This window comes from Paenibacillus antri (genome assembly GCF_005765165.1).
In the GTDB taxonomy this organism is placed as follows: domain Bacteria; phylum Bacillota; class Bacilli; order Paenibacillales; family YIM-B00363; genus Paenibacillus_AE; species Paenibacillus_AE antri.
In genome coordinates this window covers 1-57,671 of the sequence record NZ_VCIW01000023.1, presented here as the reverse complement: position 1 = coordinate 57,671, position 57,671 = coordinate 1, and the positions used below count along the sequence as shown (strand labels likewise).

At 62.7% G+C, this 57,671-nt stretch carries 51 protein-coding genes (1 of these 51 running past the window's edge); 40 read left to right on the top strand and 11 right to left on the bottom strand.

What is annotated here, in order from left to right:
- Positions 1-950, top strand: the 3' portion of a protein-coding gene (locus tag FE782_RS26560) for a potassium channel family protein (RefSeq protein WP_138197392.1). It extends 67 nt beyond the left edge of the window; only the last 950 of its 1,017 coding nucleotides appear in the window; its start codon lies off the left edge, out of view; it ends in the stop codon at positions 948-950.
- Positions 951-1,027: 77 nt separating this feature from the next.
- A complete protein-coding gene (locus FE782_RS26555; RefSeq protein WP_138197391.1) occupies positions 1,028-1,267 on the top strand; it encodes a glutaredoxin family protein in 240 nt (79 codons plus the stop codon).
- A 75-nt stretch (positions 1,268-1,342) separates the two neighbouring features.
- On the opposite strand, the gene FE782_RS26550 is transcribed toward FE782_RS26555, so the two are convergent.
- Positions 1,343-2,215, bottom strand: coding sequence for a phytanoyl-CoA dioxygenase family protein (locus tag FE782_RS26550; protein ID WP_138197390.1), 873 nt, complete (start codon positions 2,213-2,215; stop codon positions 1,343-1,345).
- A gap of 79 nt (positions 2,216-2,294) precedes the next feature.
- On the opposite strand from FE782_RS26550, the gene FE782_RS26545 reads away from it, so the two are divergent.
- The 15 genes from FE782_RS26545 to FE782_RS26475 all read left to right on the top strand — a co-directional run bounded on the left by FE782_RS26545 (position 2,295) and on the right by FE782_RS26475 (position 19,680).
- A complete protein-coding gene (locus tag FE782_RS26545) occupies positions 2,295-3,149 on the top strand; it encodes a helix-turn-helix domain-containing protein (protein WP_138197389.1) in 855 nt (284 codons plus the stop codon).
- 32 nt (positions 3,150-3,181) lie between these two features.
- On the top strand, positions 3,182-4,798 hold the full coding sequence (locus tag FE782_RS33015; protein ID WP_238392669.1) for a GTP-binding protein: 1,617 nt from the start codon (positions 3,182-3,184) through the stop codon (positions 4,796-4,798).
- 294 nt (positions 4,799-5,092) lie between these two features.
- Positions 5,093-6,991, top strand: coding sequence for a ribosomal protection-like ABC-F family protein (abc-f, locus tag FE782_RS26530; RefSeq protein ID WP_138197388.1), 1,899 nt, complete (start codon positions 5,093-5,095; stop codon positions 6,989-6,991).
- Positions 6,992-7,218: 227 nt separating this feature from the next.
- A complete protein-coding gene (locus tag FE782_RS26525; protein WP_138197387.1) occupies positions 7,219-8,067 on the top strand; it encodes an SPFH domain-containing protein in 849 nt (282 codons plus the stop codon).
- Between the two features lie 3 nt (positions 8,068-8,070).
- Positions 8,071-8,289, top strand: coding sequence for a type II toxin-antitoxin system antitoxin (locus FE782_RS26520; RefSeq protein WP_138197386.1), 219 nt, complete (start codon positions 8,071-8,073; stop codon positions 8,287-8,289).
- 13 nt (positions 8,290-8,302) lie between these two features.
- The gene (locus FE782_RS26515; protein WP_138197385.1) at positions 8,303-9,022 is read left to right on the top strand and encodes a response regulator transcription factor; all 720 of its coding nucleotides are present in this window, start codon (positions 8,303-8,305) and stop codon (positions 9,020-9,022) included.
- Entirely contained in the window at positions 9,019-10,086 is a 1,068-nt protein-coding gene (locus tag FE782_RS26510; protein ID WP_138197384.1) for a sensor histidine kinase, read from the top strand. Before FE782_RS26515 ends, FE782_RS26510 begins: the two co-directional genes overlap by 4 nt.
- A gap of 105 nt (positions 10,087-10,191) precedes the next feature.
- On the top strand, positions 10,192-10,971 hold the full coding sequence (locus FE782_RS26505; RefSeq protein ID WP_138197383.1) for an ABC transporter ATP-binding protein: 780 nt from the start codon (positions 10,192-10,194) through the stop codon (positions 10,969-10,971).
- Positions 10,943-12,874: an FtsX-like permease family protein gene (locus tag FE782_RS26500; RefSeq protein WP_158299560.1), complete on the top strand. Its 1,932-nt coding sequence runs from the start codon at positions 10,943-10,945 to the stop codon at positions 12,872-12,874. The genes FE782_RS26505 and FE782_RS26500 overlap by 29 nt, the downstream gene beginning before the upstream one ends.
- Positions 12,875-13,697: 823 nt before the next feature.
- Positions 13,698-14,390, top strand: coding sequence for a DUF559 domain-containing protein (locus tag FE782_RS26495; protein WP_138197381.1), 693 nt, complete (start codon positions 13,698-13,700; stop codon positions 14,388-14,390).
- A gap of 110 nt (positions 14,391-14,500) precedes the next feature.
- Positions 14,501-14,914 carry a hypothetical protein gene (locus tag FE782_RS26490; RefSeq protein WP_138197380.1) on the top strand — a complete coding sequence of 138 codons (414 nt, stop codon included), beginning with the start codon at positions 14,501-14,503 and terminating at the stop codon, positions 14,912-14,914.
- Between the two features lie 56 nt (positions 14,915-14,970).
- Entirely contained in the window at positions 14,971-16,914 is a 1,944-nt protein-coding gene (locus FE782_RS26485) for a stalk domain-containing protein (RefSeq protein WP_138197379.1), read from the top strand.
- Between the two features lie 87 nt (positions 16,915-17,001).
- Positions 17,002-18,192: a MalY/PatB family protein gene (locus FE782_RS26480; protein ID WP_138197378.1), complete on the top strand. Its 1,191-nt coding sequence runs from the start codon at positions 17,002-17,004 to the stop codon at positions 18,190-18,192.
- A 71-nt stretch (positions 18,193-18,263) separates the two neighbouring features.
- On the top strand, positions 18,264-18,440 hold the full coding sequence (locus FE782_RS32665) for a hypothetical protein (RefSeq protein ID WP_202914618.1): 177 nt from the start codon (positions 18,264-18,266) through the stop codon (positions 18,438-18,440).
- 91 nt (positions 18,441-18,531) lie between these two features.
- The gene (locus FE782_RS26475; protein ID WP_138197377.1) at positions 18,532-19,680 is read left to right on the top strand and encodes a PQQ-dependent sugar dehydrogenase; all 1,149 of its coding nucleotides are present in this window, start codon (positions 18,532-18,534) and stop codon (positions 19,678-19,680) included.
- Here the strand turns inward: FE782_RS26475 and FE782_RS26470 are convergent.
- Complete coding sequence (locus tag FE782_RS26470) at positions 19,677-20,564, bottom strand: AraC family transcriptional regulator (RefSeq protein WP_138197376.1); 888 nt, start codon at positions 20,562-20,564, stop codon at positions 19,677-19,679. The two genes, FE782_RS26475 and FE782_RS26470, sit on opposite strands and share 4 nt — an antisense overlap.
- Positions 20,565-20,701: 137 nt before the next feature.
- Here FE782_RS26470 and FE782_RS26465 point away from each other — a divergent pair, with 137 nt between their 5' ends.
- From FE782_RS26465 to FE782_RS26450, 5 genes are all read left to right on the top strand, one after another.
- Positions 20,702-21,883, top strand: coding sequence for a galactokinase (locus FE782_RS26465; RefSeq protein ID WP_138197375.1), 1,182 nt, complete (start codon positions 20,702-20,704; stop codon positions 21,881-21,883).
- Positions 21,871-22,872, top strand: coding sequence for a UDP-glucose 4-epimerase GalE (galE, locus tag FE782_RS26460; RefSeq protein ID WP_138197374.1), 1,002 nt, complete (start codon positions 21,871-21,873; stop codon positions 22,870-22,872). Before FE782_RS26465 ends, galE begins: the two co-directional genes overlap by 13 nt.
- Positions 22,869-24,434 (top strand): UDP-glucose--hexose-1-phosphate uridylyltransferase, encoded by a 1,566-nt coding sequence (locus FE782_RS26455; protein ID WP_138197373.1) that lies wholly within the window; start codon positions 22,869-22,871, stop codon positions 24,432-24,434. The genes galE and FE782_RS26455 overlap by 4 nt, the downstream gene beginning before the upstream one ends.
- 62 nt (positions 24,435-24,496) lie before the next feature.
- Positions 24,497-24,652: a hypothetical protein gene (locus tag FE782_RS32440; protein WP_158299559.1), complete on the top strand. Its 156-nt coding sequence runs from the start codon at positions 24,497-24,499 to the stop codon at positions 24,650-24,652.
- Positions 24,653-24,715: 63 nt separating this feature from the next.
- The gene (locus tag FE782_RS26450; protein ID WP_138197372.1) at positions 24,716-25,612 is read left to right on the top strand and encodes a CPBP family intramembrane glutamic endopeptidase; all 897 of its coding nucleotides are present in this window, start codon (positions 24,716-24,718) and stop codon (positions 25,610-25,612) included.
- 601 nt (positions 25,613-26,213) lie between these two features.
- On the opposite strand, the gene FE782_RS26445 is transcribed toward FE782_RS26450, so the two are convergent.
- Both FE782_RS26445 and FE782_RS26440 read right to left on the bottom strand, forming a co-directional pair.
- Positions 26,214-27,221 carry an LLM class flavin-dependent oxidoreductase gene (locus FE782_RS26445; protein ID WP_138197371.1) on the bottom strand — a complete coding sequence of 336 codons (1,008 nt, stop codon included), beginning with the start codon at positions 27,219-27,221 and terminating at the stop codon, positions 26,214-26,216.
- 24 nt (positions 27,222-27,245) lie between these two features.
- Positions 27,246-28,658: an RsmF rRNA methyltransferase first C-terminal domain-containing protein gene (locus FE782_RS26440; protein ID WP_274388771.1), complete on the bottom strand. Its 1,413-nt coding sequence runs from the start codon at positions 28,656-28,658 to the stop codon at positions 27,246-27,248.
- A gap of 107 nt (positions 28,659-28,765) precedes the next feature.
- Between FE782_RS26440 and FE782_RS26435 the strand changes: the two genes are divergently transcribed.
- Positions 28,766-29,779, top strand: coding sequence for an NAD-dependent epimerase (locus tag FE782_RS26435; protein WP_138197370.1), 1,014 nt, complete (start codon positions 28,766-28,768; stop codon positions 29,777-29,779).
- 111 nt (positions 29,780-29,890) lie between these two features.
- Positions 29,891-33,535, top strand: coding sequence for an RCC1 domain-containing protein (locus tag FE782_RS26430; RefSeq protein WP_138197369.1), 3,645 nt, complete (start codon positions 29,891-29,893; stop codon positions 33,533-33,535).
- Between the two features lie 228 nt (positions 33,536-33,763).
- On the opposite strand, the gene FE782_RS26425 is transcribed toward FE782_RS26430, so the two are convergent.
- Entirely contained in the window at positions 33,764-33,988 is a 225-nt protein-coding gene (locus FE782_RS26425) for a DUF1128 domain-containing protein (protein WP_138197368.1), read from the bottom strand.
- 91 nt (positions 33,989-34,079) lie between these two features.
- Here FE782_RS26425 and yyaC point away from each other — a divergent pair, with 91 nt between their 5' ends.
- Positions 34,080-34,592, top strand: coding sequence for a spore protease YyaC (gene yyaC, locus FE782_RS26420; protein ID WP_138197367.1), 513 nt, complete (start codon positions 34,080-34,082; stop codon positions 34,590-34,592).
- On the opposite strand, the gene FE782_RS26415 is transcribed toward yyaC, so the two are convergent.
- On the bottom strand, positions 34,570-35,286 hold the full coding sequence (locus FE782_RS26415; protein ID WP_138197366.1) for an SOS response-associated peptidase: 717 nt from the start codon (positions 35,284-35,286) through the stop codon (positions 34,570-34,572). The genes yyaC and FE782_RS26415 overlap by 23 nt on opposite strands.
- A 56-nt stretch (positions 35,287-35,342) precedes the next feature.
- Complete coding sequence (locus FE782_RS26410; RefSeq protein ID WP_138197365.1) at positions 35,343-37,316, bottom strand: alpha-amylase family protein; 1,974 nt, start codon at positions 37,314-37,316, stop codon at positions 35,343-35,345.
- A gap of 133 nt (positions 37,317-37,449) precedes the next feature.
- On the opposite strand from FE782_RS26410, the gene FE782_RS26405 reads away from it, so the two are divergent.
- Positions 37,450-38,316, top strand: coding sequence for an AraC family transcriptional regulator (locus FE782_RS26405; protein ID WP_138197364.1), 867 nt, complete (start codon positions 37,450-37,452; stop codon positions 38,314-38,316).
- Between the two features lie 75 nt (positions 38,317-38,391).
- Positions 38,392-39,663 (top strand): MFS transporter, encoded by a 1,272-nt coding sequence (locus FE782_RS26400; RefSeq protein ID WP_138197363.1) that lies wholly within the window; start codon positions 38,392-38,394, stop codon positions 39,661-39,663.
- Here the strand turns inward: FE782_RS26400 and FE782_RS26395 are convergent.
- Positions 39,649-40,416, bottom strand: a complete 768-nt coding sequence (locus FE782_RS26395; protein WP_138197362.1) for a sulfite exporter TauE/SafE family protein — start codon at positions 40,414-40,416, stop codon at positions 39,649-39,651. The genes FE782_RS26400 and FE782_RS26395 overlap by 15 nt on opposite strands.
- Before the next feature lie 85 nt (positions 40,417-40,501).
- Between FE782_RS26395 and FE782_RS26390 the strand changes: the two genes are divergently transcribed.
- Positions 40,502-40,879: a VOC family protein gene (locus FE782_RS26390; protein WP_238392668.1), complete on the top strand. Its 378-nt coding sequence runs from the start codon at positions 40,502-40,504 to the stop codon at positions 40,877-40,879.
- A gap of 460 nt (positions 40,880-41,339) precedes the next feature.
- Here the strand turns inward: FE782_RS26390 and FE782_RS26385 are convergent, their stop codons facing one another.
- The gene (locus FE782_RS26385; protein ID WP_138197361.1) at positions 41,340-41,654 is read right to left on the bottom strand and encodes a dehydrogenase; all 315 of its coding nucleotides are present in this window, start codon (positions 41,652-41,654) and stop codon (positions 41,340-41,342) included.
- A 48-nt stretch (positions 41,655-41,702) separates the two neighbouring features.
- Positions 41,703-42,032, bottom strand: a complete 330-nt coding sequence (locus FE782_RS26380; RefSeq protein WP_238392670.1) for a cupredoxin domain-containing protein — start codon at positions 42,030-42,032, stop codon at positions 41,703-41,705.
- Between the two features lie 266 nt (positions 42,033-42,298).
- Between FE782_RS26380 and uptA the strand changes: the two genes are divergently transcribed.
- The 7 genes from uptA (at position 42,299) to FE782_RS26345 (ending at position 47,267) form a co-directional block, all read left to right on the top strand.
- The gene (uptA, locus tag FE782_RS26375; RefSeq protein WP_138197359.1) at positions 42,299-42,895 is read left to right on the top strand and encodes an undecaprenyl phosphate transporter UptA; all 597 of its coding nucleotides are present in this window, start codon (positions 42,299-42,301) and stop codon (positions 42,893-42,895) included.
- A gap of 82 nt (positions 42,896-42,977) precedes the next feature.
- Entirely contained in the window at positions 42,978-43,544 is a 567-nt protein-coding gene (locus FE782_RS26370) for a thioredoxin family protein (protein ID WP_138197358.1), read from the top strand.
- A gap of 15 nt (positions 43,545-43,559) precedes the next feature.
- Positions 43,560-44,186: an MBL fold metallo-hydrolase gene (locus FE782_RS26365; RefSeq protein ID WP_138197357.1), complete on the top strand. Its 627-nt coding sequence runs from the start codon at positions 43,560-43,562 to the stop codon at positions 44,184-44,186.
- Between the two features lie 17 nt (positions 44,187-44,203).
- Entirely contained in the window at positions 44,204-44,428 is a 225-nt protein-coding gene (locus FE782_RS26360) for a DUF2905 domain-containing protein (RefSeq protein WP_138197356.1), read from the top strand.
- 96 nt (positions 44,429-44,524) lie between these two features.
- On the top strand, positions 44,525-45,670 hold the full coding sequence (locus FE782_RS26355) for a YhgE/Pip domain-containing protein (protein ID WP_138197355.1): 1,146 nt from the start codon (positions 44,525-44,527) through the stop codon (positions 45,668-45,670).
- The gene (locus FE782_RS26350) at positions 45,667-46,287 is read left to right on the top strand and encodes a TetR family transcriptional regulator (RefSeq protein ID WP_138197354.1); all 621 of its coding nucleotides are present in this window, start codon (positions 45,667-45,669) and stop codon (positions 46,285-46,287) included. Before FE782_RS26355 ends, FE782_RS26350 begins: the two co-directional genes overlap by 4 nt.
- A complete protein-coding gene (locus FE782_RS26345; RefSeq protein WP_138197353.1) occupies positions 46,284-47,267 on the top strand; it encodes an NAD(P)H-quinone oxidoreductase in 984 nt (327 codons plus the stop codon). Before FE782_RS26350 ends, FE782_RS26345 begins: the two co-directional genes overlap by 4 nt.
- A gap of 571 nt (positions 47,268-47,838) precedes the next feature.
- Here the strand turns inward: FE782_RS26345 and FE782_RS26340 are convergent.
- Positions 47,839-48,711: a helix-turn-helix transcriptional regulator gene (locus FE782_RS26340; RefSeq protein WP_138197352.1), complete on the bottom strand. Its 873-nt coding sequence runs from the start codon at positions 48,709-48,711 to the stop codon at positions 47,839-47,841.
- Between the two features lie 109 nt (positions 48,712-48,820).
- On the opposite strand from FE782_RS26340, the gene yicI reads away from it, so the two are divergent.
- The 5 genes from yicI to FE782_RS26315 all read left to right on the top strand — a co-directional run bounded on the left by yicI (position 48,821) and on the right by FE782_RS26315 (position 57,343).
- Positions 48,821-51,088 carry an alpha-xylosidase gene (gene yicI, locus FE782_RS26335; RefSeq protein ID WP_138197351.1) on the top strand — a complete coding sequence of 756 codons (2,268 nt, stop codon included), beginning with the start codon at positions 48,821-48,823 and terminating at the stop codon, positions 51,086-51,088.
- 79 nt (positions 51,089-51,167) lie between these two features.
- The gene (locus FE782_RS26330; RefSeq protein WP_138197350.1) at positions 51,168-53,210 is read left to right on the top strand and encodes a beta-galactosidase; all 2,043 of its coding nucleotides are present in this window, start codon (positions 51,168-51,170) and stop codon (positions 53,208-53,210) included.
- A complete protein-coding gene (locus tag FE782_RS26325; protein WP_138197349.1) occupies positions 53,203-53,862 on the top strand; it encodes an SGNH/GDSL hydrolase family protein in 660 nt (219 codons plus the stop codon). Before FE782_RS26330 ends, FE782_RS26325 begins: the two co-directional genes overlap by 8 nt.
- Before the next feature lie 113 nt (positions 53,863-53,975).
- Complete coding sequence (locus tag FE782_RS26320; RefSeq protein ID WP_138197348.1) at positions 53,976-55,772, top strand: sensor histidine kinase; 1,797 nt, start codon at positions 53,976-53,978, stop codon at positions 55,770-55,772.
- Positions 55,769-57,343: a response regulator transcription factor gene (locus FE782_RS26315; protein ID WP_138197347.1), complete on the top strand. Its 1,575-nt coding sequence runs from the start codon at positions 55,769-55,771 to the stop codon at positions 57,341-57,343. Before FE782_RS26320 ends, FE782_RS26315 begins: the two co-directional genes overlap by 4 nt.
- Positions 57,344-57,671 lie beyond the last annotated feature (328 nt).

Below are 57,671 nucleotides of genomic sequence, written 5' to 3'. Positions count from 1 at the left end.
CGGCGATCTTCGTGCTCGGCAGCGCGACCTTGATGTACTTGATCGAGCCGGAGACGTTCGGGATGTGGTTCAACGCCTTATGGTACGTCATGACGACGGTGACGACGGTCGGCTACGGCGATTATTACCCGAAGACCGTCCCCGGCAAGCTGTTCGCCATGCTGTTGTATTTATTCGGCATCGGTCTGCTCAGTCTCGTGATCGGGAAAATCATCGACGGATTCGGCACGATTAAGAAGCGGAAGGAGGCGGGCAAATTGAAATATCACGGGAGCGGTCACGTCATCCTGATCGGCTGGAGCCGCAGGGCGCAATCCGCGATGGAGGAATTGCTGCACGCGGATCCGTCGCTGGACGTCGTCGTCATCGACGACTTGGAGCGCTCGCCCGTGGATCGAGACCGCGCGTATTTCGTCGGCGGCGATCCGTCGGCGGAGTCGACGCTCGAGACGGCGGGCCTGACGCGCGCGCGTTCCGCGATCGTCTTCTCCGATCGAAACATCGACGACGCGGCGCTAGCCGACGGCAAGTCGCTGCTCATCGCCTCGAGCTTGGAGCGGCTCGCGCCGCATATTCACACGACGGTCGAGATCGTGCTGGAGCAGCACATCCAAAATTTCCGCCATGTGCAGGTGAACGAATTCATCTTGTCCCACGAGGCGGTGTCTCGGTTGGCCGCGCGATCGGCGCTGCATGCGGGCAGCGTCTCCATCTTCACCCAACTGCTCAGCAGCAAGGTCGGGGAGGACGTCTTCGAGGTGCGGCCGCGCCCGGAATGGAAGACGTACGGCGACGCGTTCCAAGGATTGCTGAATCTCGGCGCCACGCTCATCGCGGATCGGAGCGACATGACGATCAACCGTCGGCTCCAAGATCCGATGCCGGAGGATGCGCGGCTGTTCATCATTTGCGACGGGTCGACGTACGAACGGATCCGGGCCGCCACTTGATCGGCGGAACGCGATTGTTTATACTTATTCTTATGTTTAACTAACTATAGATAGAGGATATCGGAGGAGAGAGAACCATGGCTCAAGCGATCGTATACACAAGCACGAACTGCGTGTACTGCAAGCAATTGAAGTCGTATTTGACGGAACAGAACGTCTCGTTCGAAGAGCGCAACGTAGACGAGAACGAGGCGTATTTCGAGGAGCTGCAGAAGATCGGCATGATGTCGCTGCCGGTGACGGTCATCGGCGAATACAACATTCTCGGCATGAATACGACGCGCATCCAGAAGGCGCTCGCGTCCGTAACCGCCTAATCGCAACCGCACCCTAAGGGCCGCCAGAGGTCGTCGTCGGACGACCCCTGGACGGCCCTTTCGTTTGGACGCGGCTTAACATTCGGCGCCGGTCATCTCGTTCGTGAACATCCGCTTGTACTCCTGCGGACTCAGCTTCCGCGCCGACTCCGGCGCGTAATGGATTTGCAGCGCGCGCCGGCGCTTGCTCGAGAAGTTCGGCGGCGTCCCGTGATGCAGCAGCCCGGAGAAGAAGAGCGCGCCGCCGGGCGCGAGCGGCACGGCGACGTCGCGGTCGACGCGGACGCTGGCGTCGCACAGCTGCCAGTCGCGGACGGCGTAGTGCGGCGCGCCGCCTTCCCGGTGCGAATACGGAATGACGTGCATGCAGCCGTTGTCCAGCTCCGCGGGATCGAGCGCGATCCATACGCCGACGACCGACTTGTCGTAGGCGAGCGGACCGTAAGCCATGTCTTGGTGCCACGGCTTCTCCGCTCCGCCGGACGGCGGCTTCAGCAGCGCCTGATCCTGTACGGGCTTGGGCGCTTCGCCGAACAGCCGCTCCAACGCGGCGAGCAGCTTGGCGTGAAGCACGATACTGCGAAGCCGCGGTTCATGATCCGCGTATTCGTAAATTTTCCGAGCCGCTTTGATCACGTCGTCCATCGTATGCAGCTCGCTCCGAGGCTTCACGAACTGAATCTTGGAGCCCTGGGAGGCGCCGGACAAAATATCGTCGATCGCCTCGGACGCTTCGCGCACCTCGTCCTCGGACAGAGCGTTCTCGACGACGAGGTACCCTTGCTCCCAAAACCGGCGCACGACGTCGTCCCCCCACGCCGCGAGATCGGGCAGACGGTCCTCGGCGATCGAGTCGAACCGGTATAACGCGTCCGCGACATGCTTCGCCAACGACAAGTCTTCTTCGCTCTCGTAGGATAATAAAGTTCTGGATTCCTTCTTGCTCATGCTTGACACCCTCCCGACGTTTCGTTCAATGTAAGCGTATCACGAGGCGTAGACGGCGAAGAATGGATCGAGGAGGGGATTGTTTATCCTTACCCGTATATGTTGCGAGGAACCGTTCCCGCTTAGCGGCGTTCGAGCGGTCGCGACGGCGCCGAATTGGGGCAAGGCGCGGTGCGAGATCGGCTGGGACTGGAGCCCGGCGCCGCTATCGGACTACGATCTATGGTACGTCTGCTCCGGCCGGGGGGAGCTTCGGCTCGGGGACCGCGTATATTCGCTGCGCAAGGGGGCCTGCTTCCTCCTTCATCCGCAGGACCGTCCGCAGGCGGTGCAGAATCCGGACGATCGGTTGACCGTCGTCTTTATCCATTTTCGGCTGGAACCGGTACTTCCCGAGGGGGAAGAGCCGCTGCCGGAGCGGGCGGTGTACCTTAAGGAAACCTACGAGTTCGAATGGCTGCTGCATCGCATGTTGGATTGTTTGTACCAGCCGCGGCAATGGGGGAAGGACGAGTTCGACGGACTGATGAAGCTGGCGCTGCTCGCGCTGCTGCGCGCTTCTCGGGACCGGACGGAAGCTTCGCCCTCGAGGAAGGAAGAAAGCGCCGTCCGGCGAGTCGTTCAATACATCCGGGAGAACGCGGGTCAACGCTTGACGCGCGAGGAGCTCGCGCGTCAGGCTGCGCTCTCTCCCGAATACTTGAGCCGGGTGTTCAAAGCTTCGGTCGGCGTGTCGTTGAAGGAATATATTACTCAAGCGCGCTTGGAGCGGGCTGTCGTCCTGCTGGCGGAGACGTCGATGAACGTCTCCCAGGTTTCCGATTCGGTCGGATACTCCTCGGTCTTCCAATTCAGCAAGCAGTTCAAACGCAGGTACGGCGTACCGCCGTCCTCGTTCATGCGGGGAGCGTTCCAAGCGCAGCCGCATTCGTAGAGAATCTTACCAATATACCGAGGTGTTTAGAGATGGAAAGAACGATTCCGGTATACGTCATCGCCGGTTTTCTCGGCAGCGGCAAGACGACGCTGCTGCGCCGCGCGATCGACGCCTACCAGCGCAAGGGGCTTCGTCCCGTCGTGCTGATGAACGAGCTGGGCGACGTCAATCTCGACGGGGTCGCGGTCGAAGCCGGAGGCGGCGTGCCGATGGCGGAGCTGCTGAGCGGCTGTATTTGCTGTTCGATCCGCGGCGACGTCGGCGTGCAGCTGCACGAGCTGGCGACGACGTACGACCCCGACGCCGTCTTCATCGAATCGACGGGCGTCGCGAATCCGCTGGAAATCATGGACGCGGTGACGGAGACGTCGCTGTATTTGCCGATCGCGCTCGCGGGCATCGTCACGGTGGTCGACGGGGCGCTGCTGCTCGGCGAGCCCGAGCCGCCGTCGGCGAAGACGAAGCGGCTGCTCCGGGAGCAGGTGTCGTGCGCGTCGCTCGTCGTCTTGAACAAGCTCGACCGGCTGACGACGGAAGGCGCGGAACGGGCGGAGGCGTCGCTGCGGGAGTGGAACCCGTACGCGAGCGTCGTCCGCTCGGAGCGCGGCGACATCGATCCCGAGGTCTGGTTCCGGACGAATGCGCTGCCGGCGAAGCCGAACGCCGCCGATCCGGGGGCGAGACGCGGAGAAGGCTGCCCGGACGACGGCCATGCCGCGCACGAGCATAAGCATCATGCCTCCCACGAGCACGTATCCGTCTACACGCGGTTCCTCTCCGGGCCGATCGACAGCCATGCGTTCGAGGCGTTCGTCAAGTCGCTGCCGGCGAGCGTCTACCGGGGCAAGGGCGTCGTCACGTTCACGGATACGGCCAGCCGGTTCCTGTTCCAATACGCGTACCGCGAGCTGGAATTCATCCGGATTACGCCGCAGGGCGAGGTGAACGACGTCGTCGTCTTCCTCGGGGAGCAGTTCCCGAAGGACGAGCTGGAGGCGGGACTGTCGGCGCTGGAGCGCGGCGCGTTCCATCGGGAACGATTGAAGCTTTCGTACGACCGACACGCGGAGGAGAGGGATACGGGCAAGCTGCAGGATTGGAAGACGATCGAACGCGAGCGCTTCGTCCGCGCCCTTCGAGAGGCGAAAGCGGAGACGCTGCTGGAGGTCGGGGCGGGTCCGGGCCGGGACAGCCTCTTCTTCAAGGACGCCGGGTTTCGCGCGACATCGGTCGACCTGTCTCCGGAGATGGTGCGGCTGTGCCGAGACAAAGGGTTGGACGCCTACGAGATGGACATGTCCGATCTTCGCTTCCCGGATGCGGCGTTCGACGCCGTCTATGCGCTCAATTGCCTGCTGCACATCCCGAAGGCCGAGCTGGAACACACGCTGCGGGGCATACGCCGGGTGCTGAAGCCCGGAGGATTGTTCTATATGGGCGTTTACGGCGGCGTCGACTCCGAGGGCGTCTGGGAGCAAGACGAATACGAGCCGAAACGGTTCTTCGCCATGTACGAGGACGACGCGATGCGGGAAGCGGTCAAGCGCGTCTTCGACGTGTCGTACTTCGGCGTCGTGAAGCTGAGCGAAACGGGGCGTCAGCCGCATTTTCAATCGATGATCTTGCGGAAAAGCGCGGACGTATGATAAGCTGATCCATAAGTTTGTAATTCGGAACATAAAAGGAGGTGTCAACATGTTGTCGATCGCCGCTCGTAGCAAAGGTGCCCAAACGTGGGTCCGCCAAGCTACCATCGTATTCCGTTCCGCTGCCGACGGGAGAGGTGCGTCCAAATTCGGCGATGACAACGCGTTGACCCTTTAGGCGTCGGGATCGGTTTCCGACGTTCGGCTTGAAGCCGCGGGCGAAGTTGTCTTCTTCGCCTGCGGCTTTTTTGTATGCCTTGAATTCCAAATTTTAACAAACGATAGGTGATCGATATGGTAATCTGCGCAGCGGATAAAGTGACGAAAAATTGGGGCGGCGCGCCGGTGCTATCGGAGCTGTCGCTGGAAATACGCGAAAGGGAACGGATCGGGCTCGTCGGACCGAACGGCTGCGGCAAGACGACGCTGCTGACGCTGCTCGCCGGCGCGGACGTCCCCGACGCGGGAGCGGTTCATCACCGGCGGGGGAGCCGGGTGTCGCTGCTCGCGCAAATTCCGGACTTCGGGCCGACCCGGACGGCCGGAGACGTGCTGGCGGAAGCGTTCGAGTCGCTGCTCGCGATGAAGCGGCGGCTGACGGAGCTCGAACAAGATATGGCGGATCCGGCGCTCATGGAGAAGGCGATGAAAGCGTACGGACCGCTGCTCGAGACGTTCGGCGCCCAAGGCGGATACGAGATGGAAGCCGCGCTCTCGCGCGTGGCGGAGGGTCTCGGCATTACGCGGCTGCTCGACCGGCCGTTCGGGCGGCTGAGCGGCGGGGAGCGGACGAAGGTCGGCCTGGGGCGCATCTTGCTGCTGAAGCCGGATCTGCTCCTGCTCGACGAGCCGACGAACCATCTCGACCTGTCCTCCGTCGAGTGGTTGGAGTCGTACTTGCAGGACTACGAGGGCAGCGTGTTGATCGTGTCTCACGATCGGTACTTCCTCGACCGCGTCGCGACGAAGATCGTCGATCTGGAGGGCGGCGTCGCCGAGACGTATCACGGCAACTATACCTACTTCGTGGAAGAGAAGGAACGCCGGCTGCTCGCCGAGTTTACGGCGTATCAAGAGCAACAGAAACGGATCAAGAAAATGGAAGAGGCGATCAAGCGGCTCCGGATGTGGGCGGCGCAGGCGGACAATCCGAAGATGTTCAAGCGCGCGGCGGCGATGCAGAAGGCGCTCGATCGCATCGATCGGATCGACAAGCCGGTATTGGAGCGCGTCAAGATGGGGCTGTCGCTCGACCTGTCGGACCGGAGCGGCAAAGACGTCGTCGTCCTGGAGAAGGTCGGCGTCCGCTTCGGCGAACGGCGCTTGTTCTCGGACGTCGACCTGCTCGTCCGCTTCCGCGAAACGGTCGCGATCGTCGGCGAGAACGGCTGCGGCAAGTCTACGCTGCTCCGCATGGTCGCCGAGGGAATGCCGCCGACGGACGGCGTCGTTCGCGTCGGCAGCGGCGTGAAGATCGGTTACTTGGCGCAGCACGATCTATTCCCGAACGAAGAGCTTACCGTTCTCGACGCGTTCCGCGACGCCGCAGCGGTCGAGGAAGGCAAGGCGAGACATCTGCTCGCGAAGTTTCTGTTCTACGGCGCGTCCGTGTTCCGGAAGGTGAAGAACTTGTCCGGCGGCGAGAAGATGCGCCTCCGTCTCGCGCAGCTCATGCATCAGGACTTGAACCTGCTGGTGCTCGACGAGCCGACGAACCATCTCGACATCGACGCCCGCGAGGCGCTCGAGGATACGCTCGCGTCGTTCGGGGGCACGGTCGTCTGCGTATCGCACGACCGCTATTTCCTAAATAAGCTGTTCCCTGTGACCTATTGGATGGAACAGGGCCGCCTAACCCGCTATGAAGGCCGCTACGACGAAGCGAAGCGCAAGCGCGCGGAGCTGGCCGTTAAGGCTGCGGCCGCGGCTGCGGTTCCCGGCCCTTCGCCCGTCCCGGCCGCGCCGAAGAAGTCGGCGTCCAACGGGGCGTCGGCGATGCCGGCGAAGACGTCGTCCGCGTCGTTCGAGCGGCTGGAGCGGGACATCGAGGCGGCGGAGCGTAAGCTCGCGTCGCTCGACGAAGCGATGGAGCGCGAGCTCGACGCGGTGCGGCTGCAGCAGCTTTATGCGGAGCGCTCCGTCCTTGCGGCCGAGCGGGAGCTGCTCTACGAGAAGTTGGAGCGATGGATGTAAGTTCGTTTGTTTCGCGGGTCGCCTCCGGGCGGCTCGCTTTTTTGTTTCGTCCAGGGGGAGGGGGCCCTCCGGAGCTCTTTTCTAAAGTGATTTCCTCTGCTCGGGGACCGCGCTTTCATACCATGGGGTTCTTGGGCAACGCGTCGTTGGTAGGCGAATGTGGTTTACACAATTTTGAAAAAGTGATATCATATGAGTATCAAATTGATGTAAAGGGGATATGATCCATGAAAGAATTCGGCGCATGGAAGATCAATGGGTTTCTCGCGGTGCTGCTCGGTTTGGTCGTCGCCGCCGTCGGCGCGTACGCGCTGACGCTGTCGTCGTTCCTGCCGGTCGTCGGCGTCTTGCTGCTCTTGATCGCATTCCTGTTGCTTTGCTCGATCACGGTCGTACAGCCGAACCAAGCTTCGGTGTTGACGTTCTTCGGGGAATATAAAGGTACGGTGCGCGAGGACGGGTTTTGGATGGTGCTTCCGTTCGCGGCTCGCCAGAAGCTGTCGCTGCGGGTCCGGAATTTCAACAGCGCGAAGCTGAAGGTGAACGACATCGAAGGGAACCCGATCGAGATCGCGGCGGTCATCGTCTTCAAGGTCGTCGAGACGGCGAAGGCGAGCTTCGAAGTCGACAAATACGAGCAATTCGTCGAGATTCAGAGCGAGACGGCGCTTCGGCACGTCGCCAGCAAGTATCCGTACGATAACTTCACGGAGGACGGCATGTCGCTTCGGGGCAACGCCGACGAGGTGTCCGCGGAGCTGGCGCGCGAGCTGCAGAGCCGCCTCTCGGTCGCCGGCGTCGACGTGCTCGAGGCGCGGCTGACGCATCTGGCGTATTCGACGGAGATCGCCGGCGCCATGCTGCAGCGGCAGCAAGCGTCCGCCATCATCGCGGCGCGGCAGAAGATCGTGGAAGGCGCGGTCGGCATGGTGAAGGACGCGCTCGAGCAGCTGGAGCGGGACAGCGGCGTCGCGCTGGATCCCGAACGCAAGGCGGCGATGGCGAACAATTTGATGGTCGCGATCGTCTCGGACCGTGCCGCCCAACCGGTCATCAATACGAGCAGCTTGTACTGATTTATGGCGGGGAAGAAGCAATATCCGTTGCGCGTGGACGCGGCGATCTACGACGCGTTGGAGAAGTGGGCGGCCGACGAGTTCCGCAGCGTCAACGCGCATATCGAATTCGTGCTGAGGGACGCGCTCCGGCGGGCGGGCCGGCTGCCCGGCCCGCGGTCGCCGGGCGCTCCGGCGGACGGGTCGGCGGGAGCGAACGAATCGACGGGAAAGAACGAATAAAGAGGGTACGCGCATGTATCGGATATGGATCATCGAGGACGATGCGAAGATCGCGGCGCTCGTCGCGGCGCATCTGTCGAAGTACGGATACGAAGCGCAGAGAATCGAGGCGTACGACGAGGTGAAGCGGCGGATCGCGGGAAGCGATCGGCCGCCTCATCTCGTCGTGCTCGATATCAATCTGCCGAAATACGACGGGTTTTATATATGCCGACAAATTCGGAGCGTGAGCAACGTTCCGATTTTGTTCTTGTCCGCGCGCGCCGGAGAGATGGATCAGGTGATGGCGATCGAGCACGGCGGCGACGATTACGTGACGAAGCCGTTCCATCTCGAGGTGCTGCTCGCGAAGATCCGGGGGCTGCTGCGCCGGACGTACGGCGAATACGCCGCGGCGGCATCCGGCGCGCCGCCGCGCGAGGACGTCGCCGAGTTTCAGGGGTTGTTCTTGGACCGGTCGAAGCTGACGGTCGAATACGAAGGGCGGAAGGCGGAGCTGACGCCGAAGGAGCTGCAGCTGCTCGGCGCGCTGATGACGCGTCCCGGGGAGCCGGTCGCGAGGGAGGCGCTGCTCGAGCGGCTCTGGGACGACGTTCACTTCGTCGACGACAACACGCTGACCGTCAACGTGACGCGGGTGCGCAAGAAGCTGGAAGCGCTCGGCACGCCGCACGCCATCGAGACGGTTCGCGGCGTCGGGTATCGGCTCGCGGCGCGGAGGGAGACGCCATGAGGCTGAATCATTTTCTGGCGGATCGTCTGGGGTATATTGTCCTCTTCTTATTGAACACGCTTCTTGCCGTGCTGGTCGTGCAACTCGATCTCGCCCGTCAAGGAGCGTCTTTGCTTCTGGGGAACGTTGCATACTTGATCGTCTTGTCGGCTTGCGGACTGGCGGCGTTCTTATTGTACGATTACGCGCGAAACCGCGCCTACTATCGCGAGCTCGAGGCCGCTTCGCGCGAGGAGGGCGGGCTGGAGCGGGCGCTGTTGGTGCGTTCGCGCGGCACGACGGAGCAGCGGCTTGTCCGCGAGGCTTTGGAGCGCGCGTACCGGACGTACGCCGATGCGCTGTCGCGCTCGACGCGCGCGCAAGAGCGTCAGCTTCACCAGCTGCAGCAATGGGCGCACCAGATGAAGACGCCGATCGCCGTAATCGATCTGCTCGCGCAGTCGGAAGAGGAGCGCGGCGGCGAACGGCCGGAGGCGATGGCCAGCGTTCGGGAGGAAGCCGAGCGGCTGAACGGCTACGTATCGATGATGCTCGAGGCGGCCAGGCTTGAACGGTTCGAGACGGACGTCCGCGTGCGCCGGGTCGACGCCGCGAGCATCGCCCGGGGCGCGATCAACGAGTACCGCAGCGCCTGGATTCGATACGGCGTCTTCCCGAGGCTGGCGGCGGAGGAGGCGCCGTATTGGGTCGAGACCGACGAGAAGTGGGCGTCGTTCGTCTGCAAGCAGCTGCTCGGCAACGCGCTGAAATATTCCGCCGCGGCGGGCGGGACGCGCGTCGAGGTCCGGCTTGCGCGGACGCCGGAAGGGGTGCGCCTCGAGGTCGCGGACGAGGGGATCGGCATTCCGCCGGAGGATATGCCGCGCGTGTTCGAGCCGTTCTTTACGGGCGCGAACGGGCGGCTCGTCGCCGAATCGACCGGCATGGGGCTGTACGTGGCGAAAGAGGCGTGCGACAGGCTCGGACATCGGCTGTCGATCTCTTCGAGCCCCGGGGCCGGGACGACGGCGACGGTTCTGTTCGCCGACACGGGAGCGTTGTTTCGCGAGCCGCTCGGCAGGTGACAATATTGTAAGGAAACCCGAGCGGATTGCAAGGTTGGCGCATGGCGGCCCGGCGGGAACCCTCCTATACTTGAAATATAAATAACTTCTTTGGGAGGGACCTCGATGGTTGTGCTGCAAGCGGAACGGTTATCGAAAACTTACGGCCGCGGGGCGGTTACGTATCAAGCGTTGGAAAATTTCGACCTGACGGTGGAGGAAGGGGAATTCGTCGGCGTCATGGGGCCGTCGGGAAGCGGCAAGACGACGCTGCTGAACCTGCTCGCCACGATCGACAAGCCGACGGCGGGCGCGATCCGCGTGGGCGGCGTCGATCCGTCGCGCATGTCGGCGAGCGAGCTTGCGTTGTTTCGGCGGAGAAAGCTCGGGTTCATTTTCCAAGACTTCAACTTGCTCGACACTTTGACGATGAAGGAAAACATCATTCTGCCGCTGGCGCTCGACAAGACGAAGCCGAAGGAGATCGAACGGCGGGTCGTCGAGCTGGCGGAGATGCTGGGCATCGCGCATACGCTGGACAAGCGGACGTACGAAGTGTCCGGGGGGCAGCTGCAGCGAGCCGCGATCGCGCGGGCGTTCATCCATGAGCCGGACATCGTGCTGGCGGACGAGCTGACCGGGAACCTCGACTCCAAGGCGGCCGGCGACGTGATGGAGGCGCTGCGCGACATGAACGAGCGGCGCCGGGCGACGGTGCTCATGGTGACGCACGATCCGTTCGCCGCGAGCTTCTGCAAGCGGATCTTGTTCATCAAGGACGGTCGGCGCTTCGCGGAGCTGCGCGGCGGAGGCGGCGGTCGGCAAGCCTTCTTCCAGGAAATACTCGATATGTTAAGCGTGCTGGGGGGTCATGCGCATGACGTTTCGCGCTCTCGCCATCCGTAACGTTCGAGGCGGGTGGCGGCGGTATGCGGCGTTCCTGCTCAGTAGCTCGGCCGCCGTCATGATCGCTTATTTATTCGCCTCGTTCGTCGCGCATCCGGACGTCCGCTCCGGGGACATTATCGGCGGCGCCGCCGTCGCGCAAGGACTGATCGCTTGCGTGTACTTGATCGCCGTCTTTTCGTTCTTCTTCGTGTTATATTCGAGCTCGTCGTTCTACAAAACTCGGCAGAAGGAGTTCGGTCTGCTTCAGCTGCTCGGGATGACGCCGTGGCAAATTCGAAGGCTTGCGTTCGCGGAGCAGCTGATCGTCGCGGCTTGCGCGATCGTCTGCGGGCTCGGACTCGGGGTTTTGTTTTCCAAGCTGTTCTATATGGGGATCGGGGAGCTGCTTCGTACCGAAGCGCCGGTTCGCTTCCTGATCGTTTGGCCCGCGGCGCTGTGGACGGCGGTCGGATTCGCCGCGTTGTTCGCCGCGGTCGCCGCGGTTTCGCTGTTCGGCATCGGCCGCAAGCCCGTCATCGAGCTGCTGCGCGCCTCGCGCAAGCCGAAGCGGCCGCCTCTCGCCTCGGCGTGGCTGACGGCGCTCGCGGTCGCCGCGCTCGGCGGGGGTTATGTCCTTGCGTACATGACGAATTTGCGGACGGTCCTCATGCTGATGATGCCGGTCACCGGACTCGTCGTGCTCGGGACGTATTTCTTGTTCACCCAAGGCTGCATCGCCGCCTTAGGCCGGTTGATGCGCAGCCGCGGCTATTATTGGAAGGGCGTGCGGCTGCTGGCGCTGTCTCAGCTGTCGTACCGGTTGAAGGATACGGCGCGGATGATGTTTTCCGTGGCGGTGCTGTTCGCGGTCGTCTTCACGGCCATCGGGACGGTGTACGTGTTCCATCAAGACATTAAAGACCAATTGCTGGTCAATACGCCGTTCGCGCTCAGCATCGAGGAGAAGGGGCTCGACACGCGCAAGGTCGTGGATCCGGAGGCGCTGGAGGCGTTATTCGCGAAGCACGGCATCGAGCCGGAGGTCGAGACGCGCACGCCGCTGTTGGACGTTACGGCGAACGTCAATTTGTACGGGAGAGCGGACTCGGAAGCGGCGCTGATCGAGGAGTCGTCCTGGAACGCGCTCGCCGCGGAGCTGGGGCTGCCGGCGGCGGACGTCGAGTCGGGGCGTACGATGTTCGCATACCCGTTCGAGCGGATGGGTAGGTCCGGGGAAGAGACGAGAGGCGAGAGCGTCGACTTCGTCGTCGCGGACGGGACGTTGACGTTCGTCTCTAGCGGAACGATCTATGCGGCCGCCACGAACCACGGCAAGCTGCTGTGGATTTTGGACGACGCGGACTTCGAAGAAGCGCTCGGGCTAGTTCCCGATGCGGAGCGAACGGTGCTGTACGCTTACGACTGGAGCGGCTGGGAGTCGGACGCCGCCTTCGCGAAGGAGGCGCAGGCGCTCGCGGCGCCGGAGCTGCCGCGTTCGCTCGTACGGGAGCGGATCACCGGGTACCAGGACGTCCAACAATTCGCTTCGCTTACGTTATTTATCGGCTTGTTCGTCGGCGTTTTGTTCTTCTTCGCGGCGGGGAGCTTGCTCTACTTCAAGCAATTCACCGAGTTGGAAGAGGATCGGCAGACGTACCGTCAGCTGCTGCGGATCGGCGTATCGCCGAAGGAGCTGCGCAGCGTCATCCGCGCGCAGATCGGCTCGGTGTTCGGCATTCCGTTCGTGGTCGGCACGGTGCATGCGTTGTTCGCGTACAAGATGCTCGGGAACGTCATGCAAACGAACGTATGGGCGAGCGCGCTGTCCGTCGTGGCCGCGTTCGCGCTGCTGCAGCTGCTGTACTACGCCGTCACGGAACGGGCGTACATGCGGCAGCTCGGCATCGCGGAAGCGGGCTGACGGCGGGCGCGGATGGGCTGCGCGGCCTGGCGGGCGCGGTGGCGCGGTCGGGGGCCGTGACCCGTTTCGGGTCAGGAGGCGGCGCGCGGTGGGCCGTGGTGACCCGAAACGGGCAGCGCGGCCGCACGGACGAGGGCCCTGGCCCGTTTCGGGTCAGGATGCGGCGCGCGTTGGGCCGTGGTGACCCGGAACGGGCAATGCGGCTACGCGGTCGAGGGCCGTGGCCCGTTTCGGGTCAGGAGGCGGCGCGCGTTGGGCCGCGGCGACCCGAAACGGGCAGCGCGGCCGCGCGGTCGGGGGCTGTGACCCGTTTCGGGTCAGGATGCGGCGCGCGTTGGGCCGTGGTGACCCGAAACGGGCAATGCGGCTACGCGGTCGGGGGCCGTGGCCCGTTTCGGGTCAGGAGGCGGCGCGCGTTGGGCCGTGGTGACCCGGAACGGGCAATGCGGCTACGCGGTCGGGGGCCGTGGCCCGTTTCGGGTCAGGAGGCGGCGCGCGGTGGGCCGCGGTGACCCGAAACGGGCAGCGCGGTGGCGCGGCCGGGGGCCGTGGCCCGTTTCGGGTCAGGAGCCGGCGCGCTACATGCCGCGGTGACCCGAAACGGGCAGCGCGGCCGCGCGGTCGGGGGCCGTGACCCGTTTCGGGTCAGGAGCCGGCGCGCGAAGGGCCGCGGTGACCCGAAACGGGCTGCTCGCACCGCTCGCACAGCGCCGGGCATGTTCCCCTTGCCCCGGGCGGGGCGGACGGGTATAATAACGACAGGTGAAGCACACTTCGAATGAGGATTCGAAGCGTGCTTTTTTTTCGTTAGGGGGAATGGTGTATGCATCCGGAGCTGCGGCGGTTCATCGATGCGTTCGAGCGCGAAGCGCGGGAGGAGGGACGTCTCCGACACACGCTCGGTTACGCCGAAACCCGGTTCCTGGAACGCGTTTGGGGACCGTTCATGAATTTCAATTTCGACGGTCTGAAGCCGGAGTACCCGTTCCTCGATTTCGAAGGGGGGCAGCGGTTCGTCGATTTCTTTTACTCCAAGGGACCGGTGAAGCTCATCATAGAAATCGACGGTTACACTACGCATGCGAAAGAAATCTCGAAGTCCAAGTTCCGAGATCATGTCCGCAGGCAGAACCGGTTGATGTATTCCGGGTGGTTTCTCCTCAGATTTACAGCGGACGAGGTGGAAACCGACGAAGGGTACTGCCAGGCGGAGCTGCTGAAGGCGATCGGGTATTGCTGGACGGCGTCGGCGGGGGCAGGGGCTTTGCCGTTGAACGCGGGCGATCTGTGGGCGTACCGGAAGAAAGCCATAGAACTGTATGCAATTCATCAGGGCGGCCAAAACGTCAAACCGACGAATTTCGCGTACGAACACGGCGTCGGCCGCACGACGGCGCAGCGATGGTTCGAGCGGGCGGCCGAGGAAGGGCTGCTGGCGCCTTTGCGACGAGGCACCAGAGTATACGGCTACACGCTTGCGGATACTTCCGAAATTACGACGAGGCGTAGCATTTAGATAAGGCCTGTCGCAGCGCCAAAGTATATGGCTGCACGCTTGCGGACGCCCGAAACCTTTCGGCGGGGCGCAGCGTTTAATAGGTACAACGTTCCGGGAGGGCATTCCCTATGAAAAGAAGCTTCGGTAAAACTTTGCTGTTCGAATTACTGGCGGCGGTCGTATCGGCGTTGACGGCGTCGGTCGCGCTCGCGTTGCTGTCGATGCAAAACACGGGCTTCCCCCAAGCCTATTTCTTCTACCTCGTTATCACGGCGCCGGCGTTCCTCGCGCTCGGCGCGCCGATCGCCGCCGTCATCCGAACGGCCGGCCGCCCGTATGCCGTCAATCTGCTCGCGTTCGCGCTCGCCGGCGCGGCGGCGATGTACGCCTACCTCGCCACCGTGCTGAACGGGCTTCAGGTGCACACGTCCAGCGATCTCGGGACGTTCCTCGCGATCGGCGCGGGCGCATCGCTGTACATGTACCACATCTCGCTCGCGCTTGAGCATTGGCGCGCCCGAAAATCCGCAGCCGGGACGTAAGGCCCGTGCTATAATACCTTCTGGAGACGAGAACGAGGTCAAACAGGGGGAACGTCATGCATTTCGGGAAAACGATCGCGACGGCGCTCGTCGCGGCGCTGCTCGCGACAGGCGCGGCGGGGCCGACGGCGAGCGCCGTCAATATTTGGGGACTGAACAAGCAAGCGGTCGAAGCGGAAGCGAAGGGCGATTACGCGGCGGCGATCGCGAAGCTGAACGGCATGATTCCGACGCTGGTCGCGGACAAGGATTACACGAACGCGGCGAACATCTACAGGCGGATCGGCCAAAACTACGCGAGTTTAAAACAATACGATCTCGCGGCCGCGGCATGGGACAACGAGTCGGCGAATTGGAGCGCCGCGGGCAAGGCGGCGGAGACGGCTGCATCCAAACGGCGGGCGGATTACGTGCGCAGCGTCGTGAGGCTGTTCGCGGCCGTCGAACCGCAGGCGCTCGCCGATACATACGAACGCGGCGCCTTGTTCGAGCCGAGCGTAGGCGCGTATCTCGGCGCGTACGCGGAATCGGACCCGAAGGCGCACGATACGAAGCATTGGAAGTACTTCTATACGGACAAGTTCCCGGAGCTGACCGGGCGCAAGCACGCCGCGTATATGCTGTATACGACCTGGGGACGGTCGTTCGACGAGCTGTCCGCCCACGTCGAGGAGGCGAAGGAGCACGGCACCGCGCTGCAGATCGCGCTGCAGCCGATGAACGGCCTCGCCGAGGTGACGGACGGCGCCTATATCCGCGAGTACGCGCGGGCGGCGGGCGAATCCGGCGTGCCGATCTTCCTGCGCTTCGCCAACGAGATGAACGGCAATTGGGTGCCGTGGTCCGGCGATCCGGCGGCGTACATCGAGAAGTTCCGGCTCGTCGCCGACGTCTTCCACGAGGAAGCGCCGGACAACGTCGTGATGGCGTGGTCGCCGAACGACATTCCGGTCGACACGATAACGCAATACTACCCGGGGGACGCGTACGTCGATTGGATCGGCGTCAGCTTGTACAGCATCTATAACCCGGCGCTCGATCCGCTCAAGGCGGGCGTGGACCGTTCGAATCACTTGCAGAAGTTCGAACACATCTACGACTTGTACGCGAAGAAGAAGCCGCTGTTCATTTCGGAAGGCGCGATATCGTACATCTACCCGGAGGAAGACCGACTGGTGGAGGCGTGGGCCGCATACCGGACGAAGGAGTTCTACGCGACGCTGCCGATGTTGTATCCCGGCGTGAAGGCCGTCTTCTGGTTCGACGCGACGAAGACGGAGGCGGCGCGCGAGAAGCACTTCATGCTGTCCGCGAACGATGCGCTGCTGAACGCGTATAAACAGGCGATCCAGCATCCCTTTTACCTCGATACGATCGGGCAAGAGAGCGAGAAGGCGTATATCGACGCCGCCGAAGCGGGACTGCCGCCGCGCGTCGTAGAGCTGAGCGCTTACGTGCAGACGGTCGAGCCGATGCTCGGCAAGGTCGAATACGCGTTTCAAGGCAAGACGATCGGCACGGCGACCGCGGCGCCTTGGACGATCGCGCACGATTTCGCGCCGTACCGCGGGCAAGCCATAACGATCGAGGTGAAGGCGTACGGCGCCGACGGGAAGCTCGCGACGACGCAGCGGGTGAAGGCGACGGTCGGCGACGCGCTCGTAACGCTGAAGGGCAAGCGCCTCGACTTCGATGCGCAGCCGAAGATCGAGAACGGCCGCATGTTCGTGCCGATCAAGCAAATCGCGGACGCGCTGCAGGCGAAGACGGTCTGGAACGCCGCAGAACGGTCCATCACGCTGACGGACGACGCGAAGAAGCTGTCCGTGACGCTCGCGCTCGGCAGCAAGTCGGCGCGGAAGAACGGCGAGACGGTCGCGCTGGAGGCGGCGCCGTTCTCGGCGAACGGCAGGACGTACATTCCGCTCAGCTTCGTCGCGGAAGCGTTCGGCCTCGCGAAGTCGTGGGACGATGCGACGGGGACGGCCGTTTTCCAATAATAAAGCGCGAATCCCTCGAGTCTTCGACAGGCTCGGGGGATATTTGTTACAATCGAAGAAATGCCAAGGAAAGGGTGGACGCCCGCGATGAAATACGATTTCGACCGATTGCATGACCGAAGAGGCACCGCCTCTTATAAATGGGACCAATTGACGACGCTGTTCGGCGGCGAGGACGTGCTGCCGTTATGGGTGGCGGATATGGACTTCGTCACGGCGAAGCCGATCGTCGACGCGATGACGGAGCGCGCGCAGGCCGGCATCTACGGCTACACGATCCGGACCGACGAATGGATCGAGGCGATCCAAGGCTGGTACCGCCGCCGGCACAACTGGGACATCGCGAAGGAATCGATCGTGGCGAGCCCGAGCGTCGTGACGAGCTTGTCGCTGGCGGTCGATCTGTTCTCCGAGCCGGGGGCCGGCGTCATCCTGCAAGCGCCCGTGTATTATCCGTTTTACGACGTCATCCGCTCGAACGGGCGCCAGGTGCTGAAGAACGCGCTCAAGATTTCCGAAGCGACGGGCCTGTACGAGATGGACTTCGAAAGCCTGGAGGAGCATATGCGTTCCGGCGCCAAGCTGCTGCTGCTGTGCAATCCGCACAATCCGGGCGGACGCGTCTGGACGCGCGAGGAGCTGACGAAGCTTGCCGCGCTCGCCGCGCAATACGACGTCACCGTCGTGTCCGACGAAATCCACGGGGATCTCGTTTTCGCGCCGAACGCTTATACGCCGTATGCGACGGTCGGCGAGGAGGCGGCCGCCACGTCCCTCTCGCTGCTCGCGCCGACGAAGACGTTCAATCTGCCGGGCATCGGGTCGTCGTTCATCGTCACGAACGATCCGGCGAAGCGCGCGAAGCTGAATACCCAAATGAAGAAGCTTTCGATTCATATGCAAAACCATTTCGCCCACTTCGCGACGATCGCGGCGTACAACGAAGGCGACGAGTGGCTCGATCAGCTGCTGCCGTACATTAAGGGCAACGTCGATTACGCGATCGCCGCGCTGCGGGAGCGGGCGCCGATGCTGAAGGTCATGCCGCCGGAGGGCACGTACTTGCTGTGGGTCGACGCGCGCGAGCTCGGGCTGAACGCGAAAGGCATGTCGCAGTTCATGAACGCGGAGGCGAAGGTCGCCTTTAACGAAGGCTCGTCTTACGGCGATGAGGGCGTCGGGTACGTACGCATCAACTGCGCATGCCCGCGGTCGATTCTCGAGGAGGCGCTGCGCCGCTTCGTCGGCGCGGTGGAGCGCAAGGTCGCGGTGAAATAACAATTTAGGTATATTTGGAAAACGCTCCGCGCATCTTAGAGGTAACCTTAAGAGAGCGGAGTAACGAACCAATGGACCGAATCAACGGGATTGTCGATTGGGCGAAGGGCAATTATTTGCTGGTCGGGACGGCGGCGGTGCTGTTTTTCGCGGCGAAGTCGTTCGTCGGGTACTTGACGTATAAGAAGATGATCAAGGAGCTTCACGAGATCAAGCGGTTGATCAAGGAACAGAGCGGCGCAAGGTGACTCCCGGCCGTCCGGGGGTCGCCTTTTTCGCATATTGACTCGTCCGCCGGAATGGGAGAGGATGGAAGTAATGCCAAGGGGGGATGATTTGATGTTCGTTTGGAAAATGCTCGCCCTGCTCGCGGCGGCCGGCCTCGCGGGCGGCTGCTTCGCGCGGGAGGAGCCGGGAGCGACCGCGCCGCCGGCGGCGACGGCGCCGGCGGAGCAGGCGGTCGAGACGCCGTCCGAGCCGCCCGCGGAGGAGGGCGACGCGCCTTACGCCGTGCTCGCCGAGAAGCTGCGGACGCCGTGGGCGATCGCGTTCGACGGCGAGACGATGCTCGTCAGCGAGCGGGAAGGAAGCGTCGTGCGGATCGGCTCGGACGGCAGCATGGTACGCAAGCCGGTCGTCGTGAAGCCGGGCGTCGCCGCGAGCGGCGAATCGGGCTTCCTCGGCTTCGCGCTCGCGCCGGATTTCGCCGAAACGAAGACGGCGTTCGCGTACCATACGTACGAAGCGAACGGACGGATGCGGAACCGGATCGTCGCGCTGGAGGAGCAGGAGGAGGCGTGGGTCGAGAAGGGGGAGCTGCTCTCGGGCATCCCAGGTTCGCGCATCCACGACGGCGGGCGGCTCGCGATCGGACCGGACGGGCATCTGTACGCGACGACCGGCGACGCGGGCGAAGAAGCGCTCGCACAGGACCTTAATAGCCTCGCGGGGAAGATCTTGCGTCTGACGACGGACGGCGGCGTGCCCGCGGACAATCCGTTCCCGGGGTCCTACGTGTACTCGTACGGGCACCGCAACGTACAAGGCGTCGCGTGGACCGCGGAAGGCGTCATGTACGCCTCGGAGCACGGCCCGTCCGGCGACCCCGGCGGCCACGACGAGATCAACCTTATCGAGGCGGGCGGCAATTACGGCTGGCCGGACGTCTACGGCGATAGGGAGAAGAACGGCATGATCCCGCCGTTGTACCATTCCGGCGAGCCGCCGGCGATCGCGCCGTCGGGCATCGCCGTCGCCGAGAACGGCGCGCTGCTCGTCGCGACGCTGCGCGGCGAAGCGCTGCTGCGCTTCGACCCGGCGCGGCCGACGCCCTCGGGCGAACCGCTCGACGGGGTCGCCCGGGGCTACGGCCGGCTGCGCGACGTCGCCGTGCGGGACGGCTACGCCTACGTCCTGACGAACAACACCGACGGCCGCGGGACGCCCGGGCCGACGGACGACCGGCTGCTCCGTTTCGAGCTGCCTTAGTACTGCTTGACCGACCGCCGGTACTCGGTCGGAGATTGCCCGTACGCGCGGCGGAACTGTTTCGAGAAGTAGAGCGCGTCCGCGAAGCCGACGGACGACGCCACCTGCTCGACCGTCAGCAGGGGCCGCTCGCGCAAGAGCCGCCGGGCGCGGTCGAGCCGGAGCCGGACGAGGAACGCGACGGGCGTCGCTCCGGTGCGCTCGCGGAAGACGCGCGACAAGTAGGCGCGGTTGTACCCGAGGCTCTCCGCCATCAGCTCGATCGTGATCGGCTCGGCGTACTGCGTCGTCATGTAGTGGATCGCCTGCCGCGTCAACGCCGCGGCGGGCCCGTCGTCGTCGGCGCCCTTCGCGGCGGCGTCCGCCGCCTCGCCCGCGCGCCTCGCGTCCGCGTACTCCGCGAGCAGCAGCTGCAGGCAGCCGTTCGCGCGCAGGTGGGCGCCGGCCTCCTTGTCCCGGAACGTCTTCATGACCCGTTCGAACCACTTCGCCGCGCGCGCGCCTTCGCGCGTTCGCGCCATCGGCGTCTCCGGCGACACGCCGCCAGCCGCGACGAGCCGCTCCGCCTCTTCGCCCTTGAACGCGATCCAGCGATATTGCCACGGCTCCTCCTCGTCGGCGGCGTAGCTGACGAGCGCCTCCGGGTAGATGACGAAGCTGTCTCCGGCCCCCAACGCATACTCCCGGCCTTCGGCCGTATATACCCCTCTCCCGCTTTCCACGTAATGAATCAGGAAATGATCGAACACCTTCGGCCCGAGCCGGTGGCCCGGCTTCGTCTGACTTCTGCCGGTGAACAGCACCTGGAGCGAACGGTTCGCCGCGTCGGGGTCCGGATGGGACACGACGGCGTACGTGGGCTTCGGCTTCTGCGTCTGCGTCATGAGGGGCGGCCTCCTTTTCCAACGATCATATCACATTATTCCATACGACGATAACATCGCTCCATGGCGCGGGGCGAAGAAGTTTCTTATACTGAGGATAAGAGAAACCAAAACCGAAGCAAAGGACGGATCTTCCCATGGCGGATTTCCAGCAATTGAAAGAAGAGTTTCTGCGTCTGTTCGGCGGACCGGAGGAAGGCATCCAAGGCTTTCACGCGCCGGGGCGCGTCAATCTGATCGGCGAGCATACGGACTATAACGGCGGGTATGTGTTCCCGGCGGCGCTCACGTTCGGCACCGCGATGCTCGCAAGGCCTCGCGGCGATCGCTCGCTCGGCCTTGCGTCGACGAATTTCCCGGGATCGGTGAAACATTTTTCCATAGACGAGTTGGTCTATGACGAAGCGGACGACTGGATGAACTATCCGAAGGGGATGGCGGCGTTCCTGCAGCAAGAAGGCTTATCGTTCTCCCGCGGCTACGACGTCCTGTTCTCCGGGGCGATCCCGAACGGGGCGGGCCTCTCCTCCTCGGCGTCGATCGAAGTCGTGACCGGCTTCGGCCTGATGGCGATGGAAGGCGTCGACCCGATCGACACCGTGAAGCTCGCGCTGCTCGCCCAGAAGGTCGAAAACAAATTCGTCGGCGTCAACTGCGGCATCATGGACCAGTTCGCCGTCGCGAACGGCAAGAAGGATCACGCGATCCTGCTCATGTGCGACACGCTCGAATACGACCTCGTGCCGTTCAACAGCGGCGCTTACAAGCTCGTCATCTCGAACACGAACAAGCGCCGGGGGCTCGTCGACTCCGAGTACAACACGCGCCGTTCGCAATGCGAGCAAGCGGTGCAGGCGCTGCAGTCGCGCATCCCGGGGCTCAAGCTGCTAGGCGAGCTGTCGCTCGAACAATTCGAAGCGAACGAGGACGCGATCGTCGACGCGGAAGTGCGCAAGCGGGCGCGCCACGTCGTCGAAGAGATCGACCGCGTGAAGCGGGCGGTGGCCGCGCTGCGCGAAGACGATCTGATCGGCTTCGGCGCGCTGATGAACGGCTCGCACGAAAGTTTGCGCGACCTGTACGAGGTCAGCTGCAAGGAGCTCGACGTGCTCGTGGAAGAAGCGCGCGCCATCGACGGCACGCTCGGCTCCCGCATGACGGGCGCCGGCTTCGGCGGCTGCACGGTGTCGCTCGTGCATGAGGATGCGATCGAGAAGTTCAAAGCGCAGGTCGGCAAAAACTATACGGAGCGTACGGGGCTCGCGGCGGCGTTCTACGTCGCGGATATCGGAGACGGGGTGAAAGCATGGCGGTCTTAGTAACGGGAGGAGCCGGGTATATCGGCTCGCATACGGTAGCGGAGCTGCTGGCGCTCGGCGAGGACGTCGTCGTCGTCGACAGCCTGGAGACGGGCCACAAGGAAGCGGTGCTCGGAGGCAAGCTGTACGTCTGCGATCTGCGCGACGAGGCGGCCATGAAGAAGGTGTTCGCGGAAAACGACATCGACGCCGTCATCCACTTCGCCGCGAATTCGCTCGTCGGCGAGAGCATGACGAATCCGGGCAAATATTACCATAACAATGTGTATGGTACTTTATGTTTGCTGGAGCGGATGCAGGAAGCCGGCGTGAAGCGTATCGTCTTCTCGTCGACGGCGGCGACGTACGGCAATCCGGAGCGGGTGCCGATCGAAGAGAGCGACCGGACGGAGCCGACGAACGCGTACGGCGAGACGAAGCTCGCGATGGAGCGCATGATGCGCTGGTTCGACACGGCGCACGGCATCAAGTACGTGTCGCTGCGGTACTTCAACGCGGCGGGCGCGCACGAGAGCGGCAAGATCGGCGAAGACCACAAGCCCGAGACGCATCTCGTGCCGGTCGTGCTGCAGGTCGCGCTCGGGCAGCGCGAAGCGATCTCGATGTTCGGCGACGACTACCCGACGCCGGACGGCACGTGCATTCGCGATTACATCCATGTGCAGGATCTCGCCGACGCGCATGTGCTCGCGGTGAAGAAGCTGCGCGAGGGCGGCGAAAGCGGCGTGTACAATCTCGGCAACGGCCGCGGCTATTCGGTGCGCGAGGTCGTCGAGGTCGCGCGCCGCGTCACCGGCCATCCGATCCCGGCGAAGGTCGAGCCGCGCCGCGCGGGCGATCCGGCCATTCTCGTCGCTTCGTCGGCCGCTACCAGCGCGGAGCTCGGCTGGCAGCCGAAGCGCGCGGCGTTAGAGGACATCATCGCGAGCGCGTGGAGCTGGCATCAGGCACATCCGAACGGCTACGGCGACGGGAGCGAGCCGTCATGACGGCGGAGACGCGCGGCGGGGTCGACGCCGCCTACGAGGTCGAGCGGCTGCTGCAGTACGCGCTGCAGAAGCGGCTCATCGAGCCGCTCGACCTCGCGTATTCGCGCAACGCGATGCTCGAGCTGCTCCGTCTGGCCGAGCCGTACGCCGGCGCCGCGCCGGATCCGGCCCTCGACTCGCCCGTCGAGCCGCTCGAACGGCTGCTCGATTACGCGGCCGAGTCAGGCATCCTCGAGGAGAACACGCTGACGCATCGAGACCTGTTCGATACGCGGCTTATGGGCTGCCTGATGCCGCGGCCGTCCGAGGTCGTGCGGGAGTTCCGGAGCATCGCCGGCAGCGGCGGGGTGCAGGCGGCGACCGACCGCTTCTACGCGATGTCGATCGACGCGGCGTACATTCGGATGGACCGTATCCGCCGCAATCTGTACTGGCGGACGCCGACGGACTTCGGCGAGCTCGAAATTACGGTGAACCTGTCCAAGCCGGAGAAGGACCCGCGGGAAATCGCGCTTCTGAAAAACGCGCCGTCGGTCGCGTATCCGAAATGTCTCCTGTGCGCGGACAACGTCGGCTACGCAGGGCGGCTGAATCACCCGGCCCGGCAAAATCTGCGCGTCATCCCGCTGAAGCTGGACGGGGAAGATTGGTTTTTCCAATATTCGCCGTACGTGTATTACAACGAGCACAGCATCATTTTCCATAGCGGTCATGTGCCCATGCAAATTTCGGATCGGACGTTCGATCGGCTGCTCGACTTCCTCGACCAGTTCCCGCATTACTTCATCGGCTCGAACGCGGATTTGCCGATCGTCGGCGGATCGATCTTGAATCACGACCACTTCCAGGGCGGGCGCCATGCGTTCCCCGAGGAGAAGGCGCCGATCGCGCGGACGTTCGCGCATCCGGAGCTGCCGGACGTGCGGGCCGGCATCGTGAAGTGGCCGATGTCCGTCGTGCGGCTCGTCTCGTTCAACCGGGTGCAGCTGCGCAAGGCGGCCGTGGCGATGCTCGCCGCATGGCGGGCGTACAGCGACGAGTCGGCAGAGGTGCGCGCCTTCACCGGCGAGACGCCGCACAATACGATTACGCCGATCGCGCGGCTGACGCCGAACGGCGAATACGAGCTCGACCTCGTGCTGCGCAACAACCGCACGACCGAAGAGCATCCGGAAGGCCTCTTCCACCCGCATCGCGAGCTGCACCACGTGAAGAAGGAAAACATCGGCCTGATCGAGGTTATGGGGCTCGCGGTGCTGCCGGGCCGCTTGAAGGAGGAGCTCGAAGCGATCGCCGCGCTGCTTACGGGGCAGTCCTCCGACGATGCTTGGCGGGCGGATGCCGATCATGCGCTGCACAAGCATACGGCTTGGATCGACCGGCTGCTCGCCGCGCACGGAACGGCGCTGTCCGCCTCGGACGCGGAGCGGCTGCTGCAGGACGAGGTCGGCGGCATCTTCCTTCGCGTCTTGACGGATGCGGGGGTATATAAGCAAGACGAGAAGGGACAGGCGGCGTTCGCCGCGTTCCTCGCGTCGATGGGATATCGCGACAACCGGTAAGCGGCATGCATGAACCGCCCTCCTTCGCGAGATGCTAAGGGAAAAGTTGGAGGGTGGAGCGAATGGATCCGCAAGACGTCATTCCGGGCCGGCGCGTCGAGATCGACGGCTTCGGCGAAGGCACGATCGTCGGCGGCGATGACGACGAAATCGAAATCGCCGTCTCCGAGGTCGAGACGGTGCGCGTCCGGCCGGAGAAGCTGGACGCGCCGGAGTGAATTCGAAGCCCCCGTTTGGTATGATTAGGAAACCTAATCGATATCTAACGGGGGTTTTCTTCGATGTGGAAAACAACGGGCAAAGTGCTGCTCGCTACGGTTTTGTTTCTTGTCCTCAATCTCGTCGTCAGCGGTGGGGTCGGTTTCGTCGCCGCTGTGATGGACGCGGCGCGAAGCGGCGGGAACGTGTCGCCCGAAAGCATTACGGAGCTGCTGCAGTCGAATCCGTGGCTCCGAACCGCCTCCTTCGCCTTGAGCGCCGCGAGCGGCGTCGCGGCGGCGGCGATTTTGTATTACGCCATGGAGCGGGAGCGGACGTGGACGCTCGGGTGGAGGCAGCGCGATTGGCTGCCTAAGCTGCTGCTCGGGTTGGCGCTAGGCGCGCTCTTGATCGTGCTGGCGTTCCTGATCGCATGGATCGCGGGCGGCATCGTCATCGTCGACGCCGCGCTGACATCCGACGTCGCCGTCGCGCTGCTGTTCGACGTCGTCCTGTTCGCTTCCGTCGCCGTCGGGGAAGAGGTGTTCAGCCGAGGTTACGTATACGGGGTCGTCCGCCGGTCGGGCGGCGTCGCCGCAGCCGCGTTGGTGTCGTCGGCGCTGTTCGCGTTGTTCCATATGAACAACCCGGCCGTCCTGTCGAACGCGTTCCCCATGCTCAACCTGGTGCTCGCCGGCGTTATGCTGGCACTGCTCCGCGAGTGGAGCGGCGGGCTGTGGGCGCCGATCGGCGCCCACATGACATGGAACTTCGTGCAGGGCGACGTGCTCGGCATGGCGGTGTCCGGCGTGGAGACGCCTTCGATCTTGCGGGTCGAGTCGCTGAACGACTTCGTGTCCGGCGGCGCCTTCGGCTTGGAGGGCAGCTTCGCGGTTACGCTCGCGACCGCGGGCGCATCGCTCTGGCTGGCGCTCGCGATCCGTAGGCGGGGGTCGTCTCCGGCGGCTGCTCCTTATTAAGCTGGGGTTTCCTCTGCTCAGGCCGGGGGAAGGAGGAGTAGCCGCGCTCTTTTCTAAGCTGATTTCCTCTGCTCAGGGACGGGGGAGGGAGCAGCAGTCGGCGGCTTCTTTTCTAAGCTGGTTTCCTCTGCTCAGGGGCGGGGGAGGGAGCAACAGCCGGCGTCTCCTTTCTAAGCTGATTTCCTCTGCTCAGGGGCGAGCGGGGGGAGCTGCCTGAGCAAGAGGAATCAGGTTAGAAAAGCCTGCGGGGGCATGAGAGTGGCGGGGTATCCTGACCTAAAGGAATCAGGTGAGAAAGAGCGCGAAGAAAGCACCCAGGGGACCTTGCGTGGATGTAAAGCTGCAGGTATTTTGGCGCGAAAATGCATGTAACGGACGAATGCCTGCACAGGTACAGGTAATATGGCTGATTGCTTCTTGACAGAGGAAAATAAATGCAGATTTGCATGTAAAGCATGGTTACGAGGAAATAGTAGGGTGAATAGCTGTACTTGTGCAGGCGTTAGGCTGAGGAAACGGAGCGCGGCTTAGGTTCCGCCGAACAAATAGAAATCAGGCCCCTCATTCGCGGCGGGAACGCGCGGACGAGGGGCCTTCTCCGTTACGTCCGAACGCCGAACGCGTCGGCCAGCAGCTCGTACGAGCGGATGCGGGCATTCTCGTCGTGCACGGGCGTGACGATCATGAACTCGTCGGTCCCGTACCGTTCCCCGGCGGCGAGCAGCTCCGCCTTCACTCGCTCGGGCGTGCCGACGAACCGGCGCTGGCGGCCGTACCGGATGCGCTGCAGGTCGTACTCCGTGTACGGGTAATCCTCCGCCGTCGCGACGGACGGCAGCTCCCGAAGCTCTTGCCCGAGCTCAAGCTTGAGGAACAAGAGGTCGGAGCTGAACGCGAGCCGGTTCGCCTCCTCGTCCGTTTCGGCGCAGATGACGAGCACCGCGGCGAGCGACATCGGCTCCTTCAGGTATGCGGACGGCCGGAACGCCTCGCGGTACAGCCGCATGGCGCGTTCGCCCTCCGTCACGCCGAAAAACTGCGCGAAGCCGAACGCGAGCCCTTGCCGCGCGGCGATCCGGGCGCTTTCGTCGCTCGAGCCGAGCAGCCAGACGTCGGGGGCCGTCGGGATCGCGGGCATCGCGGCGAGCCGAGCGAACGGATGATCCGTCGGGAGCGCGTCGTGCAAATAGCCGATCAAGTCGGCGACCTGCTCCGGATAGCGGTCGATGTCGACGCGCTTGTCCTGCTGCAGCGCCCGCGACGCGATCGGCATGCCGCCGGGCGCGCGGCCGAGGCCGACGTCGATGCGGCCCGGGTGGAGCGCTTCGAGCAGGCGGAAGTTTTCCGCGACCTTATAAGCGCTGTAGTGCGGCAGCATGACGCCGCCCGAGCCGAGGCGAATGCGCGATGTATGGGCGCCGAGATGCGCCAGCAGCACCTCCGGGCTCGAATGGGCGAGCATCGGCATGCCGTGATGCTCCGATACCCAGAACCGCGTATATCCGAACCGTTCGGCCGCCTGCGCGAGCCGCGTCGTCTCGTCGAGCGCGTCTCTCGCGGTCCGGCCTTCCCCGATGTGCGATTGATCCAGCACGCTTAATTTCACCATTCGCCGTAACGCCTCCTTCGCTCCTTATAATGCTCCTATGCGTCGAAGCCCCTTCGGGTAGAAATTTTTTATCGTCCCCTTGGATTCCTTGCCCCAGCCGAGGGGGTAGCCGTCATATGTGACGGCGAGCCAGCCCCGGTCGCCGTCGCTCGGCAGCGTCTCGCCGCGCAAATACGCGTCGACGGCGCGTTCGCCGGCGTCCCGGAGCTCGTACCGGTGCCGGAACCGCTCCGCCGGCAGGGCGAGCGCCAGCGCGTGGTTCGGCTCGAACCGGTCCTTCTTCAGCTCGCCGAGATGGAGCCCCGGCCGCACGACGCGCAGGCCGGCGAGCGCGGGACATTCGTCCGGCAGCCGGTACAGCTGGGCGCCTAACAGCAGGAAGTCGCCGTCGATCGTCCCGGCGAGCGCCTGCGCTTCGAAGGCGCGGTACAGCGCGAGCTGCTGCCGCGAAGGGCCGCTGCCGGCGGCGCTTTTCTTCGCCGGGGCTGCGGCCGGCGGCGCCTCGCCGCGCTTGACGAGCTTCGCGGCGAAGTGTCCCTCGCCCCGCACGCGATGCGGCCACAGCCGCGCCGTCCGCGCGAGCCGCTCGTCGCCGGTCGCGGACCACGCGGGCACGCCGGCCGAGACGCCGAACGCGTGCGGCAGCGGCAGCGGCTCTAGGTCCGGGAAGCGCGACAGCAGCGCCTCGATCGCCCGCTCGTTCTCCTCGGGGGAGAACGTGCAGGTCGAGTAGACGAGCGTGCCGCCTTCCTTCAGCATGGCAAACGCGGCGTCGAGCACCGCTCCTTGCGTGCGCGCGCAAGCGGCGACATGCGCCTCGCTCCAATACGAAGCCGCCTCCGGATCCTTGCGGAACATCCCTTCGCCGGAGCAGGGCGCGTCGACCAAGATGCGGTCGAAGAAGCCCGGCAGCCGCGCCGCGAGCCGCTCCGGCGTTTCGTTCAGCACGAGGCAGTTCGTCAGGCCGAGCCGTTCGACGTTTTCCGATAACGCCTTGGCTCGCTTCGCTTCGTATTCGTTCGCGACGAGCAGTCCGCGTCCCGCCATCGCGCCGCCGAGATGCGTCGTCTTGCCGCCGGGGGCGGCGCATAGGTCGAGCACGCGTTCGCCCGGCTCCGCGCCGAGCTGCGCCGCCGGATACATCGCGCTCGGCTCCTGCATATAGTACAGCCCCGCCGCATGGTACGGGTGCTTACCCGGCGCCGCGGCCGCGGCCGTCTCCGCGTCGCAGGACAGCCCCGTCTCGCACCACGGCACGGGCGTCGTCTCGAACGGCAGCGCCCGCGCGAGCGTCTCGGGATCCGTCTTCAGCGGATTCGTCCGCAGTCCGACGGCCTTCGGCTCTTCGTAGCTTGCGAAGAGCGCTGCGGCTTCGGGGCCGAGAAGGGTTTCCATTTTCGATATGAACGCTTCCGGCAGCTTCTCCGTCGTCGTCACTGTAAACACCTCGGTTTCAGCTTATTGCTTCCCATGATATGATGATTTCATCGAAAAAACAAAGGCGCCCCGTCTTAGCGGTCCGGGTCGTAAGTCAGGAGGAACAGATGGAGACGGTGCTTATTACCGGCGCGGCCGGGTTTATCGGATACCATACGGCGGAGAGGCTGCTGCGGGAAGGGGTTCGCGTGATCGGCATCGACGACTTGAACGATTATTATGACGTAGGGCTGAAGCGCTCGCGGCTGGAGCGGCTGGGCGCAACGGATCGGTTCTCGTTCGTCGAGGGCTCGTTCGCGGACAAGGAGGTCGTGGATCGGCTGTTCCAAGACGACGCGTTCGATTATGTCGTTCATCTCGGCGCGCAGGCGGGCGTTCGGTACAGTCTGGAGCGTCCGGACAAATACGTGGCCTCCAATCTGGTCGGCTTCGCCAACATGCTCGAGGCGTGCCGGCACCGCGGGGTGAAGCATCTCGTCTATGCTTCGTCTAGCTCGGTATACGGAGCCAACGTGACGATGCCGTTCCGCACGACGGACCCGGTCGATCATCCGGTGAGCTTGTACGCCGCGACGAAGAAGTCTAACGAGCTGATGGCGCATACGTACAGCCACTTGTTCGGCTTGCCGACGACGGGGCTACGGTTCTTCACCGTCTACGGCCCTTGGGGGCGCCCGGATATGGCGTATTTCTCGTTCACGCGCGACATCCTCGCGGGCAAGACGATTCGGCTGTTCAACCACGGCGACATGCGCCGCGACTTCACGTACGTCGACGATATCGTCGAAGGCGTCGTGCGCGTCATGCGCCGCGTGCCGGCGCCGAACCCGACGTGGGACCGCGAGCATCCGAACCCGAGCGGCAGCTATGCGCCTTATAAGGTGTACAACATCGGCAACAACGAGCCGGTCGCGCTCGGCGAATTCGTGGCGACGCTGGAGGAGCTGCTGGGCGTCAAGGCGGTCGTCGAGTACGCGCCGATGCAGCCCGGGGACGTGTATGCGACGTACGCGGACATTTCGGAGCTCGAGCGCGACGTCGGCTTCCGCCCGAGCACGCCGCTGCGGGAGGGCTTGCGCCGCTTCGTGGAGTGGTATCGGGGGTATTACGAAAACAAGTGAAGCGCGCAAATTTTTCTTCCATTTTGTGAAGCAGCTCCTATTTTCCATGGTTAATTATTGCTAGTATAGAGTAGTTCAGCTAGGTTCGGAGAATGGGAGAGAGCGATTCGAATGAGGAAACATACACGTGTTTGGAAAATGGCCTCGAGTCTATTGGCGGGAGCATTGCTGCTGCAGTCGTTCCTACCGGTTCCGTCGGCGTCCGCGAAGATCTCGGATGCGCCTGGGTTCAAACAGGTGGAAGCCGGGTATTACATGACTTCCGCGTTGGACGAAAACGGCGGGGTCTGGAGCTGGGGATGGCGTCCGCTGGGAACGAATATGGAATACGAGCATACCCTGGAACAACCGCTTCCGACTCCCGTCCGGAAGTTGAACGGGACGCCGTTGACGGGCATCGCGCAAATCGCCGTCGGCGAAAGTCATACCGTTGCGCTCGGATTCGACGGAAAAGTATGGACGTGGGGCGCTAACGATTACGGCCAGCTCGGAGACGGTACGTACGAAGATTCGTTCGTCGCCAAGACGATCTACATACCGCCTGAGGCGGGAACCGTCACGAAGGTGGAAGCCGGGGCTTATTTCAGCATGGCGTTGACCTCCGGTACCAAGGTATATAGTTGGGGGCGCAACGACCGCGGTCAGCTGGGGAATCGAAACACGGGGAATACGAACGTGCCCGTCTTGGTCGAAGTCGGATATATGGAGCCGTTGGAAGGCATCGCCGACATCCAAGCGGGGAACGATTATGCATTGGCTTTGCGGGAAGAGAGCGTGACAGGCGTCGTATACGCCTGGGGAGATAGCAGCCGGGGGCAGCTCGGTACCGGAATATCCGCGATTCTTAATCCGGCTCACCCCTATTCGGAATATCCCGTCGAAGTGTCCGGCTTGGGCACGAACGTCCGCAGCATTCATACGGATAAATCGGCGGATCACAGCATCGCGATTACGGACGAATTTCACGTCTACGGTTGGGGCGAGAATGCGGATAACCAACTGACGGATTCGGAAGCCTCGTCGGATTGGTATTATACGTTTCCTGTTCGTTTGCCGGAATTGGAGGCATTAAAGCCTAATGTCGTAGCGACGGGGACTTCTCACACGCTCGTGCTTGACGAGTTGGGAAATGTACAAGGCATCGGCACGAATTATAAGGGAGAACTCGCTCACGATACGTACAATGCAACATGGTATAACCCGACAGTCGTCCTATCGAATGCAGGGACGGACATTACGTATCTCGCCGCGGGCCAATACAATTCCTTCGCCGTGTTCCAAGGAGGAGTCGGCTTGGGATGGGGAGACAACAGCTCGAACCTGATCGGTCCGGACGCGATCGGCGATTGGCGGGTGACCGCTCCGACGCCGTTGGCGGATCTGATCGAAACCGGCTACGAGGTGCGGGCGAAAATCGTCGATTACCGAGGCGGAGCGGCGCTTGGATGCGTCGATGCGAGTTTGTATTTCGAAATGGATAACGTGCGGCAGCTCGGTTACGCTGGGGCGGACGGCGTTTGCGTCTTCACTGATATCCCTAGCGGAACCTCGCCGGAGTTTCGTCATAATTATTTCGGCGAATTGTCGGGTTACCATTCGTTAAAGCGGGTCCTCGGTCCGATCGCCGCGGACGCGGATATAGGAACCGTGTATGCGCTGCCGACTTGGATGCCGACCGCGTTTACGTTCCTTTCGGCGGATTTCCTTTCAATAGGCGATTCCGACCCTGACATAGGGAAGCTGAGCGGCCGCTTGCAATGGGATGCGTCGCGTTGGACGGGAGACATGTCATCATATCGAGCCTTCTACGTCAACGCAACGGGGGAATCTCTGGGCGACATCGGCGTGCCGTTCGAGATGAATCGGATCGATTTCTCGGGAAATGTTATTCCGGCCGGAGCCGTCGGCATCCAGATTGAGGTGACGATAACGGGGTCCTCCGGAGCATCCGGGGTATACACCTTGCCGCATCCGTTCCCGATCGTCGACAACCCCGTGAACCTGCCGAAGGTGCATTATGCCGACGATACGCTGACGATTCAACCGTCTTCCGACGTCGGGCCTGTTGCAAGATTGAGGATGATCTATGTAGCGTTTCACGGAGAAGGGACAACTTCCACTCCGATAGGCGAGATTCCGGCCACGAGTCCCGCAACGATTCCGGTAGACGAGTTTCCGTTGGTGCATCCAGTCGACCATTACCTGGTCCAGTTGTTGGACGGCAACGGGCAGCTCGCTTACGAGATGGAAGTGCGGGCGACCGCTGATGCCGCGTTCGGCTTGAGGTTCTTGGACGAGGATAATGAAACGGGCGAAATCGGGGGAAGGGTAGCCTGGAACTTGTCCAGCGCGGCTATGGAATACGGGATTAGCGGCTACGAAGTTTTCCTCGGCGACAAAGATGGCCTGCCGATCGGGGAGGCGATCGCTACGGCGTCGTCCGGCGCGCTCGAGGTCGCCATCCCGATGAACACGGCGATCGCGCCGGGGCGGCACACGTTGGTGCTTCGAACGATGCTTGCACCCGGCGGGTTCCAAGATGATTTCTTCCCGTTGTACGACGCGCCGTTTTTCCCGGAAAACCCGAAGTTGTCGGACGCCGACGCCATGCGGGGCAACGTCAAAGCCACGTTACAATGGACGAAAGCGCCGGGCGAACCATACGTCGATGAATATATCGTTCAGTCGCTGTTAGAGAACGGGCAAATCGGTTCTGACATGGCACGGATCCCAGTGGGTTCGACCGGTTCCTACGAGATCGAGCTAGTGGAGCCGTTTGTAACATCCCTCTACCGTGACCTCTTGATAACTGTCGGTAGGGAAGGTCAGCCGCAGGCACTCGCCTGGAGAAATATTGCAATTACCGATAACACGTCGGGAGAGAGCGTCGAGGCGGTTGTCAACGCCGATCTTCAAGCGCCTAGTGTTGTAAGTTTCAACGGGAATCAGAATGGTTCTATGCTTGATGCACGATTATCTTGGGAGCAAGTGAACGGGGAGATTCAATCCGTCTACGGCTACCAACTGTACTTTTTGGACGAAAACGAAGAGAAGGTCAGTTCTTATTTCTTCCTGAGACATTGGAATAAAGAGACGCTGTCGACCAACGTTACCGTCCCGAACAACATCGCAATCCCGTCGGGCGCGGCGAAAATCGGCATCTACGCGGTAAACTCCGACTATGAGGAGAGCGCGACGGCCGCTATCGTCGATCTGCCGTCGATTACCCCGACGCCGGGCTTGCCGCACGCAATGAACCTCGGATTTTTCGATATCGATCCGAGCGCGGATCGGATCGCGGGCACGGTCATGTGGAGTCCCGCGGGGAGCGAGACGGGTCTTGCGAGTTACGATGTTCTCTTTGCGGACAGTCTCGGTGCGCCAGTAGGCAGCCCGATCGGCACGGTGACGGAGAAGGCGGGGGCGTATCGATTCCCGCTGCCAACCGAAGGCGTCGCGGTCCCTCCCGGGGCTGTACAAATTCTCGTCCGGTCGAATTACGCGACGGGCAGCGGCATTGCGCTCCTGCCGCTGACGGACCATGGGTCCGAATGGGAGCTTGAAGCGAATGCGCGCATGCTCATCAAGCCTACGAGCACAGAGCCGTTGTCCCTCGTTCATGTATTCCAGTATATGAACAGCGGGCAACGACTGCCGAACTTCGCGGGTCCCGATGGGTTCGGGAAGGAAGACGTTCAGTTCCTGCTGCGTCTCCTCGAGCCGAGGTTGTGGCCGTGGACCCCGCCGTTGGTGTAAAAAAGAGCCGAAGTCGAGAAATTCGACTTCGGCTCGTTCTTTGTAATCGAGAGGCGTACCGTCGGCAGCGCATGCAAAACGGAAAAAGTCCCTCTAATTTCGATGAGATGGCCCGAAAATGGGAAAAATCAGGCAATTAGAGGGAGGTTTTCCCTTTAATCGCTGCAATTCTCCGCTGCCGAGCCGAATTAGAGGGAGGATTTCCCGTTCGTGCCGGGCGGGTGCGCGTTACCCCTTGCGCAAATTGCCGAGCTCGGAGACGATCGCCTCGATTTCGCTGATGCTGAACCGCTCCTTGCTCATGACCATATCGTAGAGGTCTTTCAAATCCTCATACATCTCTTCGTTGAACTGCGTCGACTTGATCGCCGCTCCCGTCGCCATCCGGAGCCGCGTCTTAATCTGCTCGACCATGTAATCGACGTTCTCCGGCGTCGCCTTCGTAAGGTCCATGAGGTCCCGTCCTTTCGTCTTGGTTGGATTCATTGTATCATGGTTGCTAGGAAAATGCTTCGAAAACGAAGCCGCGAACGGAGGTACGAGCATGGAGCGATTGTACACGGTAGACGGCGAAGGATTGAAGCGCGAGCTGCTCGACCTGCGCGGCAAGATCAATGGAAGGCCGATCACGTTCCTGTGCATCGGAACGGACCGCTCGACCGGCGACGCGCTCGGCCCGCTCGTCGGCACGGCGCTGTCGAACGCCGGCTACGAGCGCGTCATCGGCACGCTGGCGTCGCCGTGCGACGCGAACACGCTGCCGGCGTGGATGACGGAGCTCGCCGCGGTTCCCGCGGGCGCCGAGGCGGTCGTCGCGATCGACGCGGCGCTCGGCCGTCCGGAGTCGGTCGGTCGCTTCCAGGTGACGCACGTGCCGATGCTGCCGGGCGCGTCGATGGGGCGCAATCTGCCGCCCGTGGGCGATTACGGCATCGCCGGCATCGTGAACGGGAACGGCATCAAGTCGTACGCGATCCTGCAGAACACGTCGCTGCATCGCGTCATGACGATGGCCGACACGATCGTGCACGCGATTACAGCAGCGTTCCCAAGGTAGGCGGCGGCTCCGGGGGAGCGACCTCCTCGATGCAGGCGGGCGCGTCCCAACGGACGTTGCCGACGGCCGCGGACACCGGGTAGGCGCGCATCGCCGCGTCGTCGTACGGCCGGAGCAGCGGCAGCAGCCGGTCCGGCGCCGAGACGGACCGATCGAGCCAGAGCGGCTCGTCCTCGCGGCGAAGAATGGCCGGCATCCGATCGTGAATCGCGGACATCGTCCGGTTCGGCTCGGTCGTCACGATGACGCAGGAATGATGCCGCGTGCCGTCCTCCGCCATATACGTATCATATAGGGCCGCGAACGAGAAGAGCGGCCGATCCGTCAAGACGACGCGCATCGGCTGCTTCTTCCCGTCCGCGGCCTTCTTCCATTCGTAGAAGCCGTCCGCCGGCACGAGGCAGCGCCGGCGCGCCAGCAGCGTCTTGAACGTCGGACGCGAGGCGAGCGATTCCGCGCGCGCGTTCATGAGCGGCGCGGGCGCCTTCCCGTCGGCTCCGGTCCACGACGGCTTCAGCCCCCAGCGGAGCCAGCCGGCCCGGCGTTTCCCCTCATGGGCGATCACCGCGAGCACGTCCTGCCCGGGTCCTACGTTATATCGAGGAGCGATGCGCTCCATCTGTTCCGCCATCTCGATGAAAAACCATTCCCTGACGAGGCCCCAATCGGCCGTCAACGTAAAACGTCCGCACATACGACGGATCCCTCCTTGGGATCTATTGTCGCATGCGCGGACGACCTCATACAAATCTAAAATTGCAAAACGACCATCGCGTGCGACGTAAATTCCGGCACTTTCGTCCGAACGACGCCGTCTTCCTGCGCGAACGGCAGCTTCTCCCCGCTAGGCGCGAGGTAGACGTCCTTCGCCCCGGCCGGCGCCGCGATCTCGACCGCCACGTCCCGCATCGGCACGAGGTCCTCGATCACCTCGACGCCCGTTCCGCGGCGAACCGGCGCGGCATATAGCAGATGCGCCACCCATCGGTTCTTCGCCGATTGCCGCTGCACCGTAACGACGCCTTGCGCCGGCAAGTTCGTCCGCAGCGTCTTCTTGGGCAGCAGCCGGTCCAGCGCGTACAGCACGCTCTCCCGCAGGACGAGGCTGCCTTTCTTGGCATAGTCCTCGAATACGTTCCATGCGAGGTAGATGCCGTGTTCGCCCTCGGTCATGCCGGGGCCGTCGGCCTCGAGCGTGCTAGGCGTATGCTGATGAGAGCAGAACGCGAAGACGTCGCGATTGAAGTACGAGTTCTCCCGCGATCCGTGCGCGACCCCGCCGTCCGCCAGCTCGACGCGCTGGCCTTGCGCGTACATGACGTAGGACGCCGAAGGCAGCCCGGCGACCTCGAAGCCCGGGCGGAAGTAGCTCGGCACGTACGGGTTCGGCTCGACGTACGCGGCGCCGAGCTTCAGCGCGAAGGCGTCGCCGGCGGGCGTCAAGCCGGACGTCCCCGTCGCGAGCACCTTGCCGCCGGCGGCGAGGAACGGCGCAAGGCGATGCATCAGATCGTCGTCGACCGGTACGGCGTCGGGCAGGACGACGACCTTGTACTTCGCGAAATCCGCTTCGCGGTCGACGACGTCGAACAGCAGCTTGCCCTCGAGCAGCATCCGTACGGCGCCCGCGTCGGCATGGACGTGGCGCGACTCCGGATCGCCGAGCGCGTACGATTGCTGCGCTTCGAGCGACAGCAGGGCGACGTCCGCGACGCTCTCGACATCGGCGCACCACGGCTCCTTCGCTTCGACCTCCGCGTACGCCGCGCCGATCAGCGCGTACGTCGCTTCGTCCATCAGCCCTTCCGGGTGGAGCTGGTCGCCGATGGAGATGCGCGCGCCGTTCGCCAGGCTGAGCGCGGTTTCGTACCGCAGTGCGTTCGGATGCTTATAGCCGCCGAATTCGCCCCACGACGTATGGAATTTGCCGGTCATGCCGAGATACGGAATCCCGAGCGTCTGCGCGTAACGAGCGGACAACGGGAAGTGGTCGTAGCCCCAGCCGCCGGTCGGCAGCGATTCCAGCTCGAGATGGGTATTATAGAACGCGCGGTCGCGGCGTCCCTTCGTAATGTGGCCCCCGTTATGGAACACGGGAAGCCCCGGTTTATGCTTCCATACGGCCGCGTTCGTCGCTTCGGCGTACCGCGCGTACGTCCGCTCCCACAGCCGCTTCATCGCCGCGAGGTCGCGAGGATCGCCGCCTTCCGCGCGAATCGAGGCGACGCAGGACTGACAATAACACTCGTGAACGCCGACGATGTCCAGGAAGATGCCGTCCGCGTCGTATCGCTGCGCGACCTCTTCGATCTGCGCGACGAGCACGTCCAAATACGGCGTATTCATACAAAACACATGATAGCCCGGGGTCATGAAATCCTTCGCCCACGTCAAGCTCTCGTCCTTCTTGCGGACGAGCCATTCGGGACGGCGGCGCGCCAGCTTCTCGTCGAGTCCGGCGGACAGATAGACGGGCGTATTGACGCCGATCTCGTGCGCCGCCTCGATCATCGCGCCGAGCAGGTCGAAATCGAGCTCGGGATGGGTTTCGTTCGCTTCCGACGGATGATACGCCCAGCCGTGGTGGCACTTGGAGAAGACGGTGATGGAATCGACGTGACCTTTGCGCAGCATCGACTGGAATTGTTGTTTGGAAAAGCGAGTGCCGATGCCGCGAATGGCCTCCGACGTGTGGAAGTCGAGATGGACCTGACGAAATCTCATGGCAAATGTTCAGCTCCTATGGGAAAATGACTATATTCTCACTCTTAATGTAAGCGATTATAGTCGTGCGGAGATAGGAACGATTTCGACCATTTTCCATACGATTTCTACTAGTGAACGGAGCGTGGCCCGAATGCTTTGCTTGGAGCTGTCGTTCCCGCCGCTGCCGCAGCTGATCACGATCGGGCGTGCGGTATGGACGCCGGGGACGTCGCATTTCGTCCGCAATTTCGCGGTATACGATATGATTTTCGTCCGGAGCGGGACGTTCTACATTTGCGAAGAGGGCGAAGAATACGCCATGACGGAAGGCGACGTGATCGTGCTTGAGCCCGGCAAGACGCATTGGGGGCACCGGGCGGTCGAGGAGGAGACGGAGGTGTATTGGGTGCACTTCGCCCACGATCCGCCCATCCGATACGTGGACCGCGAGCGCATCCCGTGGCAGCGGACGGTCGAGCGGGGCACCGACGCCCATCTCGAGCCGGTCCCGCAGACGATGTACGTGCCGAAGCGCGCGAACCTGCCGGCGGAGTCGATCGTCCCGCTGCTGGACGAGATGGTGCGGCTGCACCGCTCGCTCACGCTGCAGTCGTCGCTCCGGCTGCAGGCGAAGCTCGGCGAGCTGCTCGTCCGGCTGCAGCCGGAGCCGGCGGCGAAGGGGAGCGCGCGGACGATGCGCATCGCGGACAGCGTCATCCGCTACTTGCAGGAGCGGGTGGCCGAGCCGTTCGACGCGGGGGCGATGGAGCGGGAGCTGCATTTCCACTTCGATTATTTGGCGCGCTGCTTGAAGCGGCATACGGGCATGAGCCCGCTGCGCTATTTGCACCGGCTGCAGATCGAGCAGGCGAAGGCGCTGCTGCTGCGGACGGACTTGCCCGTGCAGCGGATCGGGGAGCGCGTCGGGCAGCCGAACGGCGCGCACTTCGGCCGGCTGTTCCGCAGGCACGTCGGCACGACGCCGGCGGCGTACCGCGCCGAGCATAAAAACGCTTGACGCGTTCCCGACCGATTCCTAGACTGGAGAGATATTGAACGATCATAGAAAGCTAGGGAGAGGAAGGCTTACTTCATGACTAACGCCAACGAAACGGCGGACTCGACGCTCGCGAAGCCGGCGCCGGATCTCACCTTCGCCAAGGGCGCCGCGCGCACCGTGTTCCCGGTCGTGCTGGGCGTCAGCGCGATCCATATGCTGAACGACTCGATGCAGGCGGTCGTACCCGCGATTTTGCCGTCGCTGCAAAAGCCGCTCGACTTGTCGTACACGCAGATCGGCTTCGTCATTTTCGCGTTGAATATCACTTCTTCGCTTCTCCAGCCGCTCATCGGCATGTACTCCGACCGCAAGCCTTCGCCGTTCATGCTGCCGCTCGGCATGGTCATGAGCCTGCTGGGCATGGGGGGCATCGCCCTCGCGCCGAACTACGCCGCCCTCCTCGCGGCCGTCATGCTCGTCGGGCTCGGCTCGGCCGTGTTCCATCCGGAAGGCTCGAAGGTCGTCTACTTGGCGGCGGGCGAGCGCCGCGGTCTCGCGCAATCGATCTACCAGGTCGGGGGCAACGGGGGCAGCTCGACGCAGCCGCTCATGACGAAGTATTTGTTTCTCCCGTTCGGGCAGCTGGCGGCGTTCTGGTTCATGGGCGTAGCGGCGGTCGCCGTCGTAATATCCTGGTTCGTGTCGAGGTGGTATAAGGGAAACTTGCATCTGCGTCGGCCGAAGCCGGCGAAGACCGTGGACCGCACGCTGCAGTCCGAGGCGTCGCGGGAAGAGGGGGGCGGGAAGACCGCGAAGGTCGTCTGGATCGGCATGTGCCTGCTCGTGCTGCTCACGTTCGCGCGATCAACGTACCATACGGCAATCTTAAACTATTACCAGTACTTCTACGCGGAGCAGTACGCGACGACGATCGAGTGGGCGCAGCTGCCGTTGTTTCTGTTCGGCGTGCTCGGCGTCGCAGGCACGTTCGTGGGCGGTCCGCTCGCCGATCGCTTCGGGCCGAAGCGGATCATCTTCGGCTCGATGGCGGGGGCGGTGCCGTTCGCGGCGTTGCTGCCTTACCTGCCGCAGGCGGCCGTCGTCCCCGTGTTCATGGCGATGGGCTTTATTCTTTCGTTGGGCTTCTCCGTCGTCGTCGTGTATGCGCAGCTCTTGATGCCGAACCATATCGGAACGGCGTCGGGACTTATCGTCGGCCTGGCGTTCGGCATGGGGGCGCTCGGCGCCGTCGTCCTTGGCGCCTTCATCGACGGGTTCGGTCTGAAGCCGGTGTTCCTCGCCGCGAGCGTGCTGCCGCTCCTCGGACTCGTGACGTTCAAGCTGCCGGATTTACGGAAGCCATAAGTCCCATAGCTGCTTGCCGATGAGGAGCGACGTGACCGCGACGAACAGCGGCTTCACGAACGCGGAGCCGCGCTTGATCGCGAAGCGCGAGCCGGTATACGCGCCGACGATCATCGCGAGCGCCATCGGGATGCCGTACTCGAAGTTGACGAGTCCGAAGTACAGGAACGTCGCGAGACTCGCGACGTTGCTGGCGAAGTTGAGCAGCCGCGCGTTGCCCGCGGCGCGCACGAAGTCGAAGCCGAGCAGCAGGAAGGCGAACAACAGGAAGGAGCCGGTGCCGGGACCGAAGAACCCGTCGTAGTAGCCGATGACGAACGCGGCGACCGCGACGAGGGCGCGCTTCGCGTTGGTGAGCCCGCGGTAGACGGCGTCCTTGCCCCAGCTTTTCTTGAAGATCGTATAGATTGTCACGGCGATGAGCAGGACGATGACGAGCGGCTTGAGGAAGGCGGAAGGCAGCAGCGTCACCGTATACGAGCCGAGCGCCGAGCCGGCGAACGACAGCGGGAACAGCGCGAAGGCAAGCTTCTTCTCGATGTGGCCGGAGCGGAGAAACTGCGCCGCGCTCGTCAGGGACGAGGCGGTGCCGCCGAGCTTGTTCGTGCCGAGCACGACGCCGGGCGGGAGGCCCGCCAGCAGCAGCGCCGGCATCGAGATGAGGCCGCCGCCGCCGACGACCGAGTCGACGAACGCGGCGATGAAGCCGGCGGCGATCAGGAAGAGTAATGTTTCCGGAAGCAAGGTTTCCAAGCGGGTGCCCCTTTCGGTACAATCATGATGTAATGGCTCGTCTGGCAAGACAATACGCACTAGTATACTGGAAGGGGCGTTATCTGTGAAGAAGTTGGAACACATCGGAGTTATGGTAAAGAACATGGACGAATCGATTCGGTTTTACACGGAAATTATCGGCATGAACCTGGACCGCCGCGTCGCGTTGAACGACGAAGTGGAGCTCGCGTTCCTGACGTTCCCGGGGCAGGAGAGCGTCGAGGTGGAGCTCGTCGGCCGGTTCGACGGCAAGCTGTCCGCGGACGGCATCGTGAATCATCTCGCCTTCACCGTCGACGACATCGAAGCGGAGATCGCGCGGCTGCAGGCGGCGGGCGTGTCGATGATCGACACGGCGCCCCGCGTCATTCTGAACGGGATTCAAATCGCGTTCTTCTACGGCCCGAACGGCGAGAAGCTGGAACTGTTCCAGAAGCCGTAAGCGAACCGGTACGATCGGATTTTTCGGTCGTACCGTTTTTTTTGTTGCCGACGGGGAGGGGAGTATGCGCGAAATGTCATGTATGGCTCACCGGAAACGGGCGATAACGCGGAATATCCGCAAAACTTACGATATTCGAAACTTCCGCCGCTCCTTTCGCGCTGCATATATGAAGTTTTGCTCCTATTCGCCCGGAACAAGCTTCAAGGAACGAAAATAACTGCATTTTGGCGCATATCGGGGCCGAAATCGGAGGAGGAGAGGCGCGGGCACGCGCGAGCGCGGCGATAGGGAAACCGACGGCGTTCCTTATCTGCCGCGGAGCGGGAGAAGAGAAGCCGCAACAAAAAAGCGAGCCGCCCCCCGTGGGAGACGACCCGCCCGACCCGCCGACCGTTCGCAACGAACTGCCGGCTTCCTGAATAACCCCTCAGACTCGCCGCGGCCCCGCCGCCGCCCCCTACGCGCCCGCGAAGCCCTCCTTGAACGCGCGGACGAGCGACTCCTCGTCGACGCCCCACAGCTTCGCGATGTCGGGGGCGACCGCTTCCGCCCACCACTCGGCCTGCTTCTTCTTGTTCGAGCGATGCTCGAAAATCCACAGCAGGTTGCCGACGACCTTCTTGAAATACAGCCTCTCGGCCTCCTCCACCTTCTCCGGAGCGACGTATACGTTTAACCGCTTGAGCGTACGGTACAGCTCCCTGCCGCAGGCGCGCCGAATGTTCCGCGGCGAAGGCAGCTGCGCGGTATGCTTTTCGTTATGCTTCATCATGAGACTGATCACCTCTCCTCCCACCATATGCAAGAGGGAGGGGAGACGTTAGTCTACGACGATATATCCGATCATCGGTCCGTTGTTGACGCTGTCGGGATGCGTGAAGCAGATGATCCGGTAGATGCCTTCTTTGGACGCGTGGAAGCTGACGGTCGTCTCCTCGCCCTTTTTCACGACGCCCTGGATGTTCATCCCTTCGATGACGAACGGATGGTGCTCGCCGTTGACGCCGAGAATTTTCAGCTTGACGTTCTCGCCCTTGTTGACGAACACGGTGCCCGGATCCCAACGGTACGCTTCGATTTCCTTGCCGTCCTTCGTCGTCGTCTTGTACTCTCCCGTCACCATATGGATGACGCGTTCGCCGACCGGCATCGCGTCCGCCGCCACCGGCTCGCCGCGTTCCCAGAGCACGGTCGTCGCCGTCACCAAGCCGATGCCGACGGCCAGCGCGAGCAGCTGCCACTTGCGGACTACCACGATTCGTGAGTTCATCCGTCCGACCTTCTTTCCGCTTTTTTGTACAAGTGTATGTGACTCGTCCTTGATTATGTCGGCGGGGGACATGTTCCTTTCCCGAAAGGAATACATTACAATGAAGATCGTCTCTATCAACGAAAAAGAAGGCAGGAGCGGAAGCGATGTTGCATGACGTGGTGCAGTCCGTGTTGGCGTGGCTGGAGCAGCTCGGGTACTGGGGCATAATGATCGGGTTGATGCTGGAGGTCATTCCGAGCGAAATCGTTCTGTCGTACGGCGGGTACTTGGTGTCGCAAGGGCGCATCTCGTTCGTCGGCGCGGTCGTCTTCGGCACGGTCGGCGGCGTTGTCGCGCAGCTGTTCGTGTACTGGATCGGGAAATACGGCGGAAGGCCGTTCCTCGAGCGGTACGGCAAGTACATACTTATTAAGAAAAAGCACATCGACATCGCCGAACGATGGTTCGATCGGTACGGCACGGGCGTTATTTTCACGGCGCGGTTCATCCCGGTCGTTCGGCACGCGATATCGATCCCGGCCGGCATCGCGAACATGCCGCTCGGTCGATTTACGCTGCTGACGACGCTGGCCGTCATTCCTTGGTCGATTCTCTTCGTTTGGCTCGGCCTGACGCTCGGCGAACGGTGGGAGGCGATCGACGAAGTAGCCGGTCCGTACGCGAAGCCGGCGATGGTCATCGCCGCGCTGGGGCTCGCCGCGTACGTATTGTTCATATGGAGGCGCGGCAAGGCGCGTTAGAGTAGTGGATGGAGCATGTCTCGGTTTGGTACAATAAGGGAGCGTTATTATTTTTCGCGATAGAATACGGAGGACGACGACCATGACGAAATCGCTCGCGCATAAGCTGGGGCAAGGCTTGACCCCGCAGGGCTTCATCGACGCGATGACTAAGAACCAGGAGGCGTTCCTCTCCTGGGGGGACAAGTTCGCTTGGGCGGACGAGGACGATAAGGAATTTTTCGAAAGCTTGAACAACCGCGACGATCTGCGCTGCGTCATTCTCGCGGCGGATTGGTGCGGCGACGTCGTGCGGAACGTACCGGTCGTCTTGAAGGCGCTCGAGAACAGCGGCGTGCCGGTCGAATTTCTCGTTCAAGAAGAACATATGGACGTGCAGGACCAGTTCTTGACGCTCGGCGGCCGTTCGATTCCGGTCGTCATCTTCGTCGACACCGGCGGCTTCGTGCTCGGCACTTGGGGACCGCGCCCGACGTACGTGCAAGAGCCGATGGTCAAGTTCAAGAAGGAAAACCCGGACCGGGAAGCGCCGGACTATCAGACGAACTTGGCGGAGACGCGCAAGGAAATCATGGCGCGGTACGGCGAAGGCACGGACTATCAGCAGTTGATCGTGAAGGAGCTCCGCGAGCTCATCTCGAGCTTTTAAGGCGGGCCGACGCGCATGACGATTCGCATCGAGACGTTCGCGTTGGGGCCGTTGTCGACGAATGCATACCTGTTATCAGACTCGGCTAAGGGCACCGGAATCGTCATCGATCCCGGCCAGAAACCGGAGGCGCTGCTGCGCCGCATAGAATCGCTCGAGATCGAGGCGATCGTGCTGACGCATGCGCACTTCGACCATATCGGCGGGGTGGACGCGGTCCGCAAGGCGAAGGGCTGCCCCGTGTATTTGCATGACGCCGAGGCGGATTGGCTGACGGATCCGAAGCTGAACGGCTCGCTCAACTGGCCGGACATCGGCGGCCCCGTCGTCACGGAGCCAGCGGAGTACGCCCTCGACGAGGGCATGTCGCTGAAGCTGCTCGGCGAGACGTTCCGCGTGTACCACACGCCGGGCCATTCCCCGGGAAGCGTGAGCCTCGTCTGGGGGACGCACGCGTTTTGCGGCGACGTATTGTTCAAGATGGGCGTCGGACGAACGGATCTTCGGGGCGGCAGCTCGAAGGAGCTGTACAACTCGATCCAGGACCGATTGTTCCGTCTGCCGGATGAGACGATCGTCTATCCGGGCCACGGGCCGAGGACGACGATCGGGTACGAGAAGGAACACAATCCGTACGTATAGCGAGGAGGCGCGGTCAAATGAATCCGACAGCGAAGCTATTGATCATCGGCGGAATCGTCTTGATCGCGCTGGGCGTCGTCTGGCAGTTCGGCGGGAAGTACTTGCAGTTTCTCGGCCGTCTGCCGGGCGATATCGCGGTGGAGCGAGAGAACGTGAAGTTCTACTTCCCGATCGTCACTTGCATCGTGATCAGCATCGTCGGCTCATTAATCTTGTATGTCATTCGCATGTTCCGCGGGTAGTCGGTGCTTCGGCGCTTGACGGCCGCGGTTTTTTTTGGTAGTTTGTTAAACAAACGTTTGATTTAAACGGTTATTTAATTACGAGGAGCGATTAGGATGGGGCAAGTGCTTAAAGCGTTCTTCGCGCTGCCGATGACGAAAGTCGGCATCGCGACGGCGGTATTGTTTCAATTGATTTTCAGCGTCGTCTGGATGACGGGGTATGACGGCGTGAACGACCACGCGGATCAACTGCGCGTGGCGGTCGTGAACGAAGACGCGGGCTTCGGCGTCGCGGTGGCGGACGCTTTGGCGTCGCAGCTGCCGTTCCAAGTCGAAGCGGTCGGCGACTTGGCGGACGCGCAGACGAGGTTGAACGAGCGCGACGTGCAGATGGTCGTGCACATCCCTGCAGACTTCAGCGCGGCGGCGTCCGCGCCGGAGTCCCGGGCGACGTTGCATTATTACATTAACGAGTCGAATCCCGTTACGATCAAGAACATGATGGCGGGCGCGGCGTCGCAGGTGACGACGACGGTGAACGCGATGGCCGCCGCGAACGGCGTGAAGGCGGCGCTCGTGCAGCTGCAGCTGCCGGAGGCGCAGGCGGTCGCGATGGCGGAAGGGCTGACGACGCGGGTCGAGAGCGACGTCGTCTATTCGAATCCCGTCGCGAGCCTCGCCAGCCAGATGGTGCCGATGATGATGGTGCTCGCGTCTTACGTCGGTTCGATGCTGCTCGCGATGAACCTCGAGCAGTCGTCGATGGCGCTGTCGTCGCGATTCGGCAAGTGGGAGCGGTTCGGCGCAAGGCAGATCATCAACGCAGGCACGGCGATCGTCGTCGGTCTGTTCGGCGTCTCCTTCGTCACGCTGTTCGGCGGTTCGCCGGCGAACGTCTTCCTAGAGCTGTGGGGCTTCCAGACGCTTTTCCTGTTCGCCTTCATGAGTTTGGCTCAAATCTTCTTGCTGCTGTTCGGCCCGGGCGGCATGGTGTTTAACATTATCCTGCTGTCCGCGCAGCTTGTCTCCTCCGGCGCGATGGTGCCGCGGGAGCTGCTCTCTAACTTCTACCGCTCGCTCGGGGACGCGATGCCGGCGACGTACGCCGTCGAAGGGCTGATGGATTTATTGTTCGGCGGACCTAGCGTCGCGGGCGTTTCGGTTTCGCTCCTCGTTCTGATCGCGGTCTGCCTCGCGGCGAGCGCCGGGGCGGCGGCGATTCGGCGGATGAAATCCTCGCCGAGGGCGGCGGCCGTATGACGGCGGCGAACGAGCCGGACGTCCGGACCAAGATTTTGCTCGCGGCGAAGACGCTCTTCGCGAAGCAAGGCTTCGAGGGCACGACGGTGCGGCAGGTATGCGACGCGGCGGGCGCGAACGTGGCGCTCGTGTCGTACCATTTCGGCGGGAAGGACAATTTGTTTAAGGCGCTGTTCGACGAGTTTTTCCCGGCCGAGGAGGCGATGGAGCCGTTCCGAGAGGCGTTCGAACGGCCTGCGAGAGGAGTAGCGACCTTGATCGAGCAGGTGATGCTTTACGTGTTCAGAGACCCGGATTTGTCGACGATCATGGAGCAGGAAATCATGATGCGTTCTCCCCGCATCTCGATCATTCAAGCGCGGGCGTTCCCGATCTGGAGCGCCCTGCGCGATATGTTGCAGCGCGGGCGGGAGGAGGGCGTCTTCCGGTTCCGGTGCCTCGATACGACGCTGCTGATGGTGCTCGGGTCCATGATGTTCCATAAACGGGCGTATTACTTCCAACCGCTGTTTCTCGAGGGGCCGCAGCGATCGGAAGACGTCATCGCGGATACGATCCGCTACGTCTACGGCGCGCTGGGCGCCGTGGCGCCCGGCGAAGGGGGGGCGCCGACATGAGAGCGATCGTCGCGGAACCGTTCGGCGGACCGGAGACGCTCCGCCTCGTCGATCGGCCGACGCCCGCCGCGGGCGCCGGGGAGCTGCTCGTGCGCGTGCGGGCGACCGCCCTCAACCGTGCGGATTTGCTCCAGCGCATGGGGAAGTACCCCCCGCCGCCGGGCGTGACGGACATTCTCGGCCTCGAGATGGCGGGGATCGTCGAGGCGGTCGGCGCCGACGTCGACGGCTGGAGGGTCGGCGACCGGGTGTGCGCGCTGCTGCCGGGCGGCGGCTACGCCGAGTACGCGGTCATCCCCGCAGGCATGGCGATGGCCATCCCCGAGCCGCTCTCCTTCGAGGAGGCGGCGGCGATCCCGGAAGCGTTCTTGACCGCTTACCTTAACCTGTGGCGGCTCGGCGGACTGCGGCCGGGGCATCGCGTGCTCGTGCACGCGGCCGCAAGCGGCGTCGGCACCGCCGCCATACAGCTCGTCCGCGAAGCCGGCGCGGCGTCCTACGCCACCGCCGGCACGGCGGCGAAGCTCGAGGCGGCGCTGTCGCTCGGCGCCGCCGCCGCGTGGAACTATCGCGGCGGCTCGTTCCGCGAATGGCTGCTCGAGCGCACGGACGGCGCCGGCGTCGACATCGCGCTCGACTTCGTCGGGGCGCCGTACTTCGCCGATCATCTCGCGACGCTCGCGGTCGACGGCCGCCTTATCGTCATCGGCACGCTCGGCGGCGCCGCCGTCCCCGGCGGCTTCTCGCTCGGGACGCTGCTCGCGCGCCGGCTCCACGTCATCGGCACGACGCTGCGCTCGCGTTCCGTCGCGGATAAAATCTCGCTTACGCAGGATTTCGCCGCTTTCGCGCTGCCGCGCTTCGCCGACGGTCGGCTGCGTCCGATCGTCGATTCCGTCTTCCCGTTCGAGGAAGCCGCGGAAGCGCATCGCCGCATGGAATCCAACGTCAACATCGGAAAAATCATATTGCGACTCTAAAGAAAGAGTGCGGAGACAGACTCGACTGCAAAGGGCCGGGCTTGTCTTCCGCACTCTTTTCTAAGGTGATTTCCTTTGCTCAGGGATGGTCTGGATTCGACGATTGGTAGGTTTCTATGGTGGTGGGGAGAGTCTGGGGTGTGCTTGGTCGCTTCTTTCTAAGTTAATTTCCTTTGCTCAGGGATGGTCTGGATTCGACGATTGGTAGGTTTCTATGGCGGTAGGGAGAGTCTGGGGTGTGCTTGGTCGCTTCTTTCAAATGCGATTTCCTTTGCTCGGGAAGGGGGCCACCTGAGTTAGAGAAATCGGATTTGAAATGAAGTACAGGGATGAAATCAGGGGAAACAGTCACTGGGAAACGAAATCCACTTCCTGAGCAGAAGAAACCAGATGAGAAAGAAGCTCGGGGGAAAGTATCCTCGACAACGAACTAGAAATCTACGCAGTGGACAGAAAGGGCAGCGCGGCTGGAATGCGAGAAGACCCTCCGCAGGAGCGCAGGCACGGCAAAAAAGGGCCGAAACCAGACACAGAACGACTTTGCTCCTGTTACGGTCGTTTCTTACGCTTGCTATCCCGCGGCGGCGCGGCGGCGATAGTCCGACGGCGTGCAGCCGAAGCGGCGTTTGAATTCCCCGTTGAAGTGATTCAAATTGCTGAAGCCGACCTCGAGCGCGATCGCCATGATTTTGCGGTCGGTGCGGCGCAGCAGCTCGGCCGCGCGCTGGATGCGGACCGAATTCACATACTCCACCGGCGTCTTCGCCGTGATTTTCTTAAAGAACCGACAAAAATACGCCTCGCTCATCCCCGCCAGCGCCGCCAAATCCCGCAGCGCGATCGTCTCTTCGCATCGCGCCTCGACGTATTCGATCACGGTTTTCAGACGTTCGATCCGTCCGTCCGTCGTCTCGGCGCGGCGGTTTTCCCCGCCGAGCGCGAGCAGCTTCGAGAGGCACAGATGCAGCAGCCCCTTCGTCGTCAGCTCGCGCATCGGCGCCCCCGACTCGTTCGCATCGAACAGCTCGCGCAGCAACGCGACGATGGCGCGTTCCGCCGTCGTCTCGAGGCTTATTTTCGTAGGGACGACATAATTTCGCTGGACTAACGGGAAAATATACCGGTCGTACACTTTCTCGCGTACGTCGCCGAACAGGTCGGCGCCGAAGACGACGGCGAGGAAGGTGACCGGTTCGTCGCCGAGGACGCGGCCGGAATGCAATTCGCCGCTATTGACGAACATCGCTTCGCCGGCGCGCAGCTCGAAGTCCGCCGTGTCGACGCGGAACGCCGCCGCGCCTTCGACGAGAAGCAAAAATTCCAGCTCGTCGTGCCAATGCAAGTCCATCAGCGGCTCTTCCGGCCCGCAGGAGAATCGGTACGTGCTGACGGGGTAGACGGGCTCGCCGTGGACGCGATTTTCCTTCAATGTCGCTTTATTCATGCTCTTCACCGCCTGAAATGTCAAAATCGGTATAATAATGGGCAAAATTGATGCAGATTTGATTCCAGTTCGACAATATCATTATAGATGAAGAACGGGAGGGATTCTAATGAAATTTAATAACGGATATTGGATGCTCCGCAAAGGCGTGAATATCGAACAGCCCGTCGACGTACGGGACGTGGACGCGACGCAGGACAGCGTAACCGTTTACAATGCTACGAAGAAAGTCCGCATCAAGGGCGACACGTTGAACGCGGCGCTGCTCAAGGCGGAGATCAGCTCCCCGCTGCCGAACGTCGTCCGCGTGCGCTGGTCGCATCACGAAGGGAAGCGCAAGCGCGGCCCGGCGTTCCACATCAACAGCGTGGCGAATCACCCGGTACAAATCGAACGAAGCGAGGAAGGCATCGCGTTCACGACCGGCGGGCTCACGGCCAACATTCGGACGGCTCCGAACTGGGGATTGGAATTCGCGCAGAACGGCAAGCGCCTTACCGGCTCGGCGACGCGCGGCGTCGGCCACATCGACGATAACGGAAAGCAATATTTCCGAGAGATGCTCGACCTCGGCGTCGGCGAACAAATCTACGGTCTCGGCGAGCGGTTCACGAACTTCGTCAAGAACGGCCAGACGGTCGAGATTTGGAACGAAGACGGCGGCACGAGCAGCGAGCAAGCCTACAAGAACATTCCGTTCTACTTGTCCAGCAACGGATACGGCGTGTTCGTCAATCACCCTGAACGCGTAGAGTTCGAGGTCGGCTCCGAGGTCGTCTCGAAGGTCGGCTTCAGCGTCGCGGGCGAGGCGCTCGAGTATTTCGTCATCGGCGGCGACACGCTGAAGGACGTGCTCGACAATTACACGAAGCTGACGGGCAAGCCCGCGCTGCCGCCGGCTTGGTCGTTCGGCCTGTGGCTGACGACGTCGTTCACGACCGACTATGACGAAAATACGGTCAATTCGTTCATCGAAGGGATGGCGGAGCGCAACATTCCGCTGCACGTGTTCCACTTCGACTGCTTCTGGATGAAGGAATATCAGTGGTGCGACTTCGAGTGGGACCCGGCGATGTTCCCAGACCCGGAAGGCATGCTGAAGCGCTTGAAGGATCGCGGCCTTCGCATTTGCGTTTGGATCAACTCGTATATCGCGCAGAAGTCTCCCCTTTTCAAAGAAGGTATGGAAAAGGGCTACCTCGTCAAGACGACCGACGGCGACGTCTGGCAATGGGATCTGTGGCAAGCGGGCATGGGCCTCGTCGACTTCACGAATCCGGACGCGGTCGCTTGGTACCAAGGCCATCTGCGCCGACTGATGGACATGGGCGTCGATTGCTTCAAGACGGACTTCGGCGAGCGCATTCCGACGGAGAACGTCGTCTACTTCGACGGCTCCGACCCGGTAAAGATGCACAACTACTATACGCAGTTATATAATAAAGCTGTATTCGACGTGCTCGAAGAGCGACGCGGCAAAGGCGAAGCGATGCTGTTCGCGCGTTCCGCGACGGCCGGCGGTCAGATGTTCCCGGTACACTGGGGCGGCGACTGCTCCGCGAACTACGACTCGATGGCCGAATCGCTGCGCGGCGGCTTGTCCCTCGGCCTCTCCGGCTTCGGCTTCTGGAGCCACGACATCAGCGGCTTCGAGAAGACGGCGCCGGCCGACATCTATAAGCGTTGGGTCGCGTTCGGCTTGCTCTCGTCCCACAGCCGGCTCCATGGGAACGAATCGTACCGGGTGCCGTGGTTGTTCGACGAGGAGTCGGTCGACGTTCTCCGCTACTTCACGGAGCTGAAGAGCAAGCTAATGCCGCATCTGTTCTCGTATGCGGTCGAAGCGCGCGACAAGGGCATTCCGATGATGCGGGCGATGGTGCTCGAGTTCCCGGAGGATCCGACCTGCCATTACCTCGACCGGCAGTACATGCTCGGGGACAAGCTGCTCGTGGCGCCGATCTTCAACGACCAGGGCATCGCGAAGTACTATGTGCCGAAGGGCCGCTGGACGAACTGGATGACCGGCGAGGTGATCGAAGGCGGACAGTGGCGCGAGGAGAAGCACGGCTATATGTCGCTGCCGTTCCTCGTGAAGGAAAACTCGCTCATCGCGGTCGGAGCGGACGATCAGCGTCCGGATTACGACTATACGGACGGCATTACGTTCCATGCGTTCGAGCTCGCGGACGGCGGCGAAGCGACGGCGACGGTGTACGACCTGAAGGGCGAGGTCGCGATGACGGCTCGCGCGACGAGATCCGGCAATACGGTTCGCGTCGAGACGCAAGGCTCGAGCAAGCCGTGGAGCGTCGCGATCGGCGGCAAGACGGTTGCGGCGAACGCCGGCGACACTTCGGTAACCATTACATTGTAATTTCATAATTGCGCGATGCGCGGCGGCGAAGCCTATTCGCCGCCGCGTACGTGCATGATTCAGGGAGGCGAACGGAAAGGTGATTAACGAGAAGCTGCCGAAAATTTGGTACGGGGGCGACTACAACCCCGAGCAATGGGATGCGGAGACATGGGCGGAGGACGCCCGCATGTTCAAGCTCGCGGGCATCGACGTGGCGACGATCAACGTCTTCTCATGGGCGCTCATTCAGCCCTCCGAGGAGGAGTACGATTTCTCCGCGCTCGACGCGACGATCGATCGACTCTACAAGGACGGCGTCTATATTTGCCTCGCGACGGCGACCGGCGCGCATCCGGCATGGATGGCGAAGAGATATCCGGACGTGCTGCGCGTCGACAAGCAAGGCCGCAAGCGGAAGTTCGGCGGGAGACATAATTCCTGTCCGAACAGTCCGACGTACCGCAAGTACGCTGCGCGCCTCGCGGCGAAGCTCGCGGAGCGATACAAGGATCACCCCGGACTGCTCATCTGGCACGTCTCGAACGAATACGGCGGCTATTGCTACTGCGACAACTGCGCCGCGGCGTTCCGCGTCTGGCTGAAGCGGCGGTACGGGAGTCTGGACGCGGTCAACCGCGCATGGAATACGCGCTTTTGGGGCCACACGTTTTACGACTTCGACGAGATCGTGCCGCCGAGCGAGCTGAGCGAGGAGTGGGGCCATAACCGGACGAATTTCCAAGGCATCTCGCTCGATTACCGTCGTTTCCAGTCCGAGAGCTTATTGGATTGCTACAAGATCGAATACGACGAGCTGAAGAAAGTTACCCCGAACGTGCCCGTCACCACGAACCTGATGGGCTTCTACCCCGAGCTCGATTATTTCGAGTGGGCGAAGCATATGGACGTCGTGTCGTGGGACAACTACCCGTCGATCGATACGCCGGTAAGCTTCACGGCAATGACGCACGACCTGATGCGAGGCCTCAAGAGCGGTCAACCGTTCATGCTCATGGAGCAGACGCCTAGCCAGCAGAACTGGCAAGCGTACAATGCGCTGAAGCGTCCCGGCGTCATGCGTCTTTGGAGTTATCAAGCGGTCGCGCGCGGCGCGGACACGGTCATGTTCTTCCAGCTGCGCCGCTCGATCGGGGCGTGCGAGAAATACCACGGCGCCGTCATCGAGCACGTCGGGCACGAGCATACGCGCGTATTCCGCGAATGCGCGGAGGTCGGGCGCGAGCTTGGTGTTCTCGGTGACGCGATTCTCGACGCGCGCGTCGAGTCGAAGGCGGCGATCGTATACGATTGGGAAAATCGTTGGGCGATCGAGCTGTCGAGCGGCCCGTCCGTGGCGTTGAACTACCCCGAAGAAGTTCATAAATATTACGAAGCGCTGTTCCATATGAATGTACAGACGGACATGATCTCCGTCGAGGAAGCACTCGACAAGTATTCGCTCGTCATCGCGCCGGTCATGTACATGATCAAGCCGGGCTTCGCCGACAAGGTCGAAGCGTTCGTGAATCGCGGCGGCACGTTCGTCACGACGTTCTTCAGCGGCATCGTGAACGAGATCGATCTCGTCACGTGCGGCGGGTACCCGGGCGAGCTGCGCAAGGTGCTCGGCATCTGGGCCGAGGAGATCGACGCGCTGCTGCCGGGCCAGACGAACAAGATCGTCATGAACGGCGCGGTCGGCGCGCTGAACGGCGAATACGACGGATCGATCCTGTGCGACCTGATTCACCTCGAGGGCGCCGAAGCGATCGCGACGTACGGCGAAGACTTCTACAAGGGCATGCCGGCCGTCACGGTCAATAAGTACGGCGAAGGCGAGGCGTGGTACGTCGCGACATCGCCGGACAAGGCGTTCATGCAAGGCTTCTTGAAGAATCTGTGCGACAAGGCGGGCATCCGGCCGATTCTCGACACGCCGGAAGGGCTGGAAGCGACCGTTCGCACGAAAGACGGCAAGCGCATCTTATTCCTCCTCAATCACAACAAGACGGCGAGCGTCGCCGACATGGGGGAGAGCGTCTGGACCGACGCGCTGACCGGCGAAACTCGCCGCGGCGCCGTCGAAGTACCGGCGCACGGCGTTGTGATTTTGACGGAGGGGGATGCTTCCCATGTCTAACGACAAACGTACCGTCGTCTTGTTCCAAGGCGATTCGATCACCGACGGCGGCCGCGGGCGCGGCGAGGACAAGAACCATATCCTCGGGCACAGCTATCCGTACCTGATCTCGGCGAAGCTCGGCTTCGAGCTCGCCGAGAAGGCGCCGCGGTTCGTCAACCGCGGCATCAGCGGCAACCGGATTTCCGACTTGTACGCGAGATGGAACGAGGACTTCTTCCATATTCATCCGGATTTGTTGTCCGTCTTGATCGGCGTCAACGACGCTTGGCGCATTATGAACGAGCTGCCGGAGGGCGTCACCGACCGGTTCGAGCGGGCCTACACGCACGTGCTGGAGGAGACGCGGGAGAAGTCGCCGCACACGGGCCTCGTGCTGATGGAGCCGTTCATCTTGAACGTCGGCGCGCCCGCCTTGAAGTGGGAAGCTTGGCGGGCGAAGCTCGCCGAGTACCAATCGACGGTACGGAAGCTCGCCGAGCGGTTCGACGCCGTCTTCTTGCCGCTTCAGGAGCCGTTCGAACGGGCCTGCGAACGAGCGCCGGCCGCGTATTGGCTCTGGGACGGCGTCCATCCGACGTACGCCGGCCACGAACTGATCGCCCGCGAATGGCTGAATGCCGTACAGAACAGCCGCTTCGCCTTGAAGTAACGCGAGAGAACCGTTCCCGTCGCAAGTAGGCTGCAGCCCTGGAACAGGGTACAGTTTACTCGAGATGGGGGCGGTTTTTTCTGATATACTTCGATTCGAAGGGAGGCGCCGTTATGGGGCCGTACAAATTTTCGTTCCGCAATCTTAGCGTCACATGGAAGTTCGTAATCGCTTACTCCTGTATTCTGGCCGTCTCCTTGGCCGGGTCGGGGGTTTATTTGTACACGCAGCTCGCGGATTCGGCGGTCGAACAAGCGCAGCAGGTGATGGAGCATAACTTGATTCAGACGCGGGACAGCGTGCTCGAGAAGGTCGGCTTGATCGAGAACGTCTCGCAGCTCATCGCCTCCGACATCAAGCTGCAGTCGTTCCTCGGCACGACGTTCACGGGGGAATCGTACCAATACGAGGAATACCGCTCGGAAATTTCTCCGTTCGTAGAAAACGTGCTCCGCCAAAATCCGTACATCGCGTCGCTGCGCATCTACATGTTCAACGCCTCGATCCCCGAGCTGTACGACAGCTTCTACTGGATCGATCGGCTGGAAGGACTGCCGGAATACGCGGGTTTGTTCCGTCCCTCGCGGCCGACGACGGGCTGGCGAGGCTTGCATCCGCAGCTCGTGCACCTGAACGTGCCGCTCAGGGGAGGAGACATTCCGAACGTCTTCTCGTATTACGAAATCATTCAATCGTTCCGTTATTCCGGAGAGGTAGGAGTGCTCGAGATCGACGTTAAGGAGGACGTCATGTTCGACATGCTGGACGGCCAAGGCTCCGTCCAGCTCGGGAACGTATTCGTGGCGGACGGGCAGGGCAACGTCGTGACGGGCGGCGATCCGGCGGGGGCGGGGCGGAACGTCGCCGACCTCGGCATCGGCGAGCTCCCGTCGGGCGCCTTCAACGAGGTGCGCACGATCGGCGGCGAGCCGTCGATCGTCATCGGAGTGCCGATCGAGCGCATCGGGCTCCGCATCGTCGGACTGTTCCCGGTGTCGGCGTTCACCGAGGCGGTGCAGCAGTCCGCGAGGCAGATCGCGATCGTGTTGTTTTTCGCGCTGCTCGTGCTCGGCGCCTTCGTTTACTTCATCACCAGCGCTCTGCTGTCGCGGCTGAAGCTGCTGCTGCGGGCGATGAAGCAGGTGAAGGAGGGCTCGCTGACCGCGAACGTGCCGGCGTTCGGCAACGACGAATTTTCGCAGATCGCTTCAAGCTTTAATCTGATGACGGGGCGCATTCACGAGCTCGTCGAGACGGTGTACAAGATCCAGCTCATGGAGCGGGAGGCCGAGCTGCGGGCGTTGGAATCGCAGGTGAATCCTCATTTTCTGTATAACTCGCTCGCTACGATCTCGTGGGTCGCCCGCAAGGCGAAGTCGAAGGAAATCGCGGACATCTCGAACGCGCTCGCCAAGTTTTACCGCTTGATGTTGAACAAGGGGCGCCGCGAAATCTTAATTAAAGACGAAGTCGCGATGGTGAAGGCGTACTTGGAAATTCAGAAGTTTCGTTACGAGGACGTCTTCGACGTCATTTACGAAATCGACGAATCGGTCTATGCGTATACCGCCGCCAAGAACCTGCTGCAGCCGGTCGTCGAGAACGCGCTCGTGCACGGCATCGAGCCGAAGCGGGATCACGGCACGCTGATCATCAAAGCGGGCGTCGCGGGCGACATGTTGTATTATCAAGTGATCGACGACGGCGTCGGCATGCGGAAGGACCGGCTGCGGGACATTCGGGAAGGCCGCAGCATCCGCTCCGGCGGGAGCGGCAGCGGCTACGCGGTCAAAAATATTATGGAACGGCTGCAGGCGTACTACGGCGACAAATATCGCTTCGAGATGCATAGCGGACCGGGCATCGGGACGGCCGTGACGATCATGTTCGGGAAGGAGAAACGGGGATGACGACGTACAAGCTGCTGATCGTGGAGGACGAACGGTGGGAGCGGGAAGGGCTGCTCGATTTCTTGGATTGGGCGAGTCTCGGCATCGAAATCGTCGGCGCCGCGCGCGACGGCATCGACGGCTGGGAGCGGGCGCTCGAGCTCGAGCCGGATCTCATCATTACCGATATCCGGATGCCCGGCATGGACGGCCTCGAGATGGCCAAGAAGATCAAGGAAGCGATGCCGGAGACGGTCATCGTCGTCTTGACCGGCTTCAGCGACTTCGAATATGCGCGCCGGGCGCTGCAGACGCAGGTGAATCAATACGTGCTGAAGCCGATCGAGGAGGAAGAGCTGCAGCGCGCCGTGACGGAAGCGGTGGAGGAATGCGCGCGCGTCCGGCGGCGCCGCCGCGACGAAGAGGAGCTCAGAGCCGCGGCGCTGGAGCATCGGGCGCTGGCGATCGCGAAGCTCGCGGCGGACGCGATGGAGGGGCGCCTGCCGAAGGAGCGCGCCCCCGAGCTGCGCAAGGCGGCGGGCTTCGCGTCGGCGTCCGGCGCGTTCGCGGCGATTGCGTTCGCCGGCGTGCCGGGACTCGCCGAGGACGACGTGCGCCGCGCGGTCGGCGCGCCCTGCCTCGCGCTGCCGGACGCGGGCGGCGCCGTCGAGCACGCGTGGACCGTCGTCCTGGCGGCGGACGACGCCGCGGCGCGAGCGGTCGCGGACGGCCTCGCGGCGCGCCTCGCGAAGCCCGGCGGCTTCGTCCGGCCGGAGGATGCGGTCGTCGCGGTCGGCGGCGCGGCGGACGGACTGACGGAGGCGTGGAAGTCCGTCCGCGCGGCGAGAAGCGCGCTCGAGTACGCGGTGTTCTGGGGGTTGTCCGGCGTGACGCTGCCGGAAGCCGTCGAGCGGGAGAAGGCGGCGTTCTACGCGGAGGCGAACGAGTTCCTGGCGAAGGTCGGCGCGTACGCGAAGCAGGTCGTGTACGGCGTCAGCGCGCTCGACGAGAAGAAGACGGTCGACGCCGCGAGCGGCTTGTTCGACGCGATCTCGTCGCAGCGCGGGGCGGAGCGGGAATACGTTCGCAATTACTTGACAGGCTTGTATTTCGAGCTGTCGATGCTCGCCGGCGACCCGGAGGCGAGCGAAGGGGAGGCGGCGGCTCGGTTCGACCGGCTTTCGACGCTGCGGCAGTTCCGCGCGCACGGCCTTGCCGCGGCGAAGAGCATGATCGCGTTCCTCGCGAACAAGCGGGAGGGCAAGGACGATTACATCGTCAGCAAGGTGAACCGGCTGATCGAGACGAGTTATATGTCTACCGATCTGAGCCTGACGGCGGCGGCGGCCGAAGTGTTTCTGTCGCCGAACTACTTAGGCGCGCTGTACAAGAAAGCGACGGGCCGCACGTTCCACGAGCGTCTGACGGAATGCCGGATGGACAAGGCGAAGGAGCTGCTCGGCCGGTCCGAGTATAAGGTGTCGCGCGTCGCCAAGGAGGTCGGCATCCCGAACACGTCGTATTTCTGCACTGTCTTTAAGAATGCGGTCGGCATGACGCCGGGCGAATATCAGGAGCTGGCGCATCGGTAGCGAGCCGGCGATAGTGTCAAATATGACATTAATTACGGGGATAAGCGCATATTTAGCGTTATCGAGTTCGGCGGTCGGTGCGGGCGAAGAGGTTTGCCGGGACTTCGGCGGGCGCGGGTGTGCAATAGTGTCAAATATGGCGTTATTTGCGGAGATAAGCGCATAGTTAGCGTTATCTAGTTCGGCGGTTGGCAAGTGCGAAGAGGTTTGCCGGGACTTCGGCGGGCGCGGGTGGTAGTGTCCAGAAGTTTGTGTATTTTAGGTAGGGGTATCCATCGGGACGATGGATGCGTCAATTAGATTTAATTTTCTGAACTTGGTTCTTGTG

What these genes read in the sequence shown, in the direction of transcription:
- FE782_RS26465 (WP_138197375.1), top strand. Translation starts at nt 20,702, where the DNA reads ATGGCGGATTTCCAGCAATTGAAAGAAGAGTTTCTGCGTCTGTTCGGC.
- FE782_RS26555 (WP_138197391.1), top strand. Translation starts at nt 1,028, where the DNA reads ATGGCTCAAGCGATCGTATACACAAGCACGAACTGCGTGTACTGCAAG.
- FE782_RS26355 (WP_138197355.1), top strand. Translation starts at nt 44,525, where the DNA reads ATGGGGCAAGTGCTTAAAGCGTTCTTCGCGCTGCCGATGACGAAAGTC.
- FE782_RS26445 (WP_138197371.1), bottom strand. Translation starts at nt 27,221, where the DNA reads ATGGTGAAATTAAGCGTGCTGGATCAATCGCACATCGGGGAAGGCCGG.
- uptA (WP_138197359.1), top strand. Translation starts at nt 42,299, where the DNA reads ATGTTGCATGACGTGGTGCAGTCCGTGTTGGCGTGGCTGGAGCAGCTC.
- FE782_RS26505 (WP_138197383.1), top strand. Translation starts at nt 10,192, where the DNA reads ATGGTTGTGCTGCAAGCGGAACGGTTATCGAAAACTTACGGCCGCGGG.
- FE782_RS26370 (WP_138197358.1), top strand. Translation starts at nt 42,978, where the DNA reads ATGACGAAATCGCTCGCGCATAAGCTGGGGCAAGGCTTGACCCCGCAG.
- FE782_RS26360 (WP_138197356.1), top strand. Translation starts at nt 44,204, where the DNA reads ATGAATCCGACAGCGAAGCTATTGATCATCGGCGGAATCGTCTTGATC.
- FE782_RS26495 (WP_138197381.1), top strand. Translation starts at nt 13,698, where the DNA reads ATGCATCCGGAGCTGCGGCGGTTCATCGATGCGTTCGAGCGCGAAGCG.
- FE782_RS26400 (WP_138197363.1), top strand. Translation starts at nt 38,392, where the DNA reads ATGACTAACGCCAACGAAACGGCGGACTCGACGCTCGCGAAGCCGGCG.
- FE782_RS32440 (WP_158299559.1), top strand. Translation starts at nt 24,497, where the DNA reads ATGGATCCGCAAGACGTCATTCCGGGCCGGCGCGTCGAGATCGACGGC.
- FE782_RS26470 (WP_138197376.1), bottom strand. Translation starts at nt 20,564, where the DNA reads ATGACGCAGACGCAGAAGCCGAAGCCCACGTACGCCGTCGTGTCCCAT.
- FE782_RS26525 (WP_138197387.1), top strand. Translation starts at nt 7,219, where the DNA reads ATGAAAGAATTCGGCGCATGGAAGATCAATGGGTTTCTCGCGGTGCTG.
- FE782_RS26475 (WP_138197377.1), top strand. Translation starts at nt 18,532, where the DNA reads ATGTTCGTTTGGAAAATGCTCGCCCTGCTCGCGGCGGCCGGCCTCGCG.
- abc-f (WP_138197388.1), top strand. Translation starts at nt 5,093, where the DNA reads ATGGTAATCTGCGCAGCGGATAAAGTGACGAAAAATTGGGGCGGCGCG.
- FE782_RS26380 (WP_238392670.1), bottom strand. Translation starts at nt 42,032, where the DNA reads ATGCCGGTCGGCGAACGCGTCATCCATATGGTGACGGGAGAGTACAAG.
- FE782_RS26455 (WP_138197373.1), top strand. Translation starts at nt 22,869, where the DNA reads ATGACGGCGGAGACGCGCGGCGGGGTCGACGCCGCCTACGAGGTCGAG.
- galE (WP_138197374.1), top strand. Translation starts at nt 21,871, where the DNA reads ATGGCGGTCTTAGTAACGGGAGGAGCCGGGTATATCGGCTCGCATACG.
- FE782_RS32665 (WP_202914618.1), top strand. Translation starts at nt 18,264, where the DNA reads ATGGACCGAATCAACGGGATTGTCGATTGGGCGAAGGGCAATTATTTG.
- FE782_RS33015 (WP_238392669.1), top strand. Translation starts at nt 3,182, where the DNA reads ATGGAAAGAACGATTCCGGTATACGTCATCGCCGGTTTTCTCGGCAGC.
- yicI (WP_138197351.1), top strand. Translation starts at nt 48,821, where the DNA reads ATGAAATTTAATAACGGATATTGGATGCTCCGCAAAGGCGTGAATATC.
- FE782_RS26350 (WP_138197354.1), top strand. Translation starts at nt 45,667, where the DNA reads ATGACGGCGGCGAACGAGCCGGACGTCCGGACCAAGATTTTGCTCGCG.
- FE782_RS26435 (WP_138197370.1), top strand. Translation starts at nt 28,766, where the DNA reads ATGGAGACGGTGCTTATTACCGGCGCGGCCGGGTTTATCGGATACCAT.
- FE782_RS26405 (WP_138197364.1), top strand. Translation starts at nt 37,450, where the DNA reads ATGCTTTGCTTGGAGCTGTCGTTCCCGCCGCTGCCGCAGCTGATCACG.
- FE782_RS26410 (WP_138197365.1), bottom strand. Translation starts at nt 37,316, where the DNA reads ATGAGATTTCGTCAGGTCCATCTCGACTTCCACACGTCGGAGGCCATT.
- FE782_RS26430 (WP_138197369.1), top strand. Translation starts at nt 29,891, where the DNA reads ATGAGGAAACATACACGTGTTTGGAAAATGGCCTCGAGTCTATTGGCG.
- FE782_RS26425 (WP_138197368.1), bottom strand. Translation starts at nt 33,988, where the DNA reads ATGGACCTTACGAAGGCGACGCCGGAGAACGTCGATTACATGGTCGAG.
- FE782_RS26490 (WP_138197380.1), top strand. Translation starts at nt 14,501, where the DNA reads ATGAAAAGAAGCTTCGGTAAAACTTTGCTGTTCGAATTACTGGCGGCG.
- FE782_RS26510 (WP_138197384.1), top strand. Translation starts at nt 9,019, where the DNA reads ATGAGGCTGAATCATTTTCTGGCGGATCGTCTGGGGTATATTGTCCTC.
- FE782_RS26385 (WP_138197361.1), bottom strand. Translation starts at nt 41,654, where the DNA reads ATGATGAAGCATAACGAAAAGCATACCGCGCAGCTGCCTTCGCCGCGG.
- FE782_RS26520 (WP_138197386.1), top strand. Translation starts at nt 8,071, where the DNA reads ATGGCGGGGAAGAAGCAATATCCGTTGCGCGTGGACGCGGCGATCTAC.
- FE782_RS26315 (WP_138197347.1), top strand. Translation starts at nt 55,769, where the DNA reads ATGACGACGTACAAGCTGCTGATCGTGGAGGACGAACGGTGGGAGCGG.
- FE782_RS26515 (WP_138197385.1), top strand. Translation starts at nt 8,303, where the DNA reads ATGTATCGGATATGGATCATCGAGGACGATGCGAAGATCGCGGCGCTC.
- FE782_RS26345 (WP_138197353.1), top strand. Translation starts at nt 46,284, where the DNA reads ATGAGAGCGATCGTCGCGGAACCGTTCGGCGGACCGGAGACGCTCCGC.
- FE782_RS26480 (WP_138197378.1), top strand. Translation starts at nt 17,002, where the DNA reads ATGAAATACGATTTCGACCGATTGCATGACCGAAGAGGCACCGCCTCT.
- yyaC (WP_138197367.1), top strand. Translation starts at nt 34,080, where the DNA reads ATGGAGCGATTGTACACGGTAGACGGCGAAGGATTGAAGCGCGAGCTG.
- FE782_RS26550 (WP_138197390.1), bottom strand. Translation starts at nt 2,215, where the DNA reads ATGAGCAAGAAGGAATCCAGAACTTTATTATCCTACGAGAGCGAAGAA.
- FE782_RS26450 (WP_138197372.1), top strand. Translation starts at nt 24,716, where the DNA reads ATGTGGAAAACAACGGGCAAAGTGCTGCTCGCTACGGTTTTGTTTCTT.
- FE782_RS26325 (WP_138197349.1), top strand. Translation starts at nt 53,203, where the DNA reads ATGTCTAACGACAAACGTACCGTCGTCTTGTTCCAAGGCGATTCGATC.
- FE782_RS26320 (WP_138197348.1), top strand. Translation starts at nt 53,976, where the DNA reads ATGGGGCCGTACAAATTTTCGTTCCGCAATCTTAGCGTCACATGGAAG.
- FE782_RS26485 (WP_138197379.1), top strand. Translation starts at nt 14,971, where the DNA reads ATGCATTTCGGGAAAACGATCGCGACGGCGCTCGTCGCGGCGCTGCTC.
- FE782_RS26500 (WP_158299560.1), top strand. Translation starts at nt 10,943, where the DNA reads ATGACGTTTCGCGCTCTCGCCATCCGTAACGTTCGAGGCGGGTGGCGG.
- FE782_RS26340 (WP_138197352.1), bottom strand. Translation starts at nt 48,711, where the DNA reads ATGAATAAAGCGACATTGAAGGAAAATCGCGTCCACGGCGAGCCCGTC.
- FE782_RS26415 (WP_138197366.1), bottom strand. Translation starts at nt 35,286, where the DNA reads ATGTGCGGACGTTTTACGTTGACGGCCGATTGGGGCCTCGTCAGGGAA.
- FE782_RS26365 (WP_138197357.1), top strand. Translation starts at nt 43,560, where the DNA reads ATGACGATTCGCATCGAGACGTTCGCGTTGGGGCCGTTGTCGACGAAT.